Source organism: Pseudomonas sp. S06B 330, from assembly GCF_002845275.2.
Classification (GTDB): Bacteria; Pseudomonadota; Gammaproteobacteria; order Pseudomonadales; family Pseudomonadaceae; genus Aquipseudomonas.
This window is the reverse complement of record NZ_CP088149.1, coordinates 5,030,261-5,087,500: the sequence shown is the minus strand read 5'-3', so window position 1 is coordinate 5,087,500 and position 57,240 is coordinate 5,030,261. Positions and strand designations below refer to the sequence as shown.

Sequence of the window (57,240 nt, the reverse complement as noted above, 5' to 3'; positions counted from 1 at the left end):
CTGCCCAGACCCACCAGTTTCTTGTTGGGGCCATAGCTCAGCTGGGAGAGCGCCTGCCTTGCACGCAGGAGGTCAGCGGTTCGATCCCGCTTGGCTCCACCACCCCCTTGTTACCATGTCAAAGCTTAGAAATGAATATTCGCATCGAATATTGATTTCTGAACTTTTTCAGAATCGTTCTTTAAAAATTTGGGTATGTGATAGAAAGATAGACTGGACAGCACTTTCACTGGTGTTTGTTCAGGCTAAGGTAAAATTTGTGAGTTTTCATGAATTTTCGGCGAATGTCGTCTTCACAGTATAACCAGATTGCTTGGGGTTATATGGTCAAGTGAAGAAGCGCATACGGTGGATGCCTTGGCAGTCAGAGGCGATGAAAGACGTGGTAGCCTGCGATAAGCTTCGGGGAGTCGGCAAACAGACTTTGATCCGGAGATCTCTGAATGGGGGAACCCACTCAGCATAAGCTGAGTATCTTGTACTGAATACATAGGTGCAAGAGGCGAACCAGGGGAACTGAAACATCTAAGTACCCTGAGGAAAAGAAATCAACCGAGATTCCCTTAGTAGTGGCGAGCGAACGGGGACTAGCCCTTAAGTGGCTTTGAGATTAGCGGAACGCTCTGGAAAGTGCGGCCATAGTGGGTGATAGCCCTGTACGCGAAAATCTCTTAGTCATGAAATCGAGTAGGACGGAGCACGAGAAACTTTGTCTGAATATGGGGGGACCATCCTCCAAGGCTAAATACTACTGACTGACCGATAGTGAACCAGTACCGTGAGGGAAAGGCGAAAAGAACCCCGGAGAGGGGAGTGAAATAGATCCTGAAACCGTATGCGTACAAGCAGTGGGAGCCTACTTTGTTAGGTGACTGCGTACCTTTTGTATAATGGGTCAGCGACTTATATTCAGTGGCGAGCTTAACCGAATAGGGGAGGCGTAGCGAAAGCGAGTCTTAATAGGGCGTTTAGTCGCTGGGTATAGACCCGAAACCGGGCGATCTATCCATGGGCAGGTTGAAGGTTAGGTAACACTGACTGGAGGACCGAACCGACTACCGTTGAAAAGTTAGCGGATGACCTGTGGATCGGAGTGAAAGGCTAATCAAGCTCGGAGATAGCTGGTTCTCCTCGAAAGCTATTTAGGTAGCGCCTCATGTATCACTGTAGGGGGTAGAGCACTGTTTCGGCTAGGGGGTCATCCCGACTTACCAAACCGATGCAAACTCCGAATACCTACAAGTGCCGAGCATGGGAGACACACGGCGGGTGCTAACGTCCGTCGTGAAAAGGGAAACAACCCAGACCGTCAGCTAAGGTCCCAAAGTCATGGTTAAGTGGGAAACGATGTGGGAAGGCTTAGACAGCTAGGAGGTTGGCTTAGAAGCAGCCACCCTTTAAAGAAAGCGTAATAGCTCACTAGTCGAGTCGGCCTGCGCGGAAGATGTAACGGGGCTCAAACCATGCACCGAAGCTACGGGTATCACTTAGGTGATGCGGTAGAGGAGCGTTCTGTAAGCCTGTGAAGGTGAGTTGAGAAGCTTGCTGGAGGTATCAGAAGTGCGAATGCTGACATGAGTAACGACAATGGGAGTGAAAAACTCCCACGCCGAAAGACCAAGGTTTCCTGCGCAACGTTAATCGACGCAGGGTTAGTCGGTCCCTAAGGCGAGGCTGAAAAGCGTAGTCGATGGAAAACAGGTTAATATTCCTGTACTTCTAGTTATTGCGATGGAGGGACGGAGAAGGCTAGGCCAGCTTGGCGTTGGTTGTCCAAGTTTAAGGTGGTAGGCTGAGATCTTAGGTAAATCCGGGATCTTAAGGCCGAGAGCTGATGACGAGTTGCCTTTAGGCGACGAAGTGGTTGATGCCATGCTTCCAAGAAAAGCTTCTAAGCTTCAGATAACTAGGAACCGTACCCCAAACCGACACAGGTGGTTGGGTAGAGAATACCAAGGCGCTTGAGAGAACTCGGGTGAAGGAACTAGGCAAAATGGCACCGTAACTTCGGGAGAAGGTGCGCCGGTGAGGGTGAAGGACTTGCTCCGTAAGCTCATGCCGGTCGAAGATACCAGGCCGCTGCGACTGTTTATTAAAAACACAGCACTCTGCAAACACGAAAGTGGACGTATAGGGTGTGACGCCTGCCCGGTGCCGGAAGGTTAATTGATGGGGTTAGCTAACGCGAAGCTCTTGATCGAAGCCCCGGTAAACGGCGGCCGTAACTATAACGGTCCTAAGGTAGCGAAATTCCTTGTCGGGTAAGTTCCGACCTGCACGAATGGCGTAACGATGGCGGCGCTGTCTCCACCCGAGACTCAGTGAAATTGAAATCGCTGTGAAGATGCAGTGTATCCGCGGCTAGACGGAAAGACCCCGTGAACCTTTACTATAGCTTTGCACTGGACTTTGAATTTGCTTGTGTAGGATAGGTGGGAGGCTTTGAAGCGTGGACGCCAGTTCGCGTGGAGCCATCCTTGAAATACCACCCTGGCAACTTTGAGGTTCTAACTCAGGTCCGTTATCCGGATCGAGGACAGTGTATGGTGGGTAGTTTGACTGGGGCGGTCTCCTCCTAAAGAGTAACGGAGGAGTACGAAGGTGCGCTCAGACCGGTCGGAAATCGGTCGTAGAGTATAAAGGCAAAAGCGCGCTTGACTGCGAGACAGACACGTCGAGCAGGTACGAAAGTAGGTCTTAGTGATCCGGTGGTTCTGTATGGAAGGGCCATCGCTCAACGGATAAAAGGTACTCCGGGGATAACAGGCTGATACCGCCCAAGAGTTCATATCGACGGCGGTGTTTGGCACCTCGATGTCGGCTCATCACATCCTGGGGCTGAAGCCGGTCCCAAGGGTATGGCTGTTCGCCATTTAAAGTGGTACGCGAGCTGGGTTTAGAACGTCGTGAGACAGTTCGGTCCCTATCTGCCGTGGACGTTTGAGATTTGAGAGGGGCTGCTCCTAGTACGAGAGGACCGGAGTGGACGAACCTCTGGTGTTCCGGTTGTCACGCCAGTGGCATTGCCGGGTAGCTATGTTCGGAAGAGATAACCGCTGAAAGCATCTAAGCGGGAAACTTGCCTCAAGATGAGATCTCACTGGAGCCTTGAGCTCCCTGAAGGGCCGTCGAAGACTACGACGTTGATAGGTTGGGTGTGTAAGCGCTGTGAGGCGTTGAGCTAACCAATACTAATTGCCCGTGAGGCTTGACCATATAACACCCAAGCAATCTGCAACGCAGATTGTGGTGGTGAAGACGAAATGAACCGAAAGTTCGTAAAACCACAAACTGTCACATACCCAATTCGCTGGAGTGTCTAACAAGACCTTCTGGCAACAGAATTTCTTGACGACCATAGAGCATTGGAACCACCTGATCCCATCCCGAACTCAGCAGTGAAACGATGCATCGCCGATGGTAGTGTGGGGTTTCCCCATGTGAGAGTAGGTCATCGTCAAGATTAAATTCCGAAACCCCTATCTGCGTATGCAGGTAGGGGTTTTGTCTTTTCCGGCCCTGGCCCTGGCCGTTGCCTGGGAGCCGGCCTTACCGGCGATACCGCCACTGCGCAATCGCTGACACCCCAGCGATGCCCTCGCCACCAAGGCTGGCTCCCATAGGGCGATGCGCTGTAACAGACAAGCCGCTATCGTCAGCCAAGCCCATGATATGGTTTCCCCCTGCCCGCACAGCCTCAAGGATGCCCAATGCCGCACGCAAACCCACTCCTTCCAGGATTCATGGTGGTTCATGGCAACCGCCTGGATGAACTGCGCAGCCTGGTGGTGAGCTGGATGCGGCGCTATCCGCTGGCGCCACTGGAAAACGAGATCGCACTGGTACAAAGCAACGGTATTGCCCAATGGCTCAAGCTTGCGCTGGCCGAAGACCCGGAGGATGACGACCAGGGCGGCTGCGGCATTGCAGCAGCAATCGAGGTGCAGTTACCCGGCAGTTTCATGTGGCAACTCTACCGTCGGGTGCTGGGTCGCGAAGAAATTCCGGAAGTTTCCCTGCTCGATAAGGCACCACTGACCTGGCGTCTGATGCGTCTGCTGCCGGAGGTGATCGACAAGCCGCATTTCGAGCCCTTGCAGCGCTTCCTGACTGACGACAGTGACCTGCGCAAGCGCTACCAGCTTGCCGAGCGCCTGGCCGACCTGTTCGACCAATACCAGGTCTATCGTGCCGACTGGCTCAAAGACTGGGCCGCCGGTCGACATGTGCTCAACACCGCTCGCGGTGAGTCGAAGCCACTGCCTCCGGCCAATTGCTGGCAGGCAGAGCTGTGGCGTGCGCTGCTGGTGGATGTGGGGGAGGAGGGCATGGCTCAGAGTCGTGCCGGGGTGCATCAGCGCTTCATCGAACGAATCAACAGCCTTGAGCACGCGCCTGCTGGACTGCCGTCACGGGTGATTGTCTTCGGCATTTCCTCGTTGCCCGCCCAGGCATTGGAGGCGTTGGCCGGGCTCGCACGTTTCAGCCAGGTGTTGCTCTGTGTGCACAACCCCTGTCGTCACCACTGGGCGGATATCGTTGCCGACAAGGACCTGCTGCGTCATCAGTACAAACGCCAGCAACGCAAGCAGGGCATGCCCAGCCTGATCGATGCACAAACCCTGCACCAGCACGCCCATCCACTGCTGGCAGCCTGGGGTAAGCAGGGCCGTGACTACATCAACCTGCTCGACAGCTACGACGACCCAGGCAGTTACCGTGCAGCATTCAGTGATGGCCGCATCGACCTGTTCAGTGACAATGAACCGCAGAACCTGCTCAATCAGTTGCAGGACGACATTCTCGAATTGCGCCCGCTGGCAGAAAGCCGCGCACTATGGCCTGAAGTCAATCCTGCCAAGGATCGCTCGGTACGCTTCCATATCGCTCACAGCCCCCAGCGTGAAGTGGAGATTCTTCACGACCAGCTGCTCGCCCGCTTCAGTGCCGACCCGCACCTGCGCCCGCGTGACGTGATTGTCATGCTGCCGGATATCAACACCTACGCACCGCATATACGTGCCGTATTTGGCCAGTTGGGCCGCGATGACCCTCGCTTCATTCCGTTTACCCTGACCGATCAGGGGCAGCGCGGTCGTGATCCGCTGCTGATTGCCTTGGAGCATTTGCTGAAGTTGCCGGACAGCCGCTTTGCGGTCAGCGAGATTCTCGACTTGCTCGATGTGCCCGCCTTGCGCGCCCGTTTCGCCATCAAGGAAAGCGATCTGCCGACCCTACACCGCTGGATTGAAGGCGCCGGAATCCGCTGGGGGTTAAACGCCGAGCAGCGCGCAAGTCTCGGCTTGCCGGCTGATCTGGAACAGAACAGCTGGCGATTCGGCCTGCGGCGGATGCTCCTTGGCTATGCCGTGGGCACCGGCGAAGGCTGCGACGGGATCGAGCCGTTTGATGAGATCGGTGGGCTGGACGCGGCACTGATCGGGCCCCTGGTGGCCCTGCTCGATGCGCTGGAAATCGCCTATCAGCAGTTGTCTACGCCAGCCACGGCGGCGCAATGGGGCGAGCGTTTGCACGCGCTGTTGCAGGTATTCTTCCTGGCCGAAACCGAGCATGACGACTACTTGTTGGTACAACTGCAGACGTTGCGGGAGACCTGGTTGCAAACCTGTGAATCGGTTGGCCTTGAAGACTTGCTGCCGCTGACCGTGGTTCGAGAAGCGTGGTTGGCCGGGCTTGATCAGGGGCGATTGTCACAACGATTCCTGGCCGGTTCGGTGAATTTCTGTACGCTGATGCCCATGCGCGCCATACCGTTCAAAGTGGTCTGCCTGCTTGGCATGAATGATGGTGACTACCCACGCGCGCAACCGCCGCTGGACTTCGACCTGATGGGCAGTGACTACCGTCCAGGTGATCGCTCTCGTCGTGAAGATGACCGTTACTTGCTGCTGGAAGCGCTGCTTTCGGCGCGTGATCAGTTGTATGTCAGTTGGGTCGGTCGCAGTATTCGTGACAACAGTGAACGACCAGCCTCGGTACTGATCGGCCAGCTACGCGATCACCTTGCCGGCGGTTGGCGACTGGCCGGCGCCAAAGACGGCGACAAGCTCGACGGTGGCGAACAGCTGTTGCAGGCCTTGACCGTCGAACACCCGTTGCAGCCCTTCAGCGCCCGTTACTTTCACAAAGGCAGCAGCTTGTTCAGTTACGCACGCGAGTGGCGAACCTTGCACCTTCCTGGCGAAGAGCAGCCAAAGGTCGAGGAACAACTACCTCCCTATAGCAACGATGAGGCCTTGAGCCTGACCTTGCTTCAGGACTTCCTGCGTCATCCCGTGCGGCACTTCTTCAGTCAGCGCCTGAAGGTATTTTTCGAGTCGGTGGAAGCCCCCTTGGCCGATGAAGAGCCCTTTGTACTTGACGCCTTGCAGCGTTACAGCCTCAGCGAAAGCCTGTTAGTCGCTGCCCTGGCGAGCCCCGAGGACGCCGGCCAGGCACTGGGTGCTCAGGCTCGTCGCCTGCAGGGTAGCGGCATGCTGCCATTGGCGGGCTTCGGCGAGTGCCTGCAAGCCGAGTTGGTCGAGCCGTTGCCGGATTTACTGCAGCGTCATCAACAGCTGTTGCACCAGTGGCCCACTGCCTTGGACAGCGCCTTACCGATTCGCTTCGAACACCGCCAACTCAAACTCGAAGGCTGGCTTGGGCGGGTTTATCAACGCGATGATCAATCCTTGCTCAGCATTACCACGTTGCCCAATGGCATCAGCAGCGGTCGATCACTGAAATGGCATCGGTTGACGTCAACCTGGGTCATGCATTTGGCCGCCTGTTCAGTGGGGTTGCCGTTACATAGTGCTGTGGTGGCCACGGACGTCACCCTGTTACTGACACCAATTGAGCAACCCCGTGCGGCGGACTTGCTTGGTGACTTGCTGCTGGCCCGCCAGGCTGGCATGTGCGCGCCGCTGCCTGTGGCGGTCAAGACCGCCATTGCCTGGCTGGCCCAGACTGATCCCGACAAAGCGCTGGTTGCTGCGGCCAAGGCCTATGAAGGCGATGGTCAGAACAGCTTTGGCGAACGTAGCGAAAGCACCGCGCTGGCCCGTCAATTCACTGACTTTGCGGCGTTGACTGCCAGCGAAGAATTCGAGGGGTGGTGTGAAGCCATGTACCGGCCGATGTTCGAGGCGCCCTGGCAGACCTTAGGCAACGAAGAGGACGGCCAATGAGTCGCACAGCCCCCCTGGCCCTGACTTTTCCGCTCCACGGCAGTCAACTGATCGAAGCCAGCGCCGGTACCGGCAAGACCTTCACCATCTCTGCCCTGTACCTGCGCCTTGTGCTGGGGCATGGCGGCGACCAAGGCTTCGGTCGCGAATTGCTGCCGCCACAGATTTTGGTGGTGACCTTCACCGACGCAGCTACCAAGGAACTACGCGAACGTATTCGTACGCGACTGGCAGAAGCTGCACGTTTCTTCCGTGGCGAGTTGCAAGGGGCCGATCTGTTGCTGCAACAGTTGCGTGACGATTATCCACAGGACGTATGGCCAGCCTGCGCCAACCGTCTGGATATAGCTGCGCAATGGATGGATGAGGCGGCGGTGTCGACCATTCACAGCTGGTGTCAGCGCATGTTGCGTGAGCATGCATTTGACAGCGGCAGCCTGTTCACCCAGACCTTGGAAACCGATCACAGCGAGTTGCTCGGCCAGGTCATGCGCGATTACTGGCGACGTTTTTGCTACAGCATGCACGGTGACGCCCTGGCCTGGGTGCGCAGTCACTGGGTCAGCCCTGATGCGTTGCTGCCTAGGGTGCGCTCGCTGTTTGGACGTCAACGTATTGAGAACAGCGCCGAGGAACCGCAAGCGCTGATCGATGCTGTACTGCAACAGCGCACTGAACAGTTGCGCAGCCTCAAGGCACCTTGGGTGCAATGGGCGGGGGAGCTGTTACAGATCTGTCGAGACGGCGTAGCGAACAAACAGGTGCATGGCAAGTTCATTCAGGCGCGCTTCTTCGAACCATGGTGCGAAAAGCTGGTGGCGTGGGCTGAAGACGTGCAGGCGCTGGAGCTTAACCTAGGCACCGGTTTCACCCGATTGACCCGCGCAGGCGTGGCAGAAGCCTGGAAAGGCGAGCCACCCACCCACCCGGCACTCCAGGCGATGGAGGCCCTGCAAGAGCAATTGAAAGCCTTGCCGACCCCCGACGCTTGCCTGTTGGAGCACGCCGCCGCCTGGGTTGGAGCACGTTTCGAACAGGAAAAGCGCCGTCGTGCGGAAATGGGCTTTGATGACATGCTCATACGTCTCGATCACGCCTTGCACGGCGATGCGGGTGAGCGTCTGGCAGGCTTGATCCGTGAGCAGTTCCCGGTGGCCTTGATCGATGAATTCCAGGACACCGATCCGGTTCAGTACCGGATTTTTCAGCGTATCTACCGGATTGAGGAAAACCTCAGCGACACCGGCCTGTTCATGATTGGTGACCCGAAGCAGGCGATCTACGCCTTCCGCGGTGCTGATATCTTCACTTACCTAGGGGCCCGCCGTGCTACCGCCGGGCGCCTGCACAGCCTGGACACCAACTACCGCTCCAGCCAGGACATGGTCGGCGCGGTCAATCATGTGTTCATGCAGGCTGAACTGCGTGAGCGGGGGCGCGGTGCCTTTCTGTTCCGCGACGGCGAAGACAACCCAGTGCCCTTTGTCGAGGTCAAGGCCAAAGGCCGCGGAGAGCGATTTCAGGTCGACGGGCAGGTGCTCGGCGCCCTGCATCTGTGGCAGCTGCAAAGCGATGAGCCCGTCTCCGGGGCGATCTACCGTCAGCAGCTTGCAGCCAGTTGCGCCAGTCAGATCGTCGCGCTGCTTAATGGCGGGCAACAGGGTCGCAGCGGATTTATGCAGGGAGACCAGAGGCTGCGTGGCTGTATGCCTTCAGACATCGCCATCCTTGTCCGTGATGGCCGCGAAGCGCAATTGATCCGCGCCGAACTGGCCGCCCGTGATGTACGTAGCGTGTACCTGTCAGACAAAGACTCGGTGTTCGCCGCCCAGGAAGCTCAGGACCTGCTGTCCTGGCTCAAGGCCTGTGCCGAGCCGGATGTCGAGCGCCTGCTCAAGGCGGCGCTGGCCAGTATCACCTTGAATCTTCCGCTGTCGGCCCTGGAACAGTTGAACCAGAACGAGCGTGTGTGGGAACGCTGGGTCATGCAGTTCCGTCAGTACCGGCTGATCTGGCGCAGCCAGGGGGTATTGCCGATGCTGCGTCGGCTTCTGCACGACTTCGATCTGCCGCAGGTATTGATGGCCCGCAGTGATGGCGAGCGGGTGCTGACCAACCTGCTGCACCTGGCCGAACTGCTACAGCAGGCGGCGACCGAACTGGACGGAGAACAGGCGCTGATCCGCCACCTCGGCGAGCACCTTGCCAGCGCCGGGCAAGCCGGTGAAGAGCAGATTCTGCGGCTGGAAAGTGATGAGCAACTGGTCAAGGTGGTCACCATTCACAAGTCCAAGGGCTTGGAGTACCCGCTGGTGTTCCTGCCGTTCATTTGCACCAGTAAACCGGTGGATGGCTCGCGCCTGCCGCTGGCCTGGCACGACAGTCAAGGTCAGGCCCAACTGACCCTGACTCCGCAAACCGAGCAAATCGCCTTGGCCGACGATGAGCGTCTGGCTGAAGACCTGCGCCTGCTCTACGTTGCCTTGACCCGCGCACAGCACGCCTGCTGGCTGGGTGTGGCCGACCTTAAACGTGGCACCGGCAAAACCTCACTGCTCCACCGTTCGGCGCTGGGCTATCTGCTCGGTGGCGGGGCGCCGCTGCCAGCTTCCAGCCAGTTGAGTGACTGGCTGCAGGCGCTGCAGGCCGGTTGCCCGGCGATTACCTGCCAGGTCAAACCTGAGCCTGACGAACAACGCTACAGTGCACCACGCAATCAGGCCGAGCTTCTGCCTGCACGACAGCCCAAACGTCGCGCGGCGGAAAATTGGTGGATCGCCTCCTACAGTGCGCTGCGTATTGGTGAGGAGTCGCTGACCCTGGCGGCAGACAGCTCGCAAGCACAGCAGTTGCTCGATGATGAGCGCCCCGACCCGCAGCAGTTGCGCGAAGTGATGCCCGGCAGCGGCGATATCCATCGTTTCCCGCGTGGTCCCAACCCCGGAACGTTCCTCCACGGCCTGCTCGAATGGGCGGGGCTGGAAGGTTTTGGCCAGGTGACGGCGAATGATGAGGCGCTCAAGCGCATGGTTGGCCAGCGTTGCAACCGGCGTGACTGGACGGGCTGGATTAACACCCTGAGCTTCTGGCTGCAGCAGTTGCTGGTGCAACCTATGGACCTGGCACCGGATAGTCCGGCAGTGGCCTTGAACCAGCTCAGCCAGTACCAGATCGAGATGGAATTCTGGTTTGCCAGCCACAAGGTCGATGTTGCTCAGCTTGATCGCCTGGTGGCCGAGCACACCCACCAAGGCGCAGCACGAATTGCTGCACAACCGGCCCAGCTCAACGGCATGTTCAAAGGTTTCATCGACCTTGCCTTTGAACATGACGGGCGCTATTACGTGGCTGACTACAAGTCTAACTGGCTTGGTCCTGACGATCAGTCCTACAGCGAACTGGCCATGGAGTCGGCCATTCTCAGCCACCGCTACGACCTGCAATATGTGCTGTACCTGTTGGCCATGCACCGTCAATTACGTGCACGGCTGCCGGATTACGATTACGACCAGCATGTGGGCGGCGCTGTGTTCATCTTTTTGCGTGGTGTGCATTCGGCCTCTGGCGGAGTGTTTTTTGTCAAGCCGCCACGGGAGTTGATCGAGCGCCTCGATGACCTGTTTCGCGGCCAGAGTGCTCCGCAACAACACGACCTGTTCCAGGGAGATGCACCATGAGCCGTACCCTCGTCGACCTGTTGCCGACACCCTTGGATGCCGGCCATCTGGCGGCACTTGCACCGTTGAGCAACAGTGCTGACTTGCTGGCCTTGCTCGATCGCTGGGTCGAACGTGGCTGGTTGCGCGCTCTGGACCGGGCCTTCGTCGGTTTTCTCGACGAGCGTGACCCGGGCGGCGATCCGCTGGTGCTATTGGCCGCAGCCTTGGCCAGCCACCAGTTGGGGCATGGGCATGTGTGCCTGGATTTAGGTGAGACCTTGGCCGAGCCGGACTTTGCCTTGTCGCTGCCACCCGAGGGCGATGTTCTGGCTGGCCCACTGTTGTTACCCTCACAGTTGCTTGAACGACTGGCGTTGGACACCTGGTTGCAACGTCTGGCCAGCAGCCGTCTGGTCGCCAATGGTGCGAGTGTTGAGCAGGCCTCGCGACCGTTGGTACTCAGCAGCCAGCGTTTGTACCTGCGTCGTTACTGGAGCTATGAACGGCAGATCGACAACGCCCTGCGCCAACGCCTGGAACAAGTTGAACCGACGCCCAGCGACCTGTCGGCGCGCTTGGCGCAGCTGTTTGCCGGTGGCAGCCAGCCGGGTCAGGTGGACTGGCAGAAACTTGCCTGCGCCTTGGCTACTCGGGGGGCCTTCAGCATCATTACCGGTGGTCCTGGTACCGGCAAGACCACCACCGTGGTGCGCTTGCTGGCTTTGCTCCAGGCCCCAGCGGTGGAGGCGGGGCGCCCTTTGCGTATTCGCTTGGCGGCCCCCACCGGCAAAGCGGCGGCACGACTTACCGAGTCCATCGGCCAGCAGGTTGAACGCCTGGCGGTTGACACCCCGGTGCGGGACAACATTCCCACCGATGTCTCCACGGTGCACCGCCTGCTCGGTAGCCGCCCGGGCTCGCGACATTTTCGCCATCATGCGGGTAATCCCTTGCCCCTGGATGTGCTGGTAGTCGATGAAGCGTCGATGATCGACCTGGAGATGATGGCCAACTTGCTCGCCGCGCTACCGCCTCACGCTCGCCTTGTGTTGCTGGGAGACAAGGATCAGTTGGCTTCGGTGGAGGCGGGTGCGGTGCTCGGTGACCTCTGCCGGGATGCCGAGGCCGGCCGTTATAGCGCTCAGACCCAGGCCTGGCTGGAGCAGGTCAGTGCTGAGACGCTGGTGGGCAGTGAGCTGCAGGCGGGCTCTGCCGAACAATATCCACTGGCGCAGCAGGTGGTGATGTTGCGTTTCTCCCGCCGCTTCGGCGAGACCAGTGGTATCGGGCGTTTGGCACGGCTGGTCAATCTGCAGGATGCCGAGCAGGCCCGTGCCTTGCTGCTACAAACCCAGGATGATGTATTCGGCCTGACCCTGCGCGGTGAGCAGGATCGCGCCCTCGACCGGCTGCTGCTCGACGGTCTTGGTCGCGGAGCCGAGGGGCCGCAGGGCTACCGCAGCTATTTGCAGGTCATTGGCCGGCAACGTCCGTCGCTGTCCACGCCAGCCGATGACCCGCGCTGGGAGGCGTGGGCCATGGCCGTGTTGCAGGGTTTTGAGACCTTCCAGTTGCTGTGCGCCGTGCGTAAAGGCCCGTGGGGTGTCGAAGGCTTGAATCAGCGGGTCGGTCGTGTGCTTGGCGCCGCCGGTCTGATCGATGTTGAGCAACCCTGGTATGAAGGCCGACCGGTACTGATGACCCGCAATGATTATGGGCTGGGCCTTATGAATGGCGACATCGGTATTGCCTTGCGCCTGCCCGATGAACAGCACCCTGGCCAGCAAGTGTTGCGGGTGGCCTTTGCTCGGAATGATGGCCGCGGTGGTGTACGCTTCGTGTTGCCCAGCCGTCTCAATGAGGTAGAAACTGTTTACGCCATGACTGTGCACAAATCTCAGGGTTCGGAATTCACCCATACTGCCCTGGTGTTGCCTGACGCTCTGAACCCGGTTTTGACCAAGGAATTGATCTATACCGGTATCACCCGGGCGAAAAGCTGTTTCACTTTGATAGAACCGCGACAAGGCATTTTCGAGGATGCGGTGCGGCGCAAGGTCAAGCGCATTTCCGGGTTGATGCTGGAGCAGGTATGAGCACGGCGATTCGGCCTTTTCCCGGATCGGCGGGGGCTTGCTCTCTCGCTGGGAAAACGGCCTCTGTGCTATCGTTGCGGCATCATTCCTCGGCGTTTTAAGAGATTTCCTTCATGAATGTGGCCGCCCCGACATCGGGACGTGTGATAAACCGGGGGCGCTTGTTACTGGCTGCGCTGCCGTTGTTTTTCGGCACGCTGGCCCATGCCGATACCTCGCCAACTTCGACCCTGGCCGAGCAACGATCCTCGGCGGTGACTCAAGTCGTACAGGGTATTCTCAGTTATGCGCGTTGGCCGGTGGAGCCTGCGCAACTGCGCCTGTGCCTGGTCGGGCCGACCGAGTATGCCGATGACCTGGTCAAAGGTACTACGCAGACCACAGGTCGTCCCGTGCTGGTGCGACGGTTGTTGGCCGCAGACCCGCGCATCGGCAATGAGTGCGACGCCGTTTATCTCGGTACATTGACCCCCAGCGAACGTAGCCAGTTGTTCAGCGCAATCAGCGGACACCCGGTATTGAGCATCAGCGAAGCTGATGACCCGTGCACGGTAGGCAGTGTGTTCTGCCTGCGGGTCAGCGACCGCCAGGTGGCGTTTGACGTCAACCTTGATTCGGTGGCGCGTAGCGGCGTACGCATTCATCCTTCGGTGCTGCAGTTGTCGCGGCGTCGGGCTGCGCAGCCATGATCGGATTCGGCTGGGGGCGCGAGCGCCCGACCTTGCGTGCCGTGCTTGGTCGTCGCCACTTGAGTGTGGCCTTACTGGCAGTGGGCCTGGCTGGTGTTGCCATTACCGTGCTCGGCGTGCTGGCGCTGCGGGTGTATGCCAACCACAACTTGCACTTGATTGCCCGCTCGATCAATTACACCGTTGAAGCTGCGGTGGTGTTCAACGACAGCAGCGCAGCTAATGAGGCACTGGCGCTGATTGCCTCCACCGAAGAGGTGGCTGACGTCAAGGTGTTTGACGACGGCGACCAGTTGCTCGCCCGCTGGCAGCGCAGCGATGACAGCTTGCTGGCCCGAATGGAGCAGCAGGTGGCCCGCAGTCTGCTCGAAGAGCCAATCGTCCTGCCGGTGTTGCATCAGGGCCAGCAGGTTGGTCGTATCGAATTGGTCGGGCAGGGCGGTAGCCTTGTGCGCTTTCTGCTCAGTGGCCTGGCCGGCATCATGCTGTGTACGGTGCTCAGTGCTGTGGGGGCGTTGTACCTGTCGCGGCGCATGTTTGGCGATATTGTCGGTCCGTTGCGCAGCCTGGCCACGGTGGCTCATGCCGCACGTCGCGAACGCAGTTTCGATCGCCGGGTGCCGCCAGCACAGATTGCGGAGCTCAATGAGTTGGGCAATGACTTCAATGCCCTGCTCGACGAGCTGGAAAGCTGGCGGAACCACCTGCAGAGCGAGAACGAAAGCCTTGCCCACCAAGCCAGTCATGACAGTCTGACCGGCTTGCCCAACCGGGCCTTTTTCGAAGGTCGGCTCAGCCGCACGCTGCGCAACGCCAATAAATACCAGGAACACATGGCGTTGCTGTTTCTCGACAGTGACAACTTCAAGGAAATCAACGACAGCCACGGCCATGCTGCGGGTGATGAAGTGCTGGTCAGTGTCGCCACGCGAGTGCGTGCGCAACTGCGCGAGAATGATCTGGTGGCGCGTTTGGGCGGTGACGAATTTGCCGTGTTGCTGGCGCCGTTGCACAGCCTGGAGGATGCCCAGCGCATTGCGGAAAAAATCATTGCCAGCATGCGCCTGCCGATACGTCTGGCCGAAGGGCAGAGCATCGTCACCTCATTGAGCGTTGGCATTGCTTACTTCCCGGATGACGGCCGCACGCCGTCCGAGCTGCTTAATGCCGCCGATGCGGCAATGTACCAGGCCAAGCGCAACACCCGTGGCCAATGGCAAATGGCAGAGACGGAACGCTCTGCCAATCAAGTAAAAAACAGGAGCTGAACCGTGATACACCTGAGTCGAAACCTGCGTACCCACTTTGTCTGCCTGGCCCTGCTATTGCTGGCGCTGAGCGGTTGCCAGAGTGTGCCGCCCAAGGGCCTGACGCCTGAACAGATTGCCGTGCTCAAGCAAGAAGGCTTTCGCCTGACCGATGAAGGCTGGGAGTTCGGCCTGTCGAGCAAGGTGTTGTTCGGCAGCGACCTGGACTCGCTCAATAGCGAGAGCCGGAGCATCGTCGAGCGCATCGGCAAATCACTATTGTCGGTAGACATCCAGCGCGTGCGGGTTGATGGCCATACCGATGCCTCCGGCAGGGCTGCTTACAACGAGCAGCTGTCACTGCGCCGGGCCAAGAGTGTGGCTAATGTTCTGACCTCTATCGGCATGCGTCCGGAGAACGTCGAAACCCGTGGACTGGGCAGCCGGGAACCGGTGGCCAGCAATGACACTCGCGAGGGGCGTATGGAAAACCGCCGGGTGGCGATCGTGGTTGCTTCCGACTAATTGGCGAATGTCATGCTGCGCGACTCGCCCATCAACAGCGGCGTGTTGCGCTCAGTCACCTCACGGATGTAATCCCACAACAGGGTAATCCGCTTCAGCTTACGCAGATCTTCCCGGCAGTACATCCAGAACTGCCGGGTAATCTCCACCTCCTCCGGCAGGATCGCCACCAGACGCGGATCTTGTGCGGCCAGAAAGCACGGCAGTATCGCCAACCCTCGACCTTGTTGCGCCGCCACGTATTGAGCGATAACGCTGGTGCTGCGCAGGTTGGCGCTGGCGGCAGGAATCAGGTTGGCCAGGTACAGCAGTTCTGAGCTGAAAGCCAAGTCGTCGACGTAACTGATGAACTGATGCCGGGCCAGGTCGCTGCTGCGCGTGATCGGCTCGTGGCTGTCCAGATACTCTTGAGTGGCGTACAGGCGCAGGCGATAGTCGCACAGTTTGCAGCAGACATAGGGGCCATGCTCCGGACGCTCCAGGGCTATGACGATATCGGCTTCGCGCTTGGACAGGCTGATGAAATGCGGCAGCGGCAGGATGTCCACTGAAATGGCCGGGTAGGCGTCGACGAAGTGGCTTAATTGTGGGGTGACGAAGAAGCTGCCAAAGCCTTCGGTGCAGCCCATGCGCACATGCCCGGAAAGCGCCACGCCAGACCCTGAAACCTGCTCGCAGGCCATGTGCAGGGTGCTTTCAATCGACTCGGCATAGCTGAGCAGGCGCGTGCCTTCGGCGGTCAGGACAAAGCCGTTGGTCCGCGATTTTTCGAACAACAAAGTGCCCAGCGCCACCTCCAGCGAACTGATCCGCCGCGACACGGTGGTGTAGTCCACACCCAAGCGCTTGGCCGCGCTGCTGGCCTTGCGGGTACGGGCCACTTCAAGAAAGAACTTCAGGTCATCCCAGTTCAAGGCGCCTAGGGAGGTGATGTTTTTTTGCATGTTGGTCCGGCTTTTATGTGCGTTCTTATTGGATCTTTGCACATCTATACTCCAAAACAAGCCCTAGACCCAAGCGCTTGTCGTGGCTGACCCGACGGCGTCGATCTCTCCCTAACAACAATTTCAGGAGAACGCACATGAACGCATCCCTCACTCCCGGCCAGACCAAGGTCGAGCAGGTCAAGCTGCTGATCGACGGCCAATGGGTCGAATCGAAAACCAGCGAATGGCGCGATGTGGTCAACCCGGCCACCCAGCAAGTGCTGGCTCGTGTGCCATTCGCCACAGCTGAAGAAGTCGATGCGGCCATCGCCGCTGGTCAACGTGCCTTCAAAACCTGGCGCGATACCCCGATCGGTGCACGCATGCGCATCATGCTCAAGCTGCAAGCACTGATCCGTGAGCATTCCAAGCGCATCGCTGTGGTTCTCAGCGCTGAGCAGGGCAAGACCATTGCTGACGCCGAAGGCGATATTTTCCGCGGCCTGGAAGTGGTTGAGCACGCGTGCAGCATCGGTACCCTGCAAATGGGCGAGTTCGCAGAAAACGTTGCAGGTGGTGTCGATACCTACACCCTGCGCCAGCCGATAGGTGTCTGCGCTGGTATCACGCCGTTCAACTTCCCGGCGATGATCCCGTTGTGGATGTTCCCGATGGCCATCGTCTGCGGCAACACCTTCGTCCTCAAACCGTCGGAGCAGGATCCACTGTCGACCATGCTGCTGGTGGAGCTGGCGCTGGAAGCCGGTGTCCCCGCTGGTGTACTGAACGTCGTACACGGCGGTAAGCAGGTAGTTGATGCGCTGTGCACCCACACCGACATCAAGGCAATCTCGTTCGTGGGCTCCACCGAAGTCGGTACCCACGTCTACAACCTCGCTGGCCAGCACGGCAAGCGCGTGCAGTCGATGATGGGCGCGAAGAACCACGCTGTGGTGCTGCCGGACGCCAACCGTACCCAGACCCTCAACGCCCTGGTCGGTGCAGGCTTCGGCGCGGCCGGCCAACGTTGCATGGCCACCTCGGTGGCAGTGCTGGTAGGCAAGGCCCGCGAGTGGCTGCCAGAGCTCAAGACGCTGGCAGCCAACCTCAAGGTCAACGCCGGCAATGAGCTGGGCACAGATGTCGGCCCGCTGATTTCCAAGCGTGCCAAAGAGCGTGTGCTGGGCCTGATCGAAAGCGGTATCAAGGAAGGCGCCAAACTCGAACTCGATGGTCGGGATGTCAGCGTGCCGGGCTACGAGCAAGGCAACTTCGTCGGGCCGACCCTGTTCTCCGGGGTGACCACCGACATGCAGATCTACACCCAGGAAATCTTTGGTCCGGTGCTGGTGGTGCTGGAGGTCGATACCCTTGACGAAGCCATCGCCTTGGTCAACCGCAACCCCTTCGGTAACGGCACAGGCCTGTTTACCCAGAGCGGTGCGGCGGCGCGCAAGTTCCAGAACGAAATCGATGTCGGTCAGGTCGGCATCAACATCCCGATTCCGGTGCCAGTGCCGTTCTTCAGCTTCACCGGCTCCCGTGGCTCCAAGCTTGGTGACTTGGGCCCGTATGGCAAGCAGGTAGTGCAGTTCTACACTCAGACCAAGACTGTCACCAGCCGCTGGTTCGATGACGACAGCGTCAACGACGGTGTGAACACCACCATCAGCCTGCGCTAAGGAGTTCATTATGCGTATCGCATTTATTGGCCTGGGCAACATGGGCGCACCAATGGCGCGCAACCTGATTAAGGCCGGCCATCAGCTGAATCTGTTCGATCTGAACAAGACTGTACTCGCCGAGCTTGCCGAGCTCGGTGGGCAGATCAGCACATCGCCGCGTGATGCCGCGCAGCAGAGTGAGCTGGTGATTACCATGCTGCCAGCCGCTGCTCATGTACGCGGCGTGTACCTGAGCGAGGACGGCGTGTTGGCCGGCGTACGTGCCGGTACGCCGGTGGTCGACTGCAGCACCATTGATCCGCAGACCGCGCGTGAAGTGTCGGCGGCGGCCGCCAAGCAGGGCGTGGACCTGGCCGATGCACCGGTTTCCGGTGGTACCGGTGGTGCCGCGGCAGGCACGCTGACCTTCATGGTTGGCGCCAGCGATGCACTGTTCGCCACCCTGCAGCCGGTGCTGGCACAAATGGGCCGTAACATTGTCCATTGCGGTGAAGTGGGTACTGGGCAGATCGCCAAAATCTGCAACAACCTGCTGCTGGGCATCTCGATGATTGGTGTATCCGAAGCCATGGCCCTGGGTAATGCCCTGGGCATCGATACCAAGGTGCTGGCGGGGATCATCAACAGCTCCACCGGGCGCTGCTGGAGCTCAGACACCTACAACCCTTGGCCCGGCATCATCGAAACCGCACCGGCTTCGCGTGGTTACACCGGTGGCTTTGGGGCCGAACTGATGCTCAAGGACCTGGGCCTGGCGACGGAAGCGGCGCGTCAGGCGCATCAGCCGGTGATCATGGGGGCCTTGGCGCAACAGTTGTATCAGACCATGAGCCTACGCGGTGATGGCGGCAAGGATTTTTCGGCGATTGTTGAGGGGTATCGCAAGCCGGAGTAACACGCATCGCCAGCAATGCTGGCTCCCACAGGTACTGCGCACACTTTAATTCTGTGGGAGCTGGCGTTGCCAGCGACGGATTGCAATCAGGCGAAAACGAAATACTTGCGCACCGTCTCCACCACTTCCCAGGTGCCTTTCATCCCCGGTTCGATGACGAACACATCTCCCGCTTTCAGATGCACCGGCTGCTCACCTTCCGGGGTGATCACACAGTAGCCGTCGAGGAAGTGGCAGTACTCCCATTTTTCATAGTGCACTGCAAACTTGCCCGGGGTGCAGATCCAGGTGCCCATGATCTTGCTGCCGTCGGCCGACACATACGCGTTGAGGTTGACCGTATGCGGGTCACCGCCAATGCGTTGCCACTTGGTCGCATCCAGCACGGGGGTAGGGCAGGTCTCGCGCAGTACGGTGATGAAGTCGGACATTTCAGGCTCCAGTGGATCGCTCAAAGGTCCATCACCATAGGAGCGATCGGCTGGGGGCAGTTGTCTGGTCTCGACCTTTGGTTGTCTGGACGCGCAAATCAGGGCTTATCCATCGAGGTGGTAGTGGTTATGCCCACCAGTAGCGCACGAAGTGGAAGAACACCGGCGCGGCGAAGCAGACCGAATCCATGCGGTCGAGCATGCCGCCGTGACCTTCGATCATATGCCCCCAGTCTTTCACCCCACGGTCACGCTTGATTGCCGACATGACCAGACCGCCGGCAAAGCCCATCAGGTTGACGGTCAAGGCCATCAGCGCCGCCTGCCAGAAGCTGAAGGGGGTGATCCAGCACAAGGTGGCGCCGATCAGGGTTGCCAGCGCCACGCCGCCGACCAGGCCTTCGACAGTCTTTGAAGGCGACAGATTAGGGGCGACCTTGTGCTTGCCGAATAGCTTGCCGCAGACGTACTGCAGCACATCGGAGATCTGCACCACGAGGATCAGCCAGGCGATCAGCAGCAGGTTGCGACCTTCGTATCCGGGGATATCCAGGGTCATAAGGGCCGGTACCGAGGACAGGCAATAGACCGCGATCATCAACCCCCACTGGACTTTCGATGCCCGCTCAAGGAAGCGCGTGGTGTCGCCGCCGAAGCTGGCCAGGATCGGCAGCAGCAGGAACAGGTAGACCGGGATGAAAATGCTGAACAGGCCGTACCAATCCATGGCAATCAATAGGTACTGCACCGGCAGGGCGACATAGAAGGCCGCCACCAACGCCGGGTAGTCGCTGCGTCGGGTCGGCGTCAGTGTGAGAAATTCGCGCAGGGCGTAGAACGACACGCAATAGAACAGCAGGATCACCCCGAGCTTGCCGAACAGGAAGGCCAGGCCGATGACCAGGACCATCATCCACCAGGCGTTGATCCGCGCATTGAGGTTGTCGATCACCGCATGGGGGGCCGGGCCCGCGCGCCATTTGAGCAGACGCCCGATCAAGCTGGCGAACAGCAGCAGGCCGCCGATGCCGGCGAACAGCGATAGTGTGTTGTTATCCATGTCAGGATTCCTTCGGAGCCAGGGCCAACAGGGCCTCGCGGGCCCGGTCGAGAAACGCGTGCTTGCTTTCATCGGCCAGCAACTGCAGGGGTTCGCCAAAGCTCAAGGTGCAGAGCAACGGCAAGGGCAGGGCACGCCCTTTGGGCATCACCCGATTGAGGTTGGCGATCCACACCGGGATCACTTCGACCTGCGGGTGGGCGCTGGCGAGGTGGAACAGACCACTCTTGAAGGCCAACAGCGGCTCGTCGCTGAGGTTGCGGGTGCCTTCGGGAAAGAAGATCAGCGAGTCGCCTTGGGCCAGCGCCTCCTGGACCGGTTGCAAAGGGCTGCTCTGGGCGTCGCTGTGTTGGCGATCGATCAGTACGCCATTGAACACGCGCTTGATCAGAAACTGGCGAATGCCCGGCTTTTGCCAGTAATCGGCACCGGCGACCGGGCGAGTGCGCTGGCGCAGGGGCTGTGGCAGTGACGCCCAGATCAGCACGAAGTCGCCGTGGCTGCTGTGGTTGGCGTAGTACAGCCGTTGCACCGGTTGCGGCGTGCAGCCCAGCCACAAGGCGCGGGCGCCCGTGATCAGGCGGGCGACCGAGGTGATGGCAAAGGCGGTGAGGGCGGCAAGCATGGCGAGGTCCTTATCCGGCGTAGTGAAGCAAGGGCAAAAGCACGATGGCGACCAGCGCGAGCATGGCCTGCACGGTGAAACACAGCACTTGCTGACGTAACAGGCGCATGGCCGCCCGGCTGCGCGTGGTCCAGTCGCGGTTGTCGACCTGGCTAGCCTTGAGGCCAAGGCTGAACAGCGCCTGATCCAGCGCCTGGGTGTGTTGCACTAGTTGCTCACCCCGGGTGGCCAGCTGAGCAAACAGATCGGCATCCAGTGCCACCCGGATGGCAAAGAACTTCTGCAGCAAACCTGCTAACAGCAGTAGGGCGCATAAGGCGGTACTGAACCAATGGGAGGGTGCTCCGATCAACAATGGCGCCAGGCCAAAAAACAGTGCTAGCAGGCTTATCCCGTCGGCCAGGCGCTCGACCTGATGACCACGTTTGAGCAGGCTGGCGACCACCGCCAGAGACGTTTGGCTGGTCACAGGCAAGGCTCCGTTTGCAGGCGTTCGATCACCTGCAGGTGCTGTGGATGCAGGACCACGCCAGGGCGTGCCTGGCTGATGCGTTGCTGGGCTTGTCGGGCATCGGTGCAGCGTCCGCTGAGCACCAGCCAGGCCGCTACGGCGCTGGCGCTGCGTGAGTAACCGAGGGCACAGCAGACCAGCACCGGGCCCTGTTTGCGCAGTTGTTCGATAGCCGTTGCCGCTTCCCGGCAGCGTTCGGCCGTGGGCACCACCAGATCGAGGCTGGGCAAGGCGCAGTACGCTTGGCCGGGGGCAACGGAGGCCGGCAGCTCGGCGCACAGGTCGACGATGGCGGCGAAGCGCGCGGCTTGATGCTTACCCGGAATCCGCCCGAGATACACGCCATCGCACACTTCATCAGCCTCGGGGTGATGACGCGTCCACCAGCGCGAGTTGAGCCAGGCGCCAATCAGGTAAGGTGCGAGCAGCCAGCGTGCGGCATAAGACAGCCGGCCATCGGCACCCTTCTGGAACCCTTCGGCGCCCAGTTGCGCATAGTTGAGCGCCACCACCAGTAGCGCGATTGCTGGCCATAACAGCCACAGGGCGACGTCCGCAAGATACACCGCCAGTCCGGTCAATAACGCAGCCCCTGCGGTGTAACGAAGAGCCAGGCGCCAGCGTTGTGGATCACGGGCAAGCGGTATAAAGCCCAGCACCGGCCGGCTTTCGAGTGGCCACAACCAGACACACAGCACCCCCACCAAGGCGCCAGTGGGCAGGTCGATAAAATGATGTTGCCAGGTGGTCAGCACCGACAGGCCGATCAGCGCCATCCAGCCATGCATCAGCACGCGGGGTAGCCAAGCGTGGACATGCCGGGCGAACATCGCCCAGATGATCACCAGCAAGGCTATGTGCAGCGATGGCGCTTGGTTGAACGGTTTGTCGAAGCCCATCAGCACATCGAACAGCCAACCGAATAGCCCATCTAGTGCCGGCCGCTCGACGGTGAAACGCAGCGGCCAAAGCAGAAAGCCAAGGATACAGATCACCTGCGCGCTGAGCAGGCGCAGGGCATGGCGGTCCATTTCCCGGCGGCACAGCGGCAGCAGAAACGACAGCCCGTAGAGCAAGTCGATCGACCAGTACGGGATGATGGTCCAGGGCCACAACGGGATGCTGCTTTCCCAGGCGAAGACCAGACTGCCGACGTCGCTGCGCCCTGCGGTGTAGCTGTTGGTCAGGCCATAGCTGAGGAAGAACAGCGGGCCAAGCAGCAGCAGCCAGAGCACACCACGCTTGATCAGGCCTGGTTCGCGCGAGGCGCTCATCCGGCGACCCGCTGGGCCAGGCTGACGCTGAAGATGCCCCACTGGTCGATACGCTGGCAGACCTTGCGAAAGCCTGCCGCTTCGACCAACTGATCCATCTCTACTTGGCTGCGGCGGCGCATTACCCAGGCTTGGCCGGCGCGGTGGCTAGTCAGGGCGCGGGCAATCATCTCCAACTGCGGGTGCCATGGTTGACCGGTGTACACCAGGTAACCGCCAGGCTCCACCGCCTGGGCCAGGCCACCGAGGGAGTTACTGACCATCTGGTTGCTGGCGAACAGTTCATACAGGCCCGAGACCACTGCCAGGGTCGGGCGGGGATCAAGGCTGGCGAGGCTCTGGGCATCGAAGGCATCGCCCTGAACGAAGCGGGCAATATCGGCCAAGCCCTTTTCGGCGATCAGCGCGCTGCCCTGTTGGACATTGAGTTCGCTGTAATCGCGCAGCAGGATTGACTCGGGGCGCTGCTCCAGGCCTTGCAACGCTTCGAGTATGTAGCGGCCATGGCCGGCGGCAATATCGACAATATCCACGGGCTTGTCCTGTTCGCGCAGGCGCTCAATGGCCAGGCGTAACAGTTCCTCGACATGCAGCTTGCGTTGGCGGATGCCGCGCCAGCCGATGGCATTGAGGTAGTTTTGGTCGATCATGCGACCGATCGGGCCCTTGCCGGTGGGCTGGTTGCGATAGATGTAGTCCAGGGTGCTGCCGGAGTCGAAGCCGGTATCGAAGCCCAGCTTGACCCCGTCCGACAAGCCTTTGCCGAGGCGCAACCCGGCGCGGGTAACGCGCCAATAGAGGTCAGCTGGCGAGTTGCGTGGCAGCGGTGCGGCCAGGCTTTCGGCCTCGGCGCAGCTAGCGCCAAGTTGGTCGGCATCGAGTAGAGAAGGGCGCTGCGGCGCCTGGCTGAAACAGTGCTCGATAAAGCGGCGGATCCGCATCAGGGCATGACCGCGGTCACGCTCGCCAAGGGTGTCGTGGAAGAACCCGGGGAGGACGTGCTTCTCTTTGTGCACGCTGCCCAGACGTTCGAAAAATTGCTCTTGGGGTTGGCGCTTGACGACGAAATCTGCGCCGGAAATAAGCAGCTGCGTTGGCACCTGGATCGCCTGTGCATCCGCCACTACGCGGTCGGCGGCTTCATACAGGCCAAGCAGCATGTTTACCGAAATCGGCCGACTGATTAGCGGGTCGCTTTCATACGAGGCGATGCGCTCGGGGTCGTGACTGAGCAGGCGCGGCTTGACGTAGCTATTGACGAAGAAGTTGCCGCGCCAGGCACGCATCAGTTTCAGCCCCGGGCGAGCGAACGGCACGTACAGTTTGACCTTGAAGGCCGGCGAGGCGAGGACCAGGCAACGTACCTTGGGTGCATAGTCATGGGCCCAGGTGGCGATCAACACGGCACCGACGCTTTGCGCCAGCACAGCCATGTCCTCTTCGGCAATGTCGTGCTCGCGGGCGATATGTTCGATGAAGGTCTGCACGTCGCGCACGCTGCAGGCGAAACTCGGGCTGTCGCCGCGGGCGCCGGGCGATTGGCCATGGCCTCGGGCATCCCAGGCGAAGAAGTCATGGCCGGGCAGTTCAAGCTCATCGACCAGATGGGCCATACGTCCACCGTGTTCGTGGCCGCGATGGAACAGCACCACGGCGCGGCGCGGCTGATCGCCAGCGATGCTGGCCGGCCAGTGGCGGTAATGCAGCTCGACACCGTCGTGGGTGGTAAAACGCAGGGATTGAGCGTTGCGCATGGCAAATATCCTTATCTGGCACAAAGAGCTTCAGCGGGTTTGCGCCAGACCGCGGCTGACCCGGTTGTAGAGGGTATAGAGCGAGAGCAGCAAGATCACCAGCAGCACGCCGTTGATCCAGATTGACGCCAACAGGCCGGTGGCAACGCCAGCACCGAGAACACCGAAGGCAAAGGCACGATCGCTCTTGCCCATGGGGCCGTCGTAGCGACGCTCAGCACCGACCAGCGGGCCCATGACGCCAGCGTATTCGCTGATTAGCGCGGCGAGCACAACGACCACCACCAGTGCCGGCGATACCCCTGGCAGCAGAGCAAAGGGCAGGTACAAGGCGCTGTCGGCGACCAGGTCGCAGAGTTCGTTGTAGTAAGCGCCGAGTTTCGATTGCTGGCCGAACTCACGGGCGAGCATGCCGTCAATGGCGTTGAGTGCCATACGCAGCAACATCCACACTGGCACCAGCGCGAACAGCCAAGTGATATGAGGAAGCCAGGTCAGCAGCAGGCCAAGCAACACGGAAATCACGGCGGCGCTCAGGGTCACCTGGTTGGCGGTCACGCCGCGTTGGTAAAGACGCTCGACCGTCGGGCGCAACAGCGCCTGGAAGCGGGGTTTGAGCTGGTAGATCGACGGCACGGTGAAACTCCCTTTACGACTCGGTTGGCGATCAGTGCAGCAACAGCTAGGTGCGCAGGGGCGATTGTCGGTGGATTGCAGTTGCTGGAGCAACAGCGCTAGCACTCAAACATTCCAGCAAGGCGCGCGCATGCCCGGGCAGGCTGGAAAAGTCACGACTGCACAGGCGCAACTGGCGCCTGGCCCAAGGCTCGCCCAGCGCCAGGCTGTGCAGCGCCAGTACACCTTGCCAGCGCTGCACGGCTGCCAGCGGCACGATGCCCAGGCCGGCACCATGGGCGACCATGCGGATCACCCCATCAAAACCGTCGGCGCGCACGCGTACCTGTAGGCGCTGCCCCAGGTGCAGCGCCTGTTCTTCAAGGTGCAGGGCCAAGGCACTGTCGGCTTGCAGGCCGACGTAGCCATGGCCGAGGGTGTCGGCAAAACGCAAGTTGGCATGGTAGGCCAGGGGATGCGTAGGGGGCATGATCAGCATCAGTGGATCGTCGCGAAACGACAAGGTCTGCAGGTGTTCGCTGGTCACAGCGCTGGAGATGATGCCGATATCCGCCACGCCTTGGGTAATGGCCTGGACGATACGCAGGCTTGGCAGTTCGTGGATGTCGATGTTGATGGACGGGTAGTGTTCGAGAAAACCGGCGAGCAGTTCCGGCAGGTATTCGGTCAGTGCTGCGGTGTTGCACAGTAACCGTACCTGGCCCTGCAGGCCTTGGGCATATTGCGCCAGGTCGAACTGCAGGCGTTCGACCTGCTGTGCAATCAGCCGCGCATGCTGCAACAACGCCTGCCCTGCGGGCGTGGCCTGGACACCTCGTCGGTTGCGTTCGAGCAGGGGCGTGCCCAGCGAACTTTCCATGGCGCGGATGCGTGCGCTGGCAGCCGGCAACGACAAGTGGCTGCGTTGGGCGCCGGCGGTGATGTTGCCGCAGTCCAGCGTGTGCTGGAACAAGCGCAGGTCAATCAGATCGAAATGCATCAGCCTCTGCCTGAGCAATAGTCTGGCTGAGTATATGGCAGATTTTCAGTCTGAGTGTCGAGGTGCAGGATAGCGCCATGACTACATTACTTGGCTTCTATCAGGACATTGGACCGGCGCTGTCGCTGCTGGTGATCGTTACGTTTATGCTGGCTGGCGCGGTCAAGGGTGTAATCGGCCTGGGCTTGCCGACCATTGCCATGGGCTTGCTCGGTCTGGCTATGTCGCCTGCGCAGGCTGCGGCGTTGCTGATTGTACCGTCGACCTTGACCAACCTCTGGCAATTGGCGGCCGGTGGACACTTGCGAGCCTTGCTGAAACGGTTGTGGCCCATGCAGGTCATGATTTTTATCGGGACCCTTTTGGGCAGCGTCTGGCTGGGCATCAACAGTGGCGAACTGGCGGCTCACGCGTTGGGGGCCGCGCTACTGGTGTATGCGCTGTACGGTCTGTTGGGGCGAGGCTTGAGCCTGGCGGCTGCGCAGGAGCGCTGGCTAGGACCGGTCTGTGGGCTGATTACCGGGGTGGTCACGGCTTGCACTGGGGTCTTCGTGATTCCAGCGGTGCCTTATCTACAGAGTCTGGGCCTGAATCGCGACGAAATGGTCCAGGCCTTGGGCCTGTCATTCACGGTATCGACCCTGGCCCTGGCGATCGGCCTGGCGGGCCAAGGCGCGCTGGGTGCGCAAGCCCTGGGCGCGTCTTTGCTGGTGCTGGCGCCGGCACTGCTGGGCATGTTTTGCGGTCAATGGCTGCGTCAACGCATCAGTGCCGCAGTGTTCAAGCGTTGCTTCTTTATTGGCCTGGCTCTGCTCGGCGCGCATCTATTGATCAACGGCTAGCCGAAGAGGGGCTAAGCATCTCGACCAACTGGATATCGAAGTCGCGTTCCAGGTAGTCCATGCGCGTTTCGAAGAACTGCTGCATGTGCGGCAAGGCAGAGTGCACATCCAGCGCGGCCTTGCTGGCCCAGATCTCGTAGAACACAAACAGGCTTGGATCTTCCTTGTCACGCAGCATGTGGTACTCGATGCAGCCCGGCTCCTGGCGGCTTGGCTCGACATAAGCGCGAAACAGCGCCTCGAAGGCTGCGGATTTTTCCGGATGGGTTTTGGCTTTGAGGATGAAACCGTACTGCTCGCTCATAAAGAAGTCTCTGAAAGGAGTGGTGAATCGATTCTAAGGCAACAATAAGGATTTGATTCGTGCTTTTCAGTCAAATGTATTTTGCCCCATTGTGGCTTTTTCCCCGCGACCCCGACCTCTACTCTGCCGCCATCAAATTCACTCGGTCACAGGCGGATAGGCCTCGGATCGAACCCAGATGAGGCACACCATGAAAAAGATCCTGCTGCTCAACGGTGGTAAGAAATTCGCCCACTCCGATGGTCGTCTGAACGAAACCTTGCACGAGGCCGCGCTGGCGTTTCTTGACCGCGCCGGTTTCGACGTCAAAACCACCTACATCGACGGTGGTTACGACAATGCTGAAGAAGTAGAAAAGTTTCTCTGGGCCGATGTTGTCATCTATCAGATGCCGGGTTGGTGGATGGGCGCACCGTGGACCGTCAAGCAGTACCTGGATGAAGTCTTCACCGCTGGCCACGGCAGCCTTTACGCCAACGACGGTCGCACCCGTTCCGATGCCTCGCAAAAGTACGGCAGCGGTGGTCTGATTCAAGGCAAGCAATATATGCTTTCGCTGACGTGGAACGCGCCACAGCAGGCTTTTGATGATCCGAGCGATTTCTTCGAAGGCAAGGGCGTGGATGCGGTGTACTTCCCGTTCCACAAGGCCAACCAGTTCCTTGGCATGACGGGTCTGCCGACCTACCTGGCCGTGGACGTGATGAAGCGCCCGAACGTCGAGGCTGCCGTGGCTGCCTACGAGCAACACCTGGCCGAGGTTTTCCAGGTCCAGGCCTGATGAAACCTTGCGCTGGCCACCGCAAGCGGATATCTATCACGGCTGTTGATCACCCCGGGGTACAACCGTGAAAGCCAGGTCCGATGAATTGCAGGTGTTCGTCTCGGTGATCGAGTGCGGCTCGATTTCCGCCGCCGCCGAGCAGGGTGGGCAGACGCCGTCGGCGATCAGTCGGACTCTGTCGCGCCTGGAAACCAAGCTCGGTACAACGCTGATCAACCGCACCACCCGGCGCATGGACCTGACAGAAGAAGGCCGTTTTTTCTTCGAACGGGCCAAGTCGATCCTGCAGCAGATGGACGAGCTCGAAGAACATTTGTCGGTGCACCACCAGACACCGTCCGGGCGTCTGCGTATCAATGCCGCGCTGCCGTTCATGCTGCATGCCATCGTGCCCTGGATCGCTGAATTTCGTGCGTTGTATCCGCAGATTCAGCTGGAGCTCAACACCAGTGACCTGATCATTGACCTGATCGAACAAAGCACCGATGTTGCCATCCGCATCGGTGAGTTGGCCGACTCCAGTCTGCATGCCCGATCGCTTGGTTGCAGCCCGCTGAACGTCTTGGCCAGTCCCGAGTATCTAGCCCGCTATGGCATCCCCGAGCGGGTCGAAGACTTGCATACGCATTCACTGCTGGGCTTTACCCAGACCGAAACCCTCAATCATTGGCCGTTGCGCCATGCCGAGGGTGATCGACTATTGATTCACCCGAGTCTGTCGGCCTCCAGCGGCGAAACCTTGCGCGAACTGGCTTTAGCCGGTGAGGGCATCGTCTGCCTCTCGCATTTTATGACCCATGAAGACATTCGTAGTGCTCGCCTGCAGGTAATTCTGCCCGAGTACAACAGTGGCTATCGCCAGCCGATCAATGCGGTGTACTACCGCAACACTCAACTGGCTTTACGCATCCAGTGCTTTCTTGATTTCATTCAGAACAAACTGTCGATCTACGCTTGTTGAGGTCTCCGGCTGCGACAGAATTTACCTGTACGCGGCGAATTTTCCTGCGGTGTTTGATTAGTTTTCGGACATAAGCCTTAATGGCTGTTCAACGAAAACAACACCAAGGAAGCTCTCATGCGCGTTGTGATGTTCCAAGCCCTGGGCCTGAGTGCCGCGATAGTCGCCAGTTCATCGGCTTACGCTGTGACCCTGGAAGGTGGCGCGGTGGCTGCGCCCGATCAATATGCTGCACAGGTAGCTGCCGATGTAATGAAAAAAGGCGGTAACGCAGTAGACGCCGCAGTCGCCACCGCCTTCACCCTGGCTGTGACCTACCCCGAAGCCGGTAATATTGGCGGTGGTGGTTTCATGACCCTGTACATGGACGGCAAACCTTACTTCCTCGACTACCGAGAAACGGCGCCCAAGGCCGCCAGCCGCAATATGTACCTGGATGAAAAAGGCGAGATCATCGAAAACCTGAGCCTGGTCGGCGCCCGCGCTGCCGGTGTGCCGGGTACGGTCATGGGCTTGTGGGAGGCGCATCAGAAGTTCGGCAAGCTGCCGTGGGCCGAGCTGATCACCCCGGCGGTAGGCTATGCGAAGAACGGTTTCAAAATCGCCGCCAAGCAGTACCAGTACCGCGAAGATGCCTTGGGTCTGTTCAAAGACAGTACCAACTTCAATGACTACTTCGGCAGCATGAAAGTCGGCGAGACGTTCAAGCAGCCAGAGCTGGCGCAAACCCTGGAGCGCATCGCCGACAAGGGCGTCAGCGAGTTCTACCAGGGCAAGACAGCCGATCTGCTGGTGGCGCAGATGCAGGCTGACAAGGGCCTGATCAGCAAAGACGACCTCAAGGATTACAAAGCGGTATGGCGCGAGCCGATGGGCATCGAGTGGCGTGGCAATATGGTCTATACCGCACCGCTGCCAAGCTCGGGTGGTGTGGCACTGGCGCAACTGCTGGGCATCAAGGAAAACCGCGCTGCTGATTTCAAAGGCGTTGATCTGAACTCCGCGCGCTATATCCACTTGCTGGCGGAAATCGAAAAGCGCGTGTTCGCTGACCGTGCCGACTACCTAGGGGACCCTGCGTTCTCCAAGGTGCCGGTGGATAAGCTGATCGCCAAGGATTACCTGGCCAAGCGCGCCCAAGAGGTCAATCCGACCGCTATCTCGGAAACCGAGAAAGTCCGCCCGGGCCTTGAACCACATCAGACCACGCACTTCTCCATCGTCGACAAACAGGGTAACGCGGTCAGCAACACCTACACCCTGAACTGGGACTACGGCAGTGGCGTTGTGGTTAAAGGCGCAGGTTTCCTGCTCAACGATGAGATGGACGATTTCAGTTCCAAGCCGGGTGTGGCCAACGCCTTCGGTGTGGTGGGTGGCGATGCCAACGCCATTGAGCCAGGCAAACGCATGCTCTCGTCCATGGCCCCGACCCTGGTTACCCGTGATGGTCAGGTCACCCTGGTACTGGGTACTCCAGGCGGTTCGCGGATCTTCACCTCGATCTTCCAGGTGCTGAACAACCTGTACGACTACAACCTGCCACTGGAAAAAGCCGTGGCGGCGCAGCGGGTTCATCACCAGTTGCTACCTAAGGACACCATCTATTTCGATGCTTATGCACCGCTCGAAGGCAAGGTTGCCGAGGAACTGAAGAAGATGGGCTACACCCTGGAAGATCAGGGTTGGGAGATGGGCGATATCCAGGCGATCCGCGTGAAGGGCACGGCGCTGGAAACGGCTTCCGATCCACGTGGGCGTGGGGTAGGGCAGGTCGTTAAGTAAGTGTGAGCTTATCGCCGGCAAGACCGGCTCCCACAAGGGATCAGCTCAAGTGCTGAAACCTGTGGGAGCCGGTCTTGCCGGCGATGGCTGCAAAGCAGCCCAGGCTTTCAGTGCATCACACGCGGAAGTGGCTGACCATGGTCTGCAACTGGTTACCCAACCGCGCCAGCTCAACACTGGAAGCGGCCGTCTCGTCGCTGGCCGCCGCGGTCTGTTCCGACACATCGCGGACATTGATGATGCTACGGCTGATCTGTTCGGCCACCGCGCTCTGCTGTTCCGCTGCCGCGGCAATCTGCTGGTTCATCGACTGAATGTTCGACACCGTGCGCGTGATGCTTTCCAGCGAGGCGCCCGCCTTGCGCGTCAGTTCGACGCTGCTGTCGGTCAGGTTGCGGCTACCGAGCATCACATTGGCCACCTGCTGGGTACCACTTTGCAGGCCGGCGACCAACTCTTCGATCTCTTCGGTGGACTTCTGCGTACGCTGGGCCAGGCCGCGAACTTCATCGGCAACCACGGCAAACCCACGTCCGGCTTCACCGGCACGGGCCGCTTCAATGGCGGCATTCAAGGCCAGCAGGTTGGTCTGCTCGGCCACCGATTTGATCACGTCCATGACGCTGCCGATTTTCTGGCTCTCCTGCTGCAACAGGCCCATCGCCTCGGTGGAGCGGTGGACTTCCTCGGCCAGGCGTTCGATCTGGCTGATCGCTTCGGCAACCACTTGGTCACCGGCACGTGCTTGCGAATCGGCGTCGGTGGCGGCCGATGAGGCGTGCTCGGCGTTGCGTGCAACTTCTTGCACGGTGGCGGCCATTTCGTGCATGGCGGTGGCGACCTGGTCGGTCTCGACTTTCTGGCTGTTGACCCCGGCGCTGGTTTCCTCGGTCACTGCTGACAGTTCTTCGGCGGCACTGGCGATCTGGGTGACGCCATCGCGAATGCCGCTGATCAGTTCGCGCAGGGTGCTACCCATGCGCTGGATGCCCAGTTGCAGTACGCCGAGTTCGTCGCGGCGAGTCACGCGCAGGTTGTGGGTCAGGTCGCCAGCGGCGATCTTTTCCACGACGCTCAGGGTTTCGCGCAGTGGACGGGTGATCTGGCGGGTGATGATCACGGCCGCCAGTACACCGACCAGCAAGGCCAGCAGTGTTGCGGTGAGCTGCAGGGTGCGGGCCTGGGCGCTTTCGCTGTCGCGGCGTTCGAGCTGGATCATGTACAGCGCGTCGCTGGTCTTGACGATGGTGGCGCCTTGTACGGTCATCTCTTCGCGGGCCACGGCGATAGCCGCGGTGGCATCACGGAACTGGCGCACGGCGTCGCGATACGCCAGCACGGCGCTTTCAAATTGCTTGATGCGTGTCGCTTCGCTCGGCATCTGACGGTTTAGGCTGGCAATTTCAGCCAGTGCACCATCCAGCTGGCGCAGAGCCAACTGTTCGGTTTCGCTGCTGATGTCAGCAATGTAGCTGCGTACAGCCAGACGTACCTGGAACAACTGCTCCTTGGCTTGGGTAACGGTGCGGAACTGCTCCAGACGGCTGGCATCACCTTCGGGCAAGGCAAGAATGTCGGCGTTTATCGCGTCGATCAATTCGATCGCACGCGAGGCTGCCAGGTTCATCGAATCCCGGGCGGCCAGGCTGGTCTTGTAGCCGGCGCGCATCTTGTTGATTGAAACTTGATACTCGCTGATGGTCTGGCCCAGGTCCTGGAGCAACTTGACGTTCTCTGGGCTCTTGAAGCTCTTAAGCAACTTTTGCTGTTGTTCGCTGAAGGCATTGAGTTTGACCTGTACATTGCCCGCGGTGGCATCGTCACCGCCGGTCAGCATGTACTGCAGGCGGGTGATGCGCAGGTTGGTCAGGTCACTGTTGAGCTGGGTAATGTCGCTCATCCAGTTACTGCGGTTGATCAACCCACCCATGCTGTTCCAGCCGGTCAGGGCCAGTAGGCTGGTGAGCAGCAGCACCAGGCCGAAGCCCAGGCCGAGTTTCAGGTTGATGCTGATGTTGGCGAACCAGCTATTCATGCAATCCCTCTAGGAACGTTGTTCTTCATGATCCGTATCGCTGGAAGGTTGTTTTTGTTGATGGCCAGCCGATGTTCTGAGCAGGGTTTATCGGCGGTTTGCGCTGGAGCTGAAACGCTTTTTCAGCAAAATTGATCAGCGGTCGGTAACAGGGCTTTTCCGCAGCCAGCCAGAGGGGGCTGCTGGCCACGGATCAGCCTGGTTGGCGGCTCAGAGCGAGCGTGTGCCGAAGGTGTCGCACTGGTTGATATCGCCCTTGGCAAAACCGGTCTTGAACCAGCGCTGGCGCTGTTGCGAGGTGCCGTGGGTAAAGGAGTCCGGGACCACTCTACCTTGACCCTGCTGCTGCAGGCGGTCGTCACCGATGGCATTGGCGGCGTTCAGCGCTTCGTCGATATCGCCAGGCTCCAGCCAGTTCAGGCGCTTTTGCGCCTGATAGGCCCAGACTCCAGCCAGGCAGTCGGCCTGTAGTTCCTGGCGCACCAATAAGCCGTTGTCACCTTCCATGCGTTCACCGCGCTGACGCGCTGCCTGGACTTTGGCAGAGACGCCAAGCAGGGTCTGCACATGGTGGCCGACTTCGTGGGCAATCACATAGGCCTGGGCGAAGTCGCCGGCGGCGGAAAAGCGTTGTTCCATTTCGCGGAAGAAACTCATGTCCAGGTAGACTTTTTGGTCGGCCGGGCAATAGAACGGGCCGACGGCCGAGGAGGCGAAGCCGCAGGCCGAGTTGATCTGGCCACTGAACAGGATCAGGTTGGGGTCTTTGTACTGGCGGCCGGCCTGGGCAAAGATAGCCTTCCAGGTGTCTTCGGTGTCACCGAGGATCGAGGCAACGAACTCGGCCTGCTCATCATTGGCCGGGGGGGCCTTGCCGGTGCCGGTGGTGACCGGCGCCGTCTGTTGCTGATCCATCTGCCCAGTCAGTTGGCCAAGGATCTGCAATGGGTCCTGGCCGGTGATCCAGCCAATGCCGACGATCAACAGGATCGCACCTATGCTCAGGCCCTTGCCACCGCCGAAGCGCATGCCGCCACCACCCTCGCCACGGGCATCGACCACATTGTCGCTACGCCTGCCTTTTCGCCATTGCATGAGTGCTCTCCCGAGCTTGGAAACACGAGCTCAAAGATTAGTTCACCGGACGTCGCTCTGTCAGATTCCTGCTCCTTTCATAACCATTTGGTTATGTATAGGCAGGTACTTTTCAATGTTCTTCTGTGCCTTCATGCCGGAAACTGCAAGCTCGCCTGCCACGCCCAGGCGCTCCAATAATTCCAAGACAGGAGAACGGCATGTCTGCGCAAGACAACAGTCGCTTCGCTATCCGTGATCGCAACTGGCATCCGAAAGCCTTCACCCCGGATTACAAAACCTCTATCGCCCGTTCGCCGAGTCAGGCGCTGGTGAGCATTCCCCAGTCGATCAGCGAAAGCACCGGTCCCGACTTCTCGCACTTGAAGTTCGGCCAGCATGACCACGACCTACTGCTCAACTTCAACAACGGTGGGCTGCCGATCGGTGAACGCATCGTCCTCGCCGGGCGCGTCTGTGATCAGTACGGCAAGCCCATCCCACATACCTTGGTGGAAATCTGGCAGGCCAACGCTGGTGGCCGTTACCGTCATAAGAATGACCGCTACCTGGCACCGCTGGACCCGAACTTTGGTGGTGTGGGCCGTGCATTGACCGACAGCGAGGGCTATTACAGCTTCCGTACCATCAAGCCTGGTCCTTACCCATGGCGTAACGGCCCCAACGATTGGCGCCCGGCGCACATCCATGTGTCGATCAGTGGTCCGTCGATTGCTACCCGGCTGATCACCCAGCTGTACTTCGAAGGCGACCCGTTGATCCCGATGTGCCCGATCGTCAAGTCGATTGCCAACCCAGATGCCGTGCAGAGCCTGATCGCCCGCCTGGACATGAGCAACGCCAATCCTATGGATTGCCTGGCCTATCGCTTCGACATCGTCCTGCGCGGGCAGCGCAAGACTCACTTCGAAAACTGCTGAGGAGGTTTCCCATGCCTATCGAACTGCTGCCGGAAACGCCTTCACAGACCGCCGGCCCTTATGTACACATCGGCTTGGCCCTGGAGGCTGCCGGTAACCCGACCCGCGACCAGGAAATCTGGAGCCGCATGGCCCAGGCCGATGCGCCGGGCGAACATATTCTGGTGTTTGGTAACGTCTACGACGGCAACGGCCATTTGGTCCGCGACTCGTTTCTGGAGTTCTGGCAGGCCGATCACAACGGTGACTATCAAGACGACTTCAACCTGGAAAAGCCATTCAACAGTTTCGGCCGTACTGCCACCACCTTCGACGCTGGTGAGTGGACGCTGCACACCATTAAACCGGGTGTGGTCAACAATGCTGCTGGTGTACCGATGGCACCGCACATCAACGTCAGCCTGTTTGCCCGTGGCATCAACATCCACCTGCAGACCCGCTTGTACTTCGACGATGAAGCCGCGGCCAATGCCAAGTGCCCGGTGCTCAACCTGATCGAGCAACCCCAGCGTCGTGAGACCTTGGTGGCGACTCGCTGTGAAGTAAATGGCAAACTGGCCTACCGCTTTGATATCCGTATTCAGGGTGAAGGTGAGACGGTGTTTTTCGATTTCTGAGGTTGAACCCATCGCTGGCAACGCCAGCTCCCACAGTGATGGCCTCAACGTTGTGGGAACCGGTCTTGTCGGCGAACGGCCACGTTGTGGCCCCAAGGCTATGCCTTCATTCGTACTCCGTTACCCCGGCAATATGCCGCCCCGCGATATACCCAAAGGTCGCCGCCGGCCCCAGATTGATCCCACCTGCCGGGTAATGTCCACCCATGATGCTGGCCATATCGGTACCCGCCGCATACAAGCCGACAATGGGTTGGCGCTGGCTGTCCAGAACCTGGGCGTGTTCATTGGTCTTGAGCCCGGCGAAGGTGCCAAAGCAACCCGGCTCGACCTTCACCGCATAGAACGGTCCTTGCTCAATCGGCGCTACGCAGGGATTCGGCCAGTGCAAGGCATCGCCTTGTTTTCGGTTGTACAGGGTGGAGCCGCGACCGAATTGCGGGTCTTCACCGTTATGAGCATGGCGGTTGTATTCGGCAACCGTGGCGCTCAAGCCTTGAGGATCAATCCCGCAGACCCGCGCCAGGGCTTCGATACTATTGGCGGTTTTCAGGTAGCCGGAATTGATGAGCGGTTGCACCGGTAGCGGAAACGGCCGTGAGATACCCAGGCCATAACGGCGTTGGAAGGCATGGCTGCAGATCAGCCAGGATTCGACCTTTTCGCCTGGTGCTTGGGCAACCATGGCGCTGACATAATCGTAGTAACCGTCGGCTTCATTGACGAAGCGCTTGCCATCCGCCAGCACGCCAATGATGCCGGGCTTGCCGCGTTCGATGATGTGCGGGAAATGGCCGGTGCTGCCATCGCTGTGGGGCACCCGCGATACCGGTGCCCAGGCCACGGGGCTGTGCAGGTCATCGGCGACCTGGCCACCGACGCTTTCACCCAAACGCAAGCCGTCACCGTTGGCGCCCAGCGGCGGCAGGGCCAGGTGCTCGTGGCCAGTGGGCGTGCGCGGGAACAGCGCTTTGCGCCGTTCGATGTCATTAGCAAAACCACCGGCCGCCAGGACCACAGCCTTGCGGGCATGAATGTTGATCGGGCCGCGCGCGGTCTCGATCAATGCACCGCTGACGCGACCTTGCTCCTGGAGCAGGTGCTTGGCGGGTGCTGATTCCCACAGCAGTACACCGAGGTTTTGCGCCGACTTGGCCAGCCGTGCCACGAGGGCTACGCCGTTGACCAGTTGCATGGCCCGGCCATACCTGGCCAGATCGAGCAGGTGACGGCTGAACCGCCTGCTTACATGCAGCAGCGAGCGCCATGACCGGGTCAAGGTCAGGAAGGCCCCCAGGTCCTTGCCAGCCATGATAGGCATGCCCATGAACGAGGTTTCGCGCATAGTCTTACGCAGGCGCTTGAGCAGTTTGCCGGCCTTGCGCCCGTCATAAGGTGCGGCGATGACCGAGCGTCCACCAGTGCCGGCACCGGGAGTATTGCCATGGATGTCGGCAATGCCATTGCCGTCGGCAAACTGCAGAGCAGTGTGGCGCTCGAAGAACGACACCATGTTCGGCGCCGCTTCAAGGAATGCGTCGATCATCTGCGCGTCGAAACGCTCGCCCAGTTCATGCTCCAGGTAGGTGCGTGGTTGCGAACGATCTTCGATTATTCCCGCGCGCTGGGCCAATGGGTTGCACGGTACCCACATCCAGCCACCGGACCAAGCGGTGGCACCGCCGAATACCGGGTCCTTTTCTACCACGATGACTTTCTGACCATGCCAGGCAGCTGTCACCGCTGCGGCTAGCCCGGCGGCACCGGAACCGATGACCAGTACATCGCAGTCCACGCGTTCGGAGGGGGAGGTGTCGACAGGCATGGGCAGTATCTCCTCGAAGAACCAACAGGTTTTGTTATATTCTGGAACTTGATTCCACATTCTATGTTTTCACGTAACCCCGGGCCAAGCCGTAACAGCACAAAGTGGGCGAAGATCGGACAGTGATTTGCGCTTTCACCGGGGCTCTTTAGAATCGGCACAAATTTCAGGGACCATGACCATGGCCGGCAGTCAGATCGAACGCGCATTCAGCCTCCTCGAACGCCTTACCAGCGAACCGCGCGGGCTGCCCCTGCAGTCCCTGGCCGAAGAGCTGGAAATACCCAAAAGCGCCACACACCGCATGCTCGCCGAGCTGATGCGTCTGGGTTATGTACGCCAGAATCCGGAGAGCAGCCGCTACCACCTGAGCACTCGCCTGGTGGCCATGGGTTTCCGTTACCTGGCCAGCAGCGGTGCCGATGTCGTCCAACCGATCCTCGACCAGTTAGCCCAGCAGACCGGTGAGCTGGTGCGCCTAGGGGTGATCGAAGGCGACCGTCAGACCTGGATCGCTAAGGCGCAGGGCGCCCGCTCGGGCCTGCGTTACGACCCCGACATGGGCCGCGATGCTCCCCTGTTTTACACCGCCTCCGGGCATGCCTGGCTTTCCAGCTTGAGCGATGCCCAGGCGTTGTTGCTGGTCGAGCGCCAGGGTATCGCCAAGCGTGAGGACTTCGGCCCCAATGCGCCGGCGTCCAATGCCCAGTTGCTGGAGCGTCTGCGAATTGCCCGTGAACATGGCTATGCCTGGGTAGTGGAAAGCTCGGCAGTCGGTACCTCGGCGCTGGCAGCAGTGGTGCGTCATCCGCTGGACGGGCACGCGGTGGGGGTGCTCAGCGTTGCCGGGCCCAGTGCACGGATGAGCGAGGCACGCATGCATGAGCTGGCGCCAGTGCTGCTGGCGGCGGCGGCTGAGCTGTCGGCGGCCAGCCCGGCGTCGGAGCTGTTCGTCTAGAACCATCTTAGGTTCCAGCTTTCACAAAAAAGCAGCCAAGACAGGCTGTTTTTTTGCTTGCATTGAAATTGGAACTGGGTTCTAAATATTTCAAGACCCACTTCCGAGATAACAATAATGAGCCAACGTGTGATGTCCCTCGCTGCCCTGACAGTACTTGAGCTGTCGCCGGTGGAGATGATCGAAGTCGCCGCCCGGGCAGGTTATAGCCACGTCGGACTGCGCCTGGAACCGGCGACGCCAGAGGAACATCACTTCCCGCTGGTCGCGGATGCCGGACTACGTCGCCAGACTGCCGCGCGTTTGCGCGACACCGGCATCCAGGTACTGGATGTGGAGATCCTGCGGCTCAAGCCTGAAACCTGTGTGGCCGACTTTGAGCCCCTACTGGCCGTGGGCGCCGAGTTCGGTGCCAGTGAACTGCTGGTGGCCGGCAACGATGCCGATGAACAACGCCTGACGGAAAACTTCGCGGCCCTCTGCGATCTGGCAGGCCAGTACAGTTTGCATCCGCATCTGGAGTTCATGCCCTGGACCGATGCAAAGAACCTCACGCAGGCGTTACGTATTGTCGAGCAAGCCGGGCGTGGCAACGGCTGCGTGCTGGTCGATGCCTTCCATTTCGACCGCTCGGCATCGTCTCTGGAGGACCTTGGCAAGGTTGCTCGGTCGCGTCTGCGTTATGCTCAGCTGTGCGATGTCGCCGGTCCCCGCCCTGACGACATGGCCGATATCTTGCGGCAAGCCCGTAATGAGCGGCGTTTCCCTGGTGACGGTGATTGCGATTTGGTAGGGCTGCTACGCAGTTTGCCGTCGTCGATTCCCTTAAGCCTGGAGATTCCTACCCGGCAATTGTATGAACAGGGTGTTAGCGCCTTGCAGCGGGCACAGATGGCCCTGGACAAGACCCAACAGCTGCTCTTGCAGCATTAACCTACGAGCCGATCTCATGCCCCGTCCCACCGCACTCAACGATGCCAGCCAGCCACTGCGGGGCATTTTGCTGGTGGTGCTGGCGACGTTCCTGTTTGCCAGCCATGACGCTCTGTCCAAATACCTGGCCGGCTTTTATCCGATTCTTTGGGTCGTGTGGGCGCGCTATTTGGTGCACACCCTGTTGATGATGGCGATCTTCCTGCCGCAGTCCGGATTACGCGTATTGCGCACTCGTCGGCCAGGACTGCAGGCGTTGCGCGCACTCTGTCTGCTGGGAACCAGCCTGCTGTTCACCACGGCCTTGCAATATATTCCGCTGGCCGAGGCGACGGCGGTCAACTTCCTTGCGCCGTTGCTGGTGACGGCGCTGTCGTTGCCGCTGCTGGGGGAGAAAGTGACCCGTGGTCAGTGGGTGGCGGTATTGGTCAGTTTTGTTGGGGTGACGGTGATCATCCATCCTGGCGGTGCGTTGTTCACTCCAGCCGTGCTGCTGCCATTCGGTTCCGCGCTGTGTTTTTGTTTCTACCAGTTGCTTACCCGTAAGCTCAGCGGTATCGACAGCCCGACCACCAGTAACTTCTTCACCGGTGTACTCAACACCCTGGTGATGAGTGCCGTCGTACCGATGTTCTGGCAGATCCCAAGCTTGGTGCATGGCCTGATGGCCGTAGCGCTGGGTACCTGTGGGATGACCGCACACCTGTTCCTGACCCAGGCTTTCCGCCATGCGCCACCGGCCATGCTGGCGCCGTTCAGTTACTGTCAGATCGTGTTTGCCGGGATACTTGGCTTGGTGCTGTTCGGACACAGCCCGGACATGGCCGGGCTGGTCGGTATTGCCTTGATCTGCCTGAGCGGTCTGGGTGCCGCCTGGTTGCAGCGGCGTCGTTAGGCTTCGACTTTCGGCACCTTGCGTGGAGCCATCAAGTACATCCAGATCAGGGCGATGAAATACATGGCCGGGATCATGGTGAACAGCAAGGTGTAGTTGTTGTTAGTCGTAGTGAGGATGTAGCCGACCAACTGGGTCATGAACATCCCGCCGATGGCGGCGCACATGCCGCCAAAACCGAACACCGTGCTCATCATGTGCTTGGGGGTGTAGTCCATCACAAGGCTCCAGATGTTGGCGGTCCAGGCCTGGTGCGCGGCGATCGCCAGGGAAATGGCCAGCACGGCGATCCATAAACTGCTGGCGCCTGCGGCAAAGATCACGCTGATGATGGTCAATGCAAACAGCAGCATCGACAGCAGGCGAGCCTTGACCGGCGCCATGCCACGGCCGATCAGAAACGACGAAAGTATGCCGCCGCCGACGCTGCCGAAGTCAGCACTGAGGTAGATGACGATCAGCGGGATGCCCATTTGAGTCACGCTGATACCCAGGCTGTATTGCTGATTGAGAAACGGTGGCAGCCAGTACAGGTAGAACCAGAACACCGGCGCGGTCATCGAATAGGCCAAGGCGAAGGCCCAGGTGCCGCGCATGCGCAGGATACGTGAGAAGGGCACGCGGGCCTGCTCTGGCTCCTTCTCGCTCTGCACATAGGCCAGTTCTGCTTTGCTGACCGTGGGATGGTCTTCCGGATTGAAATACTTCAGGCCCCAGAAGACGACCCACACCAGGCCCAGAAAGCCCATGCCCATGAACGCGGCCTGCCAACCCCAGACGGTGAGGATCAGTGGCAACAGCATGGGGGTAAACATAGCTCCGACGTTGGTGCCGGCATTGAAGATGCCGGTAGCGACTGCGCGTTCGCCTGCCGGGAACCACAGCCGAGTAGTCTTGACGCAGGCAGGGTAGTTGGCCGCTTCGGTCAGGCCGAGGATGAATCGGCAGACCATGAAGCCAACGGCTGAAGTCGCCAGACCATGGGCGCCGGTGGCCAGACTCCAGAGCAGCACCGCGCAGAAGAACACGCGCTTGACGCCGATACGGTCGATCAACCGGCCCTGGAGGACGAAGCCGATGGCATAGCCGACCTGAAACCAGAAGTTGATGTTGGCGTAATCCATCGCCGTCCAGCTCATTTCCTTGGCCAGGATCGGCTGCATGACGCCTAGTGCGGCGCGGTCGATGTAGTTCAAGGTGGTGGCGAAGAACACCAGGGCAAGCATGACCCAACGGGTCTTGCCGACAGCCATGGCGCCACGGATCTTGTCGCCAATGCCAGCGTGCGGAGTACTGGCCAGCGGCTGGGCAATGCGGGTGCTGTGCGAATGGATCATGGGAGGGTTACCCGTATTTTTATGTTTATGGGTCAAGCCTTGGGTGACGCAACGCTAAGGACGCCGGGGTGCTTGGCGGTCGATTGAATCGGCAGGGGTCGAGGAGCTTTTGACTCGACGAGCAACACTGCCCCGTGTCGAAATGGTGCGCCTGTGGTCAAAAAAGGGTCAATTCGTTGAACGCTATTATGGGCGATAATCGAACACAAAACTAACCAGTTAGTACCTTTTTAATTGAGCAAAAAGTGTTCACCGCCAATAATCGCAGCATCCGGGTTTTGCCTGCCCATCGGAGCCATAAAAATGCAGCGTTCGATTGCCACTGTGTCCTTGAGCGGTACCTTGCCTGAAAAACTCGAAGCCATTGCTGCGGCGGGCTTCGATGGGGTCGAGATCTTTGAGAATGACCTTCTTTACTACGCCGGCAGCCCGCGAGAAATTCGCCAACGCTGCGCCGACCTAGGGCTGGCAATCACACTGTTTCAGCCGTTCCGCGACTTCGAAGGCTGCCGTCGTGATCGCCTGGCGCGCAACCTCGATCGTGCCGAGCGCAAGTTCGACTTGATGCAGGAGCTGGGCACCGATCTGGTGCTGGTGTGCAGTAACGTCGCAGTTGACTCGCTGGGTGAGCGCCAGGTGCTGGTCGACGATCTGCGCTTGCTGGCCGAGCGCGCTGGGGCGCGCGATTTGCGCATCGGTTACGAGGCGTTGGCCTGGGGGCGGCATGTCAACACCTGGGAACAGGTCTGGGATATCGTCCAGGCGGCAGATCATCCAAATCTTGGGATGATCCTCGATAGTTTTCATACCTTGTCACTTAAAGGCGATCCGCGCGCTATCGCTCAAGTTCCAGGCGACAAGATCTTCTTCGTGCAGATGGCTGATGCGCCGCTGCTGGCCATGGATGTGCTGGAATGGAGCCGGCACTTTCGCTGCTTCCCAGGGCAGGGTGAATTCGACCTCGCAGGCTTTTTAGCGCCGATTCTGGCCAGCGGTTACCGCGGGCCGTTATCACTGGAAATTTTCAACGATGGTTTCCGCGCCGCGCCACCACGAGCCAACGCCGCCGATGGCTTGCGTTCGCTGCTGTACCTTGAGGAGAAAACCCGTCAACGGCTGGAGCAGCAAGGTCAGGTATTGGATGACGCGTTGTTCGCTCCTCCGGCGGCCAGTGCCTACGACGGCATCGAGTTTCTTGAGTTCGCCGTGGACGATGCTCTCGGGGCCAAGTTGGGAAATTGGCTGGAGCGCCTGGGCTTCAACCGTGCAGGCGCGCACCGTTCGAAGAATGTCAGCTTGTTGCGCCAGGGTGATATCAACCTGATTCTCAATGCTGAACCCTATTCCTTTGCCCACAACTTTTTTGAAAGCCATGGTCCGTCCTTGTGTGCCACGGCCATTCGGGTCAAGGATAGCGCCCAGGCCCTGGCTCGCGCCGTGGCATTCCATGGCCAGCCCTACCGTGGTCTGGTCGGGCCCAACGAGCGTGAATTGGCAGCGGTGCGTGCGCCGGATGGCAGCCTGATCTATCTGGTTGATCAGGACGCTGAAGGCCGGACCATTTACGACACCGATTTCAGCGTAGTGCAAACCTCGGGTAACAGCCTGGGCCTCAAACGCATTGATCATATGGCCTTGGCCTTGCCGGCCGATGGTCTGGACAGTTGGGCGCTGTTTTACAAAAGCCTGCTGGACTTCACTGCCGATGACGAGGTGGTGTTGCCAGACCCCTATGGGTTGGTAAAGAGCCGCGCCCTGCGTAGCCGTTGCAGCTCGATTCGCCTGCCGTTGAACATTTCGGAAAACCGCAACACAGCCATCGCCCATGCGCTGTCGCATTATCGTGGCTCAGGCGTGCATCACATCGCCTTCGAGTGCGACGACATCTTTGCGGCGGTCAAGCAGGCCAAAGAGTCTGGGGTGGCCCTGCTCGACATTCCGCTTAACTATTACGACGACCTGGCCGCACGCTTTGATTTTAACGACGAGTTCCTTAGCGAACTGGCCTACTACAACGTGCTTTATGACCGTGATGCTCAAGGTGGCGAGCTGTTTCATGTGTACACCGAGCCATTCGAGGAGCGCTTTTTCTTCGAGGTCTTGCAGCGGCGTAACGGTTACAGCGGTTATGGTGCAGCCAACGTTGCGGTACGTCTGGCGGCCATGGCCAAGGCGCGTGCAGGTGCTCCGGCGCAGGCCCGTTTGTAGCCGCGGGGCAGGCAGGCTTTCTTCCTTATCCCCCGGGGCTCATAATCACCGGGTTAACCGTTGGCCACGAGTCCCGTATGACAACTACTCCAGCACTCTGCGCTGCCCCTGAAACGGTGCGCAAGGGTCGCAAGAACAACCCGGAAAAGACCCGCGAGAACATTCTTCAGGCGGCAATCAGCGAGTTCGTCCAGCAGGGGCTTGCAGGTGCCCGGGTGGATGCCATCGCCGAGCGCACCCAGACCTCCAAGCGCATGATCTACTACTACTTCAACAGCAAGGAGCAGTTGTACGTCGAGGTATTGGAGAAACTCTACGGTGATATCCGCAATACCGAGAGCAGCCTGCACCTGGCTGAGCTTGAACCGCGCCAGGGCATTCGGCGGTTGGTGGAATTTACCTTTGACCACCATGACCGTAACGTCGACTTCGTGCGTATCGTTTGCAACGAGAACATGCACCACGGCGAGTACGTAAAGCGCTCCTCGGCCATTCGCTCAATGAATAAGACTGTGCTTACCGCGCTGGATGAGATTCTGCGTCGCGGGGCGGCTGAAGGCGTGTTCCGTCAGGGGCTAGAAGCGCTGGATGTGCACTTGTTGATCAGTTCGTTCTGCTTCTATCGGGTGTCGAATCGCAACACCTTTGGCGAGATCTTTCAGGTCGATTTCGAGGATGCGGCGCTCAAGGCGCGGCACCGCGAGATGATTTGCGAGTCGGTGTTGAAGTTCTTGCAGGCCTGATCATGGTGTCGTCGCCGCTGCCGTCAGGCTGCGGCGGCGACACACGTCAGTTAGAGGCTGTTCAGCCGCCCATATGATTGAAGTGCGCAAGCATCCGTACTGCATCTGGTTTTAGGCCGCTGAACAATTCGAACGCCTTCACCGCCTGAAATACGGCCATGTTTGAACCATCCAGCGTGCGGCAGCCCAGGGCCCGGGCTTCACGCAACAGTTCGGTTTCCAGCGGGAAATAGACAATTTCTGCCACCCACAGATCGGCTCTGAGCAATGCCTTGGGCACCGGCATGCCCGGCAGTTTGGCCATGCCCATGGGCGTGGTGTTGACCAGCCCGTCAGCTTCACCCAGAGCGCAGGCCAAATCATGGCCGACACGCGCCAGGGCACCACTGAAATGTGCATTGAGGTTATCCACCAGCGCCTGCGCCCGCGCCACTTCGACATCGAATACAGTCAACTGACCAACCCCTTCCGCAAGCATCGCATGGGCCACAGCCGCGCCAGCACCACCGGCCCCCATCTGTACGACCCGACGCCGCGGTGCTTCGACCAGACCACGGCGAAAGCCTTCGGCGAAACCCAGGCAGTCAGTGTTATGTCCGATGCGCTTGCCGTCCTTGAGCACCACGGTATTGACTGCGCCAATGCCGCGGGCTTCAGGAGACAACTCATCAAGCAGCGGCAGGATCGCCTGTTTACACGGGAAGGTGATATTCAGGCCGGTGAAACCCATGGACTCTGCGGCGGTGAGTAATTGTTCCAAAGCGCTGCTATCGAGCTTCAGTTGATCCAGATCGATCAGCCGGTACAGATAATTCAAACCCTGGGCGTGGCCTTCGTGCTCATGCAATGCCGGGGTACGCGAGGCCTGGATGCCTGCGCCGATCAGCCCGGCGAGAATGCCGGAAGAGGGGGCCGGATTCATGGGGAAACTCCATTGTTGTTCTTGGAAATAGGTTTCCATTGAAAATGTACCGTTTGGTTAACTTGGTCAATCGGCGAACACCCCCTTGGCGGCTTTTCTGTGCGCTGATCGCACAGCCTGTGCTACACCTGTTGCTTGCACTTGACCACGGAAGGAGAGATGGCAATGCCCCTGAACGACCCACAGTTGCTAGGTGAGACTTGGCCAGGCTTGGCGAATCTGACCCAGTCGATATTTTCCGGTCTTGGTGGCCAGGGTTTTCGCAACAGTTTTCGGTTTGATCGCTCACCAGCGACCTGTCTGCTGTTGATCGACGGGTTGGGCTGGAACCTATTGCAGGCTTACGCCAGGCACGCGCCATTTCTCGCCTCGTTGATGCAGGATGATGCACATTTTCGTGTGGGCTTCCCGGCCACCACTGCCACCAGTCTGGCCTCGGTTACATCAGGCTTAGGCAGTGGCGCCCATGGCATTGTCGGCTGCAGTTTTGCACTGGACCCACACACCGAGTTGTCGCCGTTGGTGTGGACCACCGCCGCATTGCAAAGTGAGACAGAACCCGGTGCTGCACCGGCGCCAGAATCTTTCATCGTGCCAGACGATGCCTGGAGCCTGGCCAGTAAGCAAGGCATAGCCATCAGTACGGTCATGCTTGGACGGTTTGCCAATTCAGCCTTCAGCAAGGCTATCTACAAGGCGGGGCAGATCCTTCCGGCACCGGCCTACGAGGCATATCCCGAACTGATCAAAGCGGCGTTGGACAGGCCCGAGGCGGCCTTCTGCTTTGCTTATTTCGGCGACCTGGACTTTGCCGGCCATCTGTTCGGCCCAGGTTCAGAAGGCTGGATCAAACAATTGGAAATTGCCGATCAGTTGGCCCGTGCCATTGCTCAGGTGCTGCCTGAAAGGGTCCAACTGATGGTGATTGCCGACCATGGCATGGTGGCGCTAGACAGCGAGCAGGTGCGTGATTTCGACCTCGATCCAGTTCTGCAGGAGGGAGTGCGGGCGATTGCCGGTGATATTCGTGCACGTTACCTGTACATCCACGAGCACCAGCAAGACCGTGTACACGAGCGTTGGCAGAACCGCTTAGGGGATGCTTACAACGTCTGGAGCAAGTCTCAGGCAATTGCCGCAGGACTGTTTGGTGATGTGCTATTGAGCCAGGCCGAAGCACGAATTGGCGACCTGATCGTGGTGCCCACCGGCGCTGGCGGGCTTATTCGGAGTGCGGTGGAAAAACACCCCAGCCAATGGCGTGGTCATCATGGTGCATTGACCGATGACGACCAGAAGGTGCCGTTGTTAGTGTGTTCGGGGCTGGGCTGAAGGCGCCTGACACGGGACAAGCCCGTGTCGTGAAGGACATTCAGAACTTCAGCTTTTGGCCGGTACCAGATCGTATTTGTCGCTCTGGTATTGGAACAACAGGCAATCAGCTTCGGCAGTGCAACCGCTTTCATGCACTCGATTAGCCGGTAGCTTGTAGTACGAGCCGGCCGGGAACTCGGTGCGCACTTTATCAATGACCGCATAGAACGTGCCTTTCAAGACCACGGTCGGCAAGCTTTTGCTGTGGGTGTGCAGGCCGTTGTCGGTGCCCGCCTTGAAGGTAACAAAGGCCGAGTAGTCACCGTTGCCGAAGATGTCCTCGTCGGTGTTGGCGTAAGTCACTGCGCCATTGGTGTTAGGCACTACCTGCCACTTTAGATCGGCGTAGGGCAGTGAGATCAAGGCTTCGGGTTTGCTTTCAGCGTGAGCGGCAGCAGAAAGGGTGATGGCGACCAGGGTCAGACTGGCCAGGGTCGTTTTCAAAGCATTCATGGGAAGCACCTTCGTTGAGTGGAGTACACGAAGGTTAACTGGGAGGTCTGTGCAGAAATACGGCAGGAATTGCCCATGGCTTGTGCTTTTTTTGCACTAATGGCCCCAGCGCGGCCGCTGATAGTAGGCTTGAACATAGTCCAATAGCGCGCGAACCTTCGGTGCTAGGTAGCGGCTGTGAGGGTAGAGCGCATACAGCGTACGTGACGGTTGCTGACAGTCTGGGAGTAACTGCACCAGACGCCCATCTTTCACGGCATCATCGACGATAAAACGATCAAAGCTGGCGATGCCCAGCCCGCCGATGGCAGCGGCTCGTAAGGCCATCGGTGAGTTGGCGCTGACACGGCTGGGCATCACCATCTCACGTTGACTGCCCGATGGCTCGGTAAGTTGCAGGCGCTGTGGCTGCGCTAGGCGGTTGTAGCTCAGCAGCGGATGCTCACCCAGATTATCGGCGTTGATGGGGTTAGGTAACCGCCTGAGGTAGGACGGGGCGGCGACCAGAATGACTTCGCTGGGTGCCAGCTTTCGTGCAACCAAACTCGAATCTGGCAGATGATCAGTAACCCGCAGGCACAGATCGATGTTCTCTTCGAGCATGTCAACGAATCGGTCTGTGCAACACAGCTCGATGCGTATTTGCGCATAGCGTTCAACGAAGCCCGGTAGCCAGTGCCCCAGTTCCAGCTCGCCAAAGGCACTGGAGACGCTCAGGCGTAAGGTACCGGAAGGTTGCTGCTGGTGCTCGGAGAGCTCCAGGGTCATGGCATCCATCTGGTCAAGAATTTGTACGCAGTGGCGGTAGAACATCGTGCCTGCCTCAGTCAACTGCAGGCGCCGGGTAGTACGGTGGAGGAGTTGGCTGCCTAGTTGGCGTTCGAGATTCTTGACCTGACGTGACAACACGGTATGGGATTGGCCAGTCAGGACGGCTGCAGCGCTGAAACTGCCGTGGTCAACCACACGGCGAAAGGTCTGCATGGCGCTGAATTGGTCCATCGGGGACGATGCTCCTTGAGATTTTCAGCCCGTCACAGGCGCTTGGGGCGACGCCTGTGACGTTCAGTTCAACGCCGAACCAGTAACACGCCACTTTCCATATGGTGGGTATACGGAAACTGGTCGAATAATGCGCAGCGCTCGATACGATGCGTATCGTGCAACTGGGCGATGTTCGCCGCCAGCGTTTCCGGGTTGCAAGAGATGTACAGGATGTTGTCGAAACGCCGGGTCAGCTCGCAGGTGTCCGGATCCATGCCTGCACGCGGTGGGTCGACGAAGACGCTGCCAAACTGGTAGCTCTTCAGGTCAATCCCTTCCAGTCGGCGGAACGGGCGCACTTCATTCAGTGCTTCGGTCAACTCTTCGGCGGACAGCCGCACCAGGCGCACGTTATCCACAGCGTTGTCATCGAGGTTATGCAGGGCAGCGTTGACCGATGTCTTGCTGATCTCGGTGGCCAGCACCTTGCGTACCCGAGTAGCCAACGGCAGAGTGAAATTGCCGTTACCGCAGTAGAGCTCCAGCAGGTCGTCCTGACGCTCTCCCAGAGCCTCATAGGCCCAGTTGAGCATCTTTTGGTTCACTGCACCGTTAGGCTGAGTAAAGGCGCCTTCTGGTTGGCGGTAGCGGAAGGTACGTCCGGCAATCTGCAGTTCTTCCACTGCATAGTCGCGGCCGATCACCACACGCTTGCCTTTGGAGCGACCGATGATGCTCACGTCCAGGTCTTTGGCCAACTGCTGCGCAGCGGCTTCCCAATGCTCGTCCAGTGGACGGTGGTAGCACAGGGTGATCATCGCATCGCCCGCCAAGGTGGTCAGGAACTCGACCTGGAACAACTTGAAGCTCAGCGCTGAGCTGGCTTGCCAGGCGGCCTTGAGTTGCGGCATCAGTTGATTGATGCGCAGGCTTGCGATGGGAAAGTCTTCGATCAGAATCGGCGTGTGTTTCTCGCCCGGGGCGAACATTGCGTAGAAGCGCTGTTCGTTCTCACGCCACAGCCGGAACTCGGCACGCAGGCGGTAGTGCTCACGTGGCGAGTCGAACAGCGCAGGATCCGGGGCATCGAAAGGCGCCAACAGCTCACGCAGGCGTGCAGCCTTGGCGTCGAGCTGTTGGGTGTAGGTCGAAGGGTCGAAGACAGCACTCATGCGTTGTACCAACCCAACTTGATGACGAACAGGATCGACAGGATCACCAGCGCCGGGTTCAGGTCACCGCGGCGGCCGGAGATCAGTTTGATCGCGGTCCAGGAAATGAAACCGAAAGCGATGCCGTTGGCGATCGAGTAGGTCAGCGGCATCGCCAGGGCAGTGATCACTACCGGGGCGGCTTCGGTGACGTCGTCCCAGTTTATTTCAGCCAGGCCCGAGGCCATCAACACGGCGACGAACAGCAGCGCTGGCGCAGTGGCGAAGGCTGGCACGCTACCGGCCAGCGGCGCAAAGAACAGCGCCAGCAGGAACAGGATGGCAACCACGATTGCGGTCAGGCCAGTGCGCCCACCAGCACTCACGCCTGCTGCCGATTCGATGTAGCTGGTGGTGGTCGAGGTGCCCAGCAGGGAACCGGCCATCGCAGCGGTACTGTCGGCGATCAGGGCGCGGCCCATCTTCGGCATATGGCCGTCCTTGCGCATCAGGCCGGCACGTTTGGCCACGCCGATGAGGGTGCCGGAGTTGTCGAACAGGTCAACGAACAGGAAGGCGAAGATCACGCTGATCAGACCGACATCCAGGGCACCCTTGATGTCCAGCTGCAGGAAGGTTGGGGCCAGCGACGGTGGCATCGAGACCACGCCGGCGAATGGAGTAAAGCCCAGGCCGATCGAGGCGACGGTCACCACCAGGATGCCGATCAGGACCGCACCACGTACTTTCAGCGCTTCCAGGGCAACAATCAGGAAGAAGCCCAGGGTGGCGAGGATCGGTGCGGGTTGCTTGAGGTCGCCCAGGCCCACCAGGGTCGCTTGGTTATCCACAACGATACCGGCATTGTGCAGGGCAATCAGCGCCAGGAACAGGCCGATACCGGCAGCGATGGCCGAGCGCAGTGGCAACGGAATGCTGTTGACGATCCATTCACGGATGCGAAAGATCGACAGCAGGAAGAACAACACGGCCGAAATGAATACCGCGCCCAGAGCCACCTGCCAGGTGTGGCCCATATGCAGGACCACGGTGTAGGTGAAGAAGGCGTTGAGGCCCATGCCGGGTGCCAGGGCAATCGGGTAGTTGGCGATCAGGCCCATGGTCGTCGAGCCGATGGCCGCTGCCAAGCAGGTGGCGACGAACAGCGCGCCCTTGTCCATGCCGGTTTCGCCGAGAATGCTCGGGTTGACGAACAGGATATAGGCCATGGCCAGGAAGGTGGTCACGCCCGCGAGTATTTCGGTGCGGACATTGGTGTTGTGTGCCTTTAGTTGAAACAGCCTTTCCAGCATGCCTGCTCCCCGTGGCGCGCCCCGGCGCCGTGAATGTATCGACCCCCTCAGCAAAGCACAGACCGTACCAGACGGCTTGTGGAATTTGATTGGGTCGGAAAAAAGCCGCGCATCATACCAGCATGCTCGGCGAGCGGTAATTAATGTCGCGATACACTGCAGATATCGACAGATTCCGTGTCGATGCCTTCATTGATCCCTATGCGAGACCTAGCAGTGCAGTTGACTGACTACCGCGACCTGAGCCAGACGCAGCGCGACCAGCTGATAGACATCGAGGTGCACCCCGAGCAACGGCGTTTTGCCGGGGACATTTCCAGTGCGCTGTATATCTTGCTGAGTGTCGACAGTGATGACATGCGTGGTGTGGTGGTGTTGCTGGACAGCGTACCGCAGGCGTTCCTGCTGCTTCAGCGCGGCGCGTTTCTGTCGGCCTGGGCCGAGGCTGATGCAGCCATGCTGAGCGCTTTGCAGGTTGATCGACGACAACAAGGGCAAGGGCTGGGGCGATTTTGCATGACCGCCTTGCCGAGCCTGGTGCGCACTGTGTGGCCAGATGTAGGGCGTCTTCAGTTGTCAGTGGATCTGGACAACCATGCGGCCCTTGCTTTTTACCAGGCCACAGGCTGGACCTACACGGGTGATGGATACCGCGCCCGCAGGGGCTTCGAGCGTCAGATGACCCTGCTGCTGTGAGCGACTACGCTCTAAGGCATATCCCGGCGGAGAGCAGTTCATGACCCATAGAGCCCTGATCGTAGTCGCCGAAGGCGTGGATGCCCTGCAGAGCGCGATTCTGATCGACGTGCTGCGACGCGCTGAAATAGAGGTAGTCGTTGCCAGTATCGAGGGCCGCCGTATGCTGACCTGTGCCCGCGGCATGCGCTTGACCGCCGACGGTATGTTGGTCGACATACTGGCCCAGCCATTCGACCTGATTGTGTTGCCGGGTGGTGAACAGGCCGCCAAGCACATGGCTGCCCATCAGCCGCTGGCGCAACGGCTCGCAGAGCAGGCCAAGAGAGGCGGTTTTTTTGCTGCCATTGCCGAGTCTCCCGCGCTGGCGTTGCAGGCCTTTGGCGTACTGCGCCAGCGGCGCATGACCTGTCACCCGGACGTCAGCCAGTTGCTATCCGGATGCAGTTTTGTTGATCAGCCGGTGGTGGTGGATGGCAATTGCATCACCGCGCAAAGCTCGGGAGCGGCGTTGGAGTTCGCCTTGATGCTGGTAGAGCAGGTGGCGGGCCGGACGGTGCGTAACCGGGTGGCAGGGCAGTTGAGGGTCTGACCGTGAAAAGGTCAGTCCCGCAGCCGACTGTGCATATGATCGCGTCCCGCCAAGCTCGGAAACAGCTTGATCCACACCCCGGTCACCACCAGCGTCCCCACCCCGCCCAGCACCACCGCCGGTACCGTACCAAACCAATGGGCGGTCACCCCTGACTCGAACTCACCCAGCTGGTTGGAGGCGCCGATGAATAACCCATTCACGGCGCTGACCCGGCCGCGCATCTCATCCGGGGTTTCCAGCTGCACGAAAGCGCCGCGAATTACCATACTGATCATGTCGGCTGCTCCCAGCACCGCCAGCACCGCCAGCGAGAACCAGAACGATGTCGACAAGCCAAAGGCAATCGTCGCTACGCCAAAGATGGCCACTGCGGTGAACATCACCCGTCCCACCTTGCGCTCCACCGGGAAGCGCGCCAGCCATAGCGACATCAACAACGCCCCCACCGCTGGCGCCGAACGCAACAATCCCAGGCCCCAAGGGCCGGTAAGCAAGATGTCTTTGGCAAACACTGGCAACAGTGCCGTGGCGCCGCCCAGCAGTACCGCGAACAAGTCCAGGGAAATGGCGCCGAGGATGTCCGGGCGGCTGCGGATAAAGCGGATTCCGGCCAGTAGCGACTCCAGGCTGGCGCGCCCCTGTTGCGGGCGCTGGGGACGTACGCTAAGGCTCAGGGTCAACAGGCAGGCGATCACGTACAACAACACGGTCGGTGCGTAGACCCAGATACTGCCGAACGCATAAAGAAATCCGCCAACCGCCGGCGCAACAATGGTTGCCGCTTGCATGGCCGAGGCTGAGGCCGCCACTGCACGGGGGAACAGCGCGGCGGGCACCACGTTAGGCAGCAGCGCTTGGGTCGCGGGCATTTCGAAGGAGCGAGTGCTGCCCAATAGGAAGGCGAGGATGAAGATCAATTCGCGGCTGACATTGCTGGTGCTGCTGGCGATTACCAAGGCCAGGGCGATCAGGGCCTGAGCACTCTGGCACAGGGCGGCGACGCGGCGCCGATCATAGCGGTCGGCGACGTGCCCAGTGTGCAGCATGAACAGCACCCGCGGGGCGAACTCCACAAGACCGACCAAGCCAAGATCGAGGACGTTGCCGGTCAACTGATACAGGTGCCAGCCGATGGCCACGGTGAGCATCTGGAAGCCGCTGGCGGTGCAGACACGCGCCAGCCAGAACGCAAGGAAAGGGCGGTGGTGGCGCAACAGCAGCGGCGGATGTTCTGACATCGGCGAAACAGAGCCTCAGCGAGGGAAGCGGGACAGCAGGTTACCACCAGTTTGTAACTGCAGGTTACAAAGAGCGTGAGCATTGCCCTGTCGGTGCACTGTTTTGGGGCACATAAAACAGTGCACAACTGCTCTGCGGCAATGAACCACACAACTGCACAGGCCTTTCAGGACTATCCTTTCAGGCAGCCGTTGATCTGGATCAATAGTTTCATTTGCAACGGTGGGCCAGACGGCCGAATTCCCTGCGTTGTGAAGTTTTTAGAACAATTCCAACTAGCCACACTCAACTACCGTGGGGGCAGTTGGCGCCAAGGCCCATCGCCTGACGCCGGAATACCTGACAGAGGAAGCACTATGTTCGGATTAGAGGCTCTAGATCTCGCCCGAATTCAGTTCGCGTTTACCGTGTCCTTTCACATCCTGTTCCCGGCCATCACCATTGGTCTGGCGAGTTACCTGGCGGTGCTCGAAGGCTTGTGGCTAAAAACCAACAACAGTGTCTACCGTGACCTTTACCATTTCTGGTCGAAGATCTTTGCCGTCAACTTCGGCATGGGTGTGGTATCCGGGTTGGTCATGGCCTATCAATTCGGCACCAACTGGAGCAAATTCTCCGATTTTGCCGGCTCCATCACCGGGCCGCTACTGACCTATGAAGTGCTCACAGCCTTCTTCCTTGAGGCGGGCTTTCTCGGCGTCATGCTGTTTGGCTGGAACCGTGTCGGTCGTGGCCTGCACTTCTTCGCCACAGTCATGGTGGCCATCGGTACGATCATTTCGACCTTCTGGATTCTGGCCTCCAACAGTTGGATGCAGACCCCGCAAGGCTACGAGATCGTCAACGGCGTGGTGATTCCGGTGGACTGGTTCGCGGTAATCTTCAACCCGTCGTTCCCGTACCGACTGGCGCACATGGCCACTGCCGCATTTGTGGCCACCGCGTTCTTCGTCGGCGCCTCGGCTGCCTGGCACCTGCTGCGTGGCCGGGATAACCCGGCAATCCGCAAGATGCTCTCGATGGCGATGTGGATGGCCCTGATCGTCGCGCCAATCCAGGCGGTGATTGGTGACTTCCATGGCTTGAACACGCTCAAGCACCAGCCGGTGAAAATTGCCGCGATCGAAGGCCACTGGGAAAACGTGCCAGGTGAGGCGACGCCGTTAATCCTCTTCGGCATTCCCGACATGGAAGCCGAAACCACTCGTTACAAGCTGGAAATTCCAGCGCTGGGCAGCCTCATCCTGACCCACAGCCTGGACAAGCAAGTCCCGGCAATGAAGGAATTCCCGAAGGAAGACCGGCCAAATTCCACCGTGGTGTTCTGGTCGTTCCGGGTCATGGTGGGCCTGGGGATGCTGATGATCTTGGTGGGTCTGTGGAGCCTATGGCTGCGCAAGGGTGACAAGCTCTACAGCTCGCGGCCGTTCCTTTACCTGACCCTGTGGATGGGGCCGTCCGGCCTGATCGCGATTCTCGCAGGTTGGTTCACCACTGAGATCGGTCGCCAGCCTTGGGTGGTCTACGGCCTTATGCGCACTGCCGACGGGGTTTCGAATCACAGCTACACCCAGCTGGGCGTGACCCTGGTGATGTTCGTGGTGGTCTATTTCGCTCTGTTCGGTGCGGGCCTGGGCTACATGATGCGCCTGGTACGCAAGGGGCCAAAAACGGGTGAAGGTGATGAAACCAACCCTGGTGGTCCTGGCCAGAAACGCACGCCAGCGCGGCCGCTGTCGGCTGCTGATGACGATCATGATGATGGCGAGCACGCCAGCCTGAGCAAGGGGAACTGAATCATGGGTATTGATCTTCCACTGATCTGGGCCGTGATCATCATTTTCGGCATCATGATGTACGTGGTCATGGACGGCTTCGACCTGGGGATTGGCATTCTCTTCCCCTTCGTCAAGGCTGAGCAGGACCGTGACGTGATGATGAACACCGTCGCACCGGTCTGGGACGGCAACGAAACCTGGTTGGTACTTGGTGGCGCTGCACTGTTCGGTGCTTTCCCGCTGGCCTATGCGGTAGTGCTGTCTGCGTTATACCTGCCGTTGATGCTGATGCTGATTGGGCTGATCTTCCGCGGCGTGGCCTTCGAGTTTCGCTTCAAGGCCAAGGCCGACAAGCGTCATCTTTGGGACAAGGCGTTCATCGGTGGCTCACTGGCTGCCACCTTCTTCCAGGGTGTGGCGCTGGGCGCCTTTATCGAAGGCTTCAAGGTAGTCGACCGCAGCTATGCCGGTGGCTCCCTGGACTGGCTGACACCGTTTAGCTTGTTCTGCGGCCTGGGCTTGATCGTTGCCTACGCCTTGCTTGGCTGCACCTGGCTGATCATGAAAACCGAAGGCAAGTTGCAACTGCAAATGCATGACTTGGCCCGTCCGTTGGCCTTGGTGTTGCTGGCGGTTACCGGCATTGTCAGCATCTGGACGCCGTTGGCGCATCCCGACATCGCCACGCGTTGGTTTAGCCTGCCGAATCTGTTCTGGTTCCTGCCCGTGCCGATTCTTGTGCTGGTGACGCTTTACGGATTACTGCGGGCCGTTGCACGCAATGCACACTACACGCCGTTCCTGTTGACGCTGGTGCTGATCTTCCTCGGCTACAGCGGCCTGGGTATCAGTCTGTGGCCAAACATCATCCCGCCATCGATCTCGATCTGGGATGCGGCGGCGCCACCACAGAGCCAGGGTTTTATGCTGGTGGGGACGTTGTTTATCATCCCGTTCATTCTTGGTTACACCTTCTGGAGTTATTACGTGTTCCGCGGCAAGGTGACCCACGAAGATGGCTACCACTAGGAGGGCTTGGACATGACTGGCAAACCAACCTTCGATGAAGAGAAAAAACCGCTCTGGAAACGGCTGGGCTGGCTGGTGGTGATCTGGGCCGGGAGCGTGGTGGCCCTGGGGATTGTTGCCTGGCTGATGCGCATGTTTATGGCTGCAGCCGGTCTGAGCACCCACTAAAAAGTATTTCCCATCCCGCCTTGCGCGGATTTACAGCCCTTCGCAGCTTCGGTTGCGAAGGGTTTTTTTTGGAGAGGATTTTACGGTTTTGGCTGATCCATTCGATGTGCTGAGGCGTTGCTCTGACTTTGTGGGAGCTGACCTTGCCAGCGATGCAGACACCGCGTAGCAACTGGCACTGCATCGATCCCATCGCCGGCAAGACCGGCTCCCACAAACCATCAGCAGCCACACCGCATTGAATGGGTAAGCCCACGTCTAGGCCAAGGTCATCGTCCCCGACAATTCGTGAAGCCCTTTTTGCCTTGCCCCGCGATATTTTTACTTGCGCGCCTTGAGTACGACGAACTTCGGCGTCGCCGCCACTTGCTCTACTCCACGGAACAAACGGGCCAGCTTGCTGTGGTACCCCAGATGACGATTGCCGACGATGTACAGTGCGCCACCCACGACCAACGCTTCGCGGGCTTGCTGGAACATGCGCCAGGCGAGGAAGTCTCCGACCACCTGCTGCTGATGGAAGGGTGGATTGCACAGCACGACGTCCAGGGACTGTGAGGGCTGGGCCGCAAGCCCATCGTCAGCGCGTATGTTGACTTGACGGTCACCCAGCGCCGCTTGCCAGTTCTCCAAGGCTGATTGGGTGGCCATGTAGGACTCATCGATCAGGGTGTAATGTGCCTGGGGATTACTCAAGGCGCTGATAATCGCCAATACACCGTTACCGCAACCCAGATCGGCAACCCGCGCCGACCCGAGGTTATTTGGCAGGTGTGGCAGGAATGCACGGGTACCAATGTCCAGTCCCTCACGGCAGAACACGTTGGCGTGGTTGAGCAGTTCCAGGTGTGGCGTGTCCAGCTGATAACGGGTCGGGTAGGGTGAGCTGGCGGCGGGCTTTGGCTTGAAGGTGGCGATCAGCAGTCGGGCCTTTTTCTTTGCGAGCGAGGCCTGGACCGGGCCAATGTACTTTTCCAGCAAGTCCCCGGCAGCACGGGGCAGGTGCTTGATCATTGCCCCGGCAATCACCTGGGCACCGGGTACCAGATGAGCCTGCAAGCGAATCAGTTGTTCTTCAAGCAGGGCCAGAGTCTTGGGTACACGCACCAGCACC

At 59.7% G+C, this 57,240-nt stretch carries 46 protein-coding genes, 2 tRNA genes, 2 rRNA genes and 1 pseudogene (2 of these 51 only partly in view); 29 read left to right on the top strand and 22 right to left on the bottom strand.

What is annotated here, in order from left to right; translation table 11 throughout:
• From CX511_RS22935 to yfiB, 10 genes are all read left to right on the top strand, one after another.
• Positions 1-16: transfer RNA gene (locus CX511_RS22935), tRNA-Ile, on the top strand; it begins 61 nt to the left of the window's first position.
• A 10-nt stretch (positions 17-26) separates the two neighbouring features.
• A tRNA-Ala gene (locus CX511_RS22930) sits at positions 27-102 on the top strand.
• Positions 103-325: 223 nt separating this feature from the next.
• Positions 326-3,216 (top strand): 23S ribosomal RNA (locus CX511_RS22925).
• 131 nt (positions 3,217-3,347) lie between these two features.
• Positions 3,348-3,463: ribosomal RNA gene (gene rrf, locus CX511_RS22920) — 5S ribosomal RNA — on the top strand.
• A 247-nt stretch (positions 3,464-3,710) separates the two neighbouring features.
• A complete protein-coding gene (gene recC / locus CX511_RS22915; RefSeq protein ID WP_101292825.1) occupies positions 3,711-7,190 on the top strand; it encodes an exodeoxyribonuclease V subunit gamma in 3,480 nt (1,159 codons plus the stop codon).
• On the top strand, positions 7,187-10,867 hold the full coding sequence (gene recB, locus CX511_RS22910; RefSeq protein ID WP_045187840.1) for an exodeoxyribonuclease V subunit beta: 3,681 nt from the start codon (positions 7,187-7,189) through the stop codon (positions 10,865-10,867). Before recC ends, recB begins: the two co-directional genes overlap by 4 nt.
• A complete protein-coding gene (recD, locus tag CX511_RS22905; RefSeq protein WP_101292823.1) occupies positions 10,864-12,945 on the top strand; it encodes an exodeoxyribonuclease V subunit alpha in 2,082 nt (693 codons plus the stop codon). The genes recB and recD overlap by 4 nt, the downstream gene beginning before the upstream one ends.
• Positions 12,946-13,058: 113 nt before the next feature.
• Positions 13,059-13,634: a regulatory sequestration protein YfiR gene (yfiR, locus tag CX511_RS22900; protein ID WP_045187844.1), complete on the top strand. Its 576-nt coding sequence runs from the start codon at positions 13,059-13,061 to the stop codon at positions 13,632-13,634.
• Complete coding sequence (gene dgcN, locus CX511_RS22895) at positions 13,631-14,902, top strand: diguanylate cyclase DgcN/YfiN (RefSeq protein ID WP_045187846.1); 1,272 nt, start codon at positions 13,631-13,633, stop codon at positions 14,900-14,902. Before yfiR ends, dgcN begins: the two co-directional genes overlap by 4 nt.
• A gap of 3 nt (positions 14,903-14,905) precedes the next feature.
• On the top strand, positions 14,906-15,406 hold the full coding sequence (yfiB, locus tag CX511_RS22890) for an outer membrane lipoprotein YfiB (protein WP_045187848.1): 501 nt from the start codon (positions 14,906-14,908) through the stop codon (positions 15,404-15,406).
• On the opposite strand, the gene CX511_RS22885 is transcribed toward yfiB, so the two are convergent.
• On the bottom strand, positions 15,403-16,350 hold the full coding sequence (locus tag CX511_RS22885) for a LysR family transcriptional regulator (RefSeq protein WP_045187850.1): 948 nt from the start codon (positions 16,348-16,350) through the stop codon (positions 15,403-15,405). The genes yfiB and CX511_RS22885 overlap by 4 nt on opposite strands.
• 137 nt (positions 16,351-16,487) lie before the next feature.
• On the opposite strand from CX511_RS22885, the gene CX511_RS22880 reads away from it, so the two are divergent.
• The gene (locus tag CX511_RS22880; protein ID WP_101292821.1) at positions 16,488-18,014 is read left to right on the top strand and encodes a CoA-acylating methylmalonate-semialdehyde dehydrogenase; all 1,527 of its coding nucleotides are present in this window, start codon (positions 16,488-16,490) and stop codon (positions 18,012-18,014) included.
• Positions 18,015-18,024: 10 nt separating this feature from the next.
• On the top strand, positions 18,025-18,912 hold the full coding sequence (gene mmsB, locus CX511_RS22875) for a 3-hydroxyisobutyrate dehydrogenase (protein WP_101292819.1): 888 nt from the start codon (positions 18,025-18,027) through the stop codon (positions 18,910-18,912).
• Positions 18,913-18,998: 86 nt separating this feature from the next.
• On the opposite strand, the gene CX511_RS22870 is transcribed toward mmsB, so the two are convergent.
• From CX511_RS22870 to CX511_RS22835, 8 genes are all read right to left on the bottom strand, one after another.
• On the bottom strand, positions 18,999-19,343 hold the full coding sequence (locus CX511_RS22870) for a cupin domain-containing protein (RefSeq protein WP_045187858.1): 345 nt from the start codon (positions 19,341-19,343) through the stop codon (positions 18,999-19,001).
• 127 nt (positions 19,344-19,470) lie between these two features.
• Complete coding sequence (locus CX511_RS22865) at positions 19,471-20,403, bottom strand: phosphatidate cytidylyltransferase (protein WP_045187860.1); 933 nt, start codon at positions 20,401-20,403, stop codon at positions 19,471-19,473.
• Position 20,404: 1 nt separating this feature from the next.
• The gene (locus tag CX511_RS22860) at positions 20,405-21,028 is read right to left on the bottom strand and encodes a lysophospholipid acyltransferase family protein (protein ID WP_045187862.1); all 624 of its coding nucleotides are present in this window, start codon (positions 21,026-21,028) and stop codon (positions 20,405-20,407) included.
• 10 nt (positions 21,029-21,038) lie between these two features.
• Positions 21,039-21,497, bottom strand: a complete 459-nt coding sequence (locus CX511_RS22855) for a hypothetical protein (RefSeq protein WP_045187864.1) — start codon at positions 21,495-21,497, stop codon at positions 21,039-21,041.
• On the bottom strand, positions 21,494-22,813 hold the full coding sequence (locus CX511_RS22850) for a phosphatase PAP2/dual specificity phosphatase family protein (protein ID WP_045187868.1): 1,320 nt from the start codon (positions 22,811-22,813) through the stop codon (positions 21,494-21,496). The genes CX511_RS22855 and CX511_RS22850 overlap by 4 nt, the downstream gene beginning before the upstream one ends.
• On the bottom strand, positions 22,810-24,567 hold the full coding sequence (locus tag CX511_RS22845; protein WP_045187870.1) for a bifunctional alpha/beta hydrolase/class I SAM-dependent methyltransferase: 1,758 nt from the start codon (positions 24,565-24,567) through the stop codon (positions 22,810-22,812). Before CX511_RS22845 ends, CX511_RS22850 begins: the two co-directional genes overlap by 4 nt.
• Before the next feature lie 30 nt (positions 24,568-24,597).
• Positions 24,598-25,203 (bottom strand): CDP-alcohol phosphatidyltransferase family protein, encoded by a 606-nt coding sequence (locus tag CX511_RS22840; protein ID WP_045187872.1) that lies wholly within the window; start codon positions 25,201-25,203, stop codon positions 24,598-24,600.
• 46 nt (positions 25,204-25,249) lie between these two features.
• The gene (locus tag CX511_RS22835; protein WP_045187874.1) at positions 25,250-26,182 is read right to left on the bottom strand and encodes a LysR substrate-binding domain-containing protein; all 933 of its coding nucleotides are present in this window, start codon (positions 26,180-26,182) and stop codon (positions 25,250-25,252) included.
• Between the two features lie 77 nt (positions 26,183-26,259).
• Between CX511_RS22835 and CX511_RS22830 the strand changes: the two genes are divergently transcribed.
• Positions 26,260-27,024, top strand: coding sequence for a sulfite exporter TauE/SafE family protein (locus CX511_RS22830; RefSeq protein WP_045187876.1), 765 nt, complete (start codon positions 26,260-26,262; stop codon positions 27,022-27,024).
• Here the strand turns inward: CX511_RS22830 and CX511_RS22825 are convergent.
• Positions 27,014-27,328 (bottom strand): putative quinol monooxygenase, encoded by a 315-nt coding sequence (locus CX511_RS22825; RefSeq protein WP_101292817.1) that lies wholly within the window; start codon positions 27,326-27,328, stop codon positions 27,014-27,016. The two genes, CX511_RS22830 and CX511_RS22825, sit on opposite strands and share 11 nt — an antisense overlap.
• A 190-nt stretch (positions 27,329-27,518) precedes the next feature.
• On the opposite strand from CX511_RS22825, the gene mdaB reads away from it, so the two are divergent.
• From mdaB to ggt, 3 genes are all read left to right on the top strand, one after another.
• Entirely contained in the window at positions 27,519-28,109 is a 591-nt protein-coding gene (gene mdaB, locus CX511_RS22820) for an NADPH:quinone oxidoreductase MdaB (protein WP_045187880.1), read from the top strand.
• Positions 28,110-28,176: 67 nt separating this feature from the next.
• Entirely contained in the window at positions 28,177-29,073 is an 897-nt protein-coding gene (locus tag CX511_RS22815; RefSeq protein WP_101292815.1) for a LysR family transcriptional regulator, read from the top strand.
• Between the two features lie 117 nt (positions 29,074-29,190).
• On the top strand, positions 29,191-30,858 hold the full coding sequence (gene ggt / locus CX511_RS22810; RefSeq protein WP_045187884.1) for a gamma-glutamyltransferase: 1,668 nt from the start codon (positions 29,191-29,193) through the stop codon (positions 30,856-30,858).
• A 115-nt stretch (positions 30,859-30,973) separates the two neighbouring features.
• On the opposite strand, the gene CX511_RS25735 is transcribed toward ggt, so the two are convergent.
• The 3 genes and pseudogenes from CX511_RS25735 to ypfJ all read right to left on the bottom strand — a co-directional run bounded on the left by CX511_RS25735 (position 30,974) and on the right by ypfJ (position 33,988).
• Entirely contained in the window at positions 30,974-31,687 is a 714-nt protein-coding gene (locus CX511_RS25735; protein ID WP_409077868.1) for a methyl-accepting chemotaxis protein, read from the bottom strand.
• A gap of 141 nt (positions 31,688-31,828) precedes the next feature.
• Positions 31,829-32,758 (bottom strand): annotated as a pseudogene (locus tag CX511_RS25730) (methyl-accepting chemotaxis protein); the annotation flags it as partial.
• A gap of 345 nt (positions 32,759-33,103) precedes the next feature.
• Positions 33,104-33,988, bottom strand: a complete 885-nt coding sequence (ypfJ, locus tag CX511_RS22800) for a KPN_02809 family neutral zinc metallopeptidase (RefSeq protein ID WP_045187888.1) — start codon at positions 33,986-33,988, stop codon at positions 33,104-33,106.
• A gap of 200 nt (positions 33,989-34,188) precedes the next feature.
• Between ypfJ and pcaH the strand changes: the two genes are divergently transcribed.
• Complete coding sequence (pcaH, locus tag CX511_RS22795) at positions 34,189-34,908, top strand: protocatechuate 3,4-dioxygenase subunit beta (RefSeq protein ID WP_045187890.1); 720 nt, start codon at positions 34,189-34,191, stop codon at positions 34,906-34,908.
• Between the two features lie 11 nt (positions 34,909-34,919).
• Positions 34,920-35,525: a protocatechuate 3,4-dioxygenase subunit alpha gene (gene pcaG, locus CX511_RS22790; RefSeq protein WP_045187892.1), complete on the top strand. Its 606-nt coding sequence runs from the start codon at positions 34,920-34,922 to the stop codon at positions 35,523-35,525.
• Positions 35,526-35,631: 106 nt separating this feature from the next.
• Here the strand turns inward: pcaG and CX511_RS22785 are convergent, their stop codons facing one another.
• Positions 35,632-37,350: an FAD-dependent oxidoreductase gene (locus CX511_RS22785; RefSeq protein ID WP_101292811.1), complete on the bottom strand. Its 1,719-nt coding sequence runs from the start codon at positions 37,348-37,350 to the stop codon at positions 35,632-35,634.
• Between the two features lie 181 nt (positions 37,351-37,531).
• Between CX511_RS22785 and CX511_RS22780 the strand changes: the two genes are divergently transcribed.
• The 3 genes from CX511_RS22780 (at position 37,532) to CX511_RS22770 (ending at position 40,136) form a co-directional block, all read left to right on the top strand.
• The gene (locus tag CX511_RS22780) at positions 37,532-38,308 is read left to right on the top strand and encodes an IclR family transcriptional regulator (RefSeq protein ID WP_101292809.1); all 777 of its coding nucleotides are present in this window, start codon (positions 37,532-37,534) and stop codon (positions 38,306-38,308) included.
• A gap of 117 nt (positions 38,309-38,425) precedes the next feature.
• Positions 38,426-39,241, top strand: coding sequence for a sugar phosphate isomerase/epimerase family protein (locus CX511_RS22775; protein WP_101292807.1), 816 nt, complete (start codon positions 38,426-38,428; stop codon positions 39,239-39,241).
• Positions 39,242-39,257: 16 nt separating this feature from the next.
• A complete protein-coding gene (locus CX511_RS22770) occupies positions 39,258-40,136 on the top strand; it encodes a DMT family transporter (protein WP_045187900.1) in 879 nt (292 codons plus the stop codon).
• Here the strand turns inward: CX511_RS22770 and CX511_RS22765 are convergent.
• On the bottom strand, positions 40,133-41,473 hold the full coding sequence (locus CX511_RS22765; RefSeq protein WP_045187902.1) for an MFS transporter: 1,341 nt from the start codon (positions 41,471-41,473) through the stop codon (positions 40,133-40,135). The genes CX511_RS22770 and CX511_RS22765 overlap by 4 nt on opposite strands.
• 303 nt (positions 41,474-41,776) lie before the next feature.
• On the opposite strand from CX511_RS22765, the gene quiC reads away from it, so the two are divergent.
• Both quiC and CX511_RS22755 read left to right on the top strand, forming a co-directional pair.
• A complete protein-coding gene (gene quiC / locus CX511_RS22760) occupies positions 41,777-43,681 on the top strand; it encodes a 3-dehydroshikimate dehydratase QuiC (RefSeq protein ID WP_045187904.1) in 1,905 nt (634 codons plus the stop codon).
• Between the two features lie 77 nt (positions 43,682-43,758).
• Positions 43,759-44,424 carry a TetR/AcrR family transcriptional regulator gene (locus CX511_RS22755; protein WP_045187906.1) on the top strand — a complete coding sequence of 222 codons (666 nt, stop codon included), beginning with the start codon at positions 43,759-43,761 and terminating at the stop codon, positions 44,422-44,424.
• A 61-nt stretch (positions 44,425-44,485) separates the two neighbouring features.
• Here the strand turns inward: CX511_RS22755 and CX511_RS22750 are convergent, their stop codons facing one another.
• A complete protein-coding gene (locus CX511_RS22750; RefSeq protein WP_045187908.1) occupies positions 44,486-45,346 on the bottom strand; it encodes a shikimate dehydrogenase in 861 nt (286 codons plus the stop codon).
• 165 nt (positions 45,347-45,511) lie between these two features.
• Here CX511_RS22750 and CX511_RS22745 point away from each other — a divergent pair, with 165 nt between their 5' ends.
• The gene (locus CX511_RS22745; RefSeq protein ID WP_231353350.1) at positions 45,512-46,678 is read left to right on the top strand and encodes an alkaline phosphatase family protein; all 1,167 of its coding nucleotides are present in this window, start codon (positions 45,512-45,514) and stop codon (positions 46,676-46,678) included.
• 48 nt (positions 46,679-46,726) lie between these two features.
• Here the strand turns inward: CX511_RS22745 and CX511_RS22740 are convergent, their stop codons facing one another.
• From CX511_RS22740 to CX511_RS22725, 4 genes are all read right to left on the bottom strand, one after another.
• Positions 46,727-47,173 carry a cupin domain-containing protein gene (locus CX511_RS22740; RefSeq protein ID WP_101292803.1) on the bottom strand — a complete coding sequence of 149 codons (447 nt, stop codon included), beginning with the start codon at positions 47,171-47,173 and terminating at the stop codon, positions 46,727-46,729.
• Between the two features lie 96 nt (positions 47,174-47,269).
• Positions 47,270-48,175: a LysR family transcriptional regulator gene (locus tag CX511_RS22735; RefSeq protein ID WP_101292801.1), complete on the bottom strand. Its 906-nt coding sequence runs from the start codon at positions 48,173-48,175 to the stop codon at positions 47,270-47,272.
• Positions 48,176-48,243: 68 nt separating this feature from the next.
• Positions 48,244-49,329: a tRNA (uridine(54)-C5)-methyltransferase TrmA gene (gene trmA, locus CX511_RS22730; RefSeq protein ID WP_045187917.1), complete on the bottom strand. Its 1,086-nt coding sequence runs from the start codon at positions 49,327-49,329 to the stop codon at positions 48,244-48,246.
• Complete coding sequence (locus tag CX511_RS22725) at positions 49,326-50,621, bottom strand: NCS2 family permease (RefSeq protein WP_045187919.1); 1,296 nt, start codon at positions 50,619-50,621, stop codon at positions 49,326-49,328. Before CX511_RS22725 ends, trmA begins: the two co-directional genes overlap by 4 nt.
• A 216-nt stretch (positions 50,622-50,837) precedes the next feature.
• Here CX511_RS22725 and CX511_RS22720 point away from each other — a divergent pair, with 216 nt between their 5' ends.
• Positions 50,838-51,317: a GNAT family N-acetyltransferase gene (locus tag CX511_RS22720; protein ID WP_101292829.1), complete on the top strand. Its 480-nt coding sequence runs from the start codon at positions 50,838-50,840 to the stop codon at positions 51,315-51,317.
• 40 nt (positions 51,318-51,357) lie between these two features.
• Positions 51,358-51,909 carry a DJ-1 family glyoxalase III gene (locus CX511_RS22715; protein WP_045187923.1) on the top strand — a complete coding sequence of 184 codons (552 nt, stop codon included), beginning with the start codon at positions 51,358-51,360 and terminating at the stop codon, positions 51,907-51,909.
• An 11-nt stretch (positions 51,910-51,920) separates the two neighbouring features.
• Here the strand turns inward: CX511_RS22715 and CX511_RS22710 are convergent, their stop codons facing one another.
• On the bottom strand, positions 51,921-53,150 hold the full coding sequence (locus tag CX511_RS22710; protein ID WP_045187925.1) for an MFS transporter: 1,230 nt from the start codon (positions 53,148-53,150) through the stop codon (positions 51,921-51,923).
• Between the two features lie 357 nt (positions 53,151-53,507).
• Here CX511_RS22710 and CX511_RS22705 point away from each other — a divergent pair, with 357 nt between their 5' ends.
• The 3 genes from CX511_RS22705 to CX511_RS22695 are packed head-to-tail and all read left to right on the top strand — an operon-like array spanning position 53,508 to position 56,126.
• On the top strand, positions 53,508-54,947 hold the full coding sequence (locus CX511_RS22705; protein ID WP_101292799.1) for a cytochrome ubiquinol oxidase subunit I: 1,440 nt from the start codon (positions 53,508-53,510) through the stop codon (positions 54,945-54,947).
• A 3-nt stretch (positions 54,948-54,950) separates the two neighbouring features.
• Positions 54,951-55,958 carry a cytochrome d ubiquinol oxidase subunit II gene (gene cydB, locus CX511_RS22700; protein WP_045187929.1) on the top strand — a complete coding sequence of 336 codons (1,008 nt, stop codon included), beginning with the start codon at positions 54,951-54,953 and terminating at the stop codon, positions 55,956-55,958.
• A 12-nt stretch (positions 55,959-55,970) separates the two neighbouring features.
• Positions 55,971-56,126 carry a DUF2474 domain-containing protein gene (locus CX511_RS22695; RefSeq protein ID WP_045187930.1) on the top strand — a complete coding sequence of 52 codons (156 nt, stop codon included), beginning with the start codon at positions 55,971-55,973 and terminating at the stop codon, positions 56,124-56,126.
• Between the two features lie 321 nt (positions 56,127-56,447).
• Here the strand turns inward: CX511_RS22695 and CX511_RS22690 are convergent, their stop codons facing one another.
• Positions 56,448-57,240, bottom strand: partial view of a methyltransferase gene (locus CX511_RS22690; protein ID WP_101292797.1) — the 3' portion only. 332 nt of this gene lie beyond the right edge of the window; the window shows 793 of its 1,125 coding nt (coding positions 333-1,125); the start codon falls outside the window, past its right edge; it ends in the stop codon at positions 56,448-56,450.

What these genes read in the sequence shown, in the direction of transcription:
- trmA (WP_045187917.1), bottom strand. Translation starts at nt 49,329, where the DNA reads ATGAGTGCTGTCTTCGACCCTTCGACCTACACCCAACAGCTCGACGCC.
- CX511_RS22885 (WP_045187850.1), bottom strand. Translation starts at nt 16,350, where the DNA reads ATGCAAAAAAACATCACCTCCCTAGGCGCCTTGAACTGGGATGACCTG.
- CX511_RS22740 (WP_101292803.1), bottom strand. Translation starts at nt 47,173, where the DNA reads ATGAATGCTTTGAAAACGACCCTGGCCAGTCTGACCCTGGTCGCCATC.
- CX511_RS22835 (WP_045187874.1), bottom strand. Translation starts at nt 26,182, where the DNA reads ATGCATTTCGATCTGATTGACCTGCGCTTGTTCCAGCACACGCTGGAC.
- CX511_RS22705 (WP_101292799.1), top strand. Translation starts at nt 53,508, where the DNA reads ATGTTCGGATTAGAGGCTCTAGATCTCGCCCGAATTCAGTTCGCGTTT.
- CX511_RS22845 (WP_045187870.1), bottom strand. Translation starts at nt 24,567, where the DNA reads ATGCGCAACGCTCAATCCCTGCGTTTTACCACCCACGACGGTGTCGAG.
- CX511_RS22745 (WP_231353350.1), top strand. Translation starts at nt 45,512, where the DNA reads ATGCCCCTGAACGACCCACAGTTGCTAGGTGAGACTTGGCCAGGCTTG.
- CX511_RS22750 (WP_045187908.1), bottom strand. Translation starts at nt 45,346, where the DNA reads ATGAATCCGGCCCCCTCTTCCGGCATTCTCGCCGGGCTGATCGGCGCA.
- CX511_RS25735 (WP_409077868.1), bottom strand. Translation starts at nt 31,687, where the DNA reads ATGCACGAAATGGCCGCCACCGTGCAAGAAGTTGCACGCAACGCCGAG.
- recC (WP_101292825.1), top strand. Translation starts at nt 3,711, where the DNA reads ATGCCGCACGCAAACCCACTCCTTCCAGGATTCATGGTGGTTCATGGC.
- dgcN (WP_045187846.1), top strand. Translation starts at nt 13,631, where the DNA reads ATGATCGGATTCGGCTGGGGGCGCGAGCGCCCGACCTTGCGTGCCGTG.
- CX511_RS22780 (WP_101292809.1), top strand. Translation starts at nt 37,532, where the DNA reads ATGGCCGGCAGTCAGATCGAACGCGCATTCAGCCTCCTCGAACGCCTT.
- ggt (WP_045187884.1), top strand. Translation starts at nt 29,191, where the DNA reads ATGCGCGTTGTGATGTTCCAAGCCCTGGGCCTGAGTGCCGCGATAGTC.
- ypfJ (WP_045187888.1), bottom strand. Translation starts at nt 33,988, where the DNA reads ATGCAATGGCGAAAAGGCAGGCGTAGCGACAATGTGGTCGATGCCCGT.
- CX511_RS22830 (WP_045187876.1), top strand. Translation starts at nt 26,260, where the DNA reads ATGACTACATTACTTGGCTTCTATCAGGACATTGGACCGGCGCTGTCG.
- CX511_RS22765 (WP_045187902.1), bottom strand. Translation starts at nt 41,473, where the DNA reads ATGATCCATTCGCACAGCACCCGCATTGCCCAGCCGCTGGCCAGTACT.
- CX511_RS22775 (WP_101292807.1), top strand. Translation starts at nt 38,426, where the DNA reads ATGAGCCAACGTGTGATGTCCCTCGCTGCCCTGACAGTACTTGAGCTG.
- CX511_RS22785 (WP_101292811.1), bottom strand. Translation starts at nt 37,350, where the DNA reads ATGCCTGTCGACACCTCCCCCTCCGAACGCGTGGACTGCGATGTACTG.
- pcaG (WP_045187892.1), top strand. Translation starts at nt 34,920, where the DNA reads ATGCCTATCGAACTGCTGCCGGAAACGCCTTCACAGACCGCCGGCCCT.
- mdaB (WP_045187880.1), top strand. Translation starts at nt 27,519, where the DNA reads ATGAAAAAGATCCTGCTGCTCAACGGTGGTAAGAAATTCGCCCACTCC.
- CX511_RS22735 (WP_101292801.1), bottom strand. Translation starts at nt 48,175, where the DNA reads ATGGACCAATTCAGCGCCATGCAGACCTTTCGCCGTGTGGTTGACCAC.
- CX511_RS22860 (WP_045187862.1), bottom strand. Translation starts at nt 21,028, where the DNA reads ATGCTTGCCGCCCTCACCGCCTTTGCCATCACCTCGGTCGCCCGCCTG.
- CX511_RS22755 (WP_045187906.1), top strand. Translation starts at nt 43,759, where the DNA reads ATGACAACTACTCCAGCACTCTGCGCTGCCCCTGAAACGGTGCGCAAG.
- mmsB (WP_101292819.1), top strand. Translation starts at nt 18,025, where the DNA reads ATGCGTATCGCATTTATTGGCCTGGGCAACATGGGCGCACCAATGGCG.
- CX511_RS22865 (WP_045187860.1), bottom strand. Translation starts at nt 20,403, where the DNA reads ATGGATAACAACACACTATCGCTGTTCGCCGGCATCGGCGGCCTGCTG.
- CX511_RS22715 (WP_045187923.1), top strand. Translation starts at nt 51,358, where the DNA reads ATGACCCATAGAGCCCTGATCGTAGTCGCCGAAGGCGTGGATGCCCTG.
- CX511_RS22870 (WP_045187858.1), bottom strand. Translation starts at nt 19,343, where the DNA reads ATGTCCGACTTCATCACCGTACTGCGCGAGACCTGCCCTACCCCCGTG.
- CX511_RS22850 (WP_045187868.1), bottom strand. Translation starts at nt 22,813, where the DNA reads ATGAGCGCCTCGCGCGAACCAGGCCTGATCAAGCGTGGTGTGCTCTGG.
- CX511_RS22770 (WP_045187900.1), top strand. Translation starts at nt 39,258, where the DNA reads ATGCCCCGTCCCACCGCACTCAACGATGCCAGCCAGCCACTGCGGGGC.
- CX511_RS22695 (WP_045187930.1), top strand. Translation starts at nt 55,971, where the DNA reads ATGACTGGCAAACCAACCTTCGATGAAGAGAAAAAACCGCTCTGGAAA.
- CX511_RS22725 (WP_045187919.1), bottom strand. Translation starts at nt 50,621, where the DNA reads ATGCTGGAAAGGCTGTTTCAACTAAAGGCACACAACACCAATGTCCGC.
- quiC (WP_045187904.1), top strand. Translation starts at nt 41,777, where the DNA reads ATGCAGCGTTCGATTGCCACTGTGTCCTTGAGCGGTACCTTGCCTGAA.
- yfiR (WP_045187844.1), top strand. Translation starts at nt 13,059, where the DNA reads ATGAATGTGGCCGCCCCGACATCGGGACGTGTGATAAACCGGGGGCGC.
- CX511_RS22825 (WP_101292817.1), bottom strand. Translation starts at nt 27,328, where the DNA reads ATGAGCGAGCAGTACGGTTTCATCCTCAAAGCCAAAACCCATCCGGAA.
- recD (WP_101292823.1), top strand. Translation starts at nt 10,864, where the DNA reads ATGAGCCGTACCCTCGTCGACCTGTTGCCGACACCCTTGGATGCCGGC.
- recB (WP_045187840.1), top strand. Translation starts at nt 7,187, where the DNA reads ATGAGTCGCACAGCCCCCCTGGCCCTGACTTTTCCGCTCCACGGCAGT.
- pcaH (WP_045187890.1), top strand. Translation starts at nt 34,189, where the DNA reads ATGTCTGCGCAAGACAACAGTCGCTTCGCTATCCGTGATCGCAACTGG.
- CX511_RS22880 (WP_101292821.1), top strand. Translation starts at nt 16,488, where the DNA reads ATGAACGCATCCCTCACTCCCGGCCAGACCAAGGTCGAGCAGGTCAAG.
- CX511_RS22710 (WP_045187925.1), bottom strand. Translation starts at nt 53,150, where the DNA reads ATGTCAGAACATCCGCCGCTGCTGTTGCGCCACCACCGCCCTTTCCTT.
- cydB (WP_045187929.1), top strand. Translation starts at nt 54,951, where the DNA reads ATGGGTATTGATCTTCCACTGATCTGGGCCGTGATCATCATTTTCGGC.